Raw genomic sequence first — 45,086 nt, forward strand, 5'->3', positions numbered from 1 at the left:
GCTTTAATGATGACAGGGTCATGGTGGTCATCATCCATCCACATTGCCAGCGTTTCACATTCAAAAGGCGAAAGCGGCCTGCCGAATTCTTTTTCGAAGCATGTATACAGATCCATTTCTTCCTGCTGATGGGATTTAAGATTCTTTTGTTTATCATCGAGGAGAAACTGGTCAACCACCCTTTCCCAAAGGGGATCAAGCGAATACTTTTCAAAGCGTATTCCCTCTTCCGAAAAGCCGTCGAGTATTTCTATAAATCCCTTCTGAATCAGTTTCCGGATCATATCTGTGCAAGCTGTATCAGAAATCGTCATTCTGGACGAAATTTCATTTGGAGTAGGAAAGTCTCTGCCTTTTTCTATAAAGGAAGATATATGCAATAGCAGGACGAGTTCCTGTTCAGTTATATTCAGTTTATGATAGCGGGCCAAGAGGGCACCTGGTATCGACAGGCTCCCTTCCTGGAGCCACTTGATAATATTTTCTTTCATCCTGGACACCTCCTTTAGAGTATATCATGAACATTCAGGGCCAGTAAGGTGAATAACAGGCAATGCTGGCAGAAATTAGGTCTGAAAACAACGCATGGCCTGAGTGCATATGAATAAAAAAATCCGCATAAGCGGATCCCTTTTATTTTCCTTTTAATGATGTAAGCGTAAAAGCATTGGCCATTTCTGAAGCGCGGAAACATCTCTGCAGCAGTTATGCCCTTTTTATTACTGGGTCTTATCTGCCACAAACCTGCGGATACGTTCAACAGCCTCTTCCAAAGATTCAAGCGAGGTTGCATAGGAAAGGCGGATATTGTCCGGAGCACCGAAACCGGATCCGGGAATGACCGCTACCAGTGCTTCCTCAAGAAGCGCTTCGGCGAATGCATCTACATCTCTGTAACCAGTCATTTCGGCTGCCTGTCTCGCATTCGGGAATAAATAAAATGCACCCTGCGGCTTAATGCAGGTGAATCCCGGTATAGACACAAGCTTTCCGTAGATCTTTTCCAGCCTGCCTTCAAATGCCTGCCTCATCTCCTCAACCGGATCCTGTGTGCCGGCATAAGCCGCTATGGCGCCGTACTGGGAAGCAGTGGCCGGATTTGAAGTGCTGTGGCTCGCCAGATCGGTCATTGCCTTGATGATCCTGCTGCCGCCCGCTGCATAGCCGATTCTCCAGCCTGTCATGGAATGCGATTTAGAAACACCATTCACGATGATGGTCTGCTCTTTTAATTCAGGCGACAGCTGGGCAATGGACACATGGCGGTTATTGCCATATACAAGTTTCTCGTATATTTCATCCGATACAATCAGAATGCCTTTCTCAAGGCACACTTCCCCAAGCGCCTTCAGTTCTTCCTCCGTATAAAGCATTCCGGTCGGGTTGCTCGGAGAGTTGATGATGACTGCTTTGGTTTTCTCTGTAGCCGCATCCATCAGCTGCTGTGGAGTGATTTTAAAACCATTCTCCTCAGAGCCTTCCGCGTATACAGGGACGCCTCCTGCCAGTTTCACCTGCTCAGGATAGCTGACCCAGTATGGGGTAGGGATGATGACTTCATCTCCTTCATCAAGAAGCACCTGGAAAAGGGTGTATAGCACATGCTTCGCTCCGCTTCCGACAAAAGTTTCATTGGTTTTGTAGTCGAGCCCCTGGTCTTTTTTGAGCTTTGCAGCTATTTCGGCTCTCAGCGCGGGAAGACCTGCAGATGGAGTATATTTCGTGTGCCCCTCATTCATTGAAGCCAAAGCAGCATCTATGATATGCTGCGGCGTGTTGAAGTCCGGCTCTCCTGCCCCCAGCCCTATTACATCATGGCCCTGGGCTTTCAGCTCTTTTGCTTTAGCCGTTATTGCCAGCGTTGAAGAAGGCGTGAGTGCCTCCACCCTGCCTGCTAGCTTTATTTTCATAGCTTGCGCCTCCATTTCATCCTCATTATAAATTTTCAATCCGCTTGAGCATTTCCCCAGTTTCAAAATGAATATAATAATAATTGATCAGGCCGCCATTAGAGCGATAATACACTTCCCAGAGAGGAAAGCCCTTTTCCATCCCCAGCTTCGCAGAAATAATCTCTTTAGGCTGCTTTTGCCTTTGGACTATTTCAATGGCTTCTTGTTTAGATATGCCGTCTTTTGCATTTTTGACAACCGGCTTCCCTTTTTTCTCAGGAATCCAGACGATAAGCTCTGTTCCTTCTTTATCCTTTCCCTGCAGGACGTAAAAGGTTTCCTGTCCGTGATAAAGGGTAAAGCTGTCCATTTTCTCGAGTGCAGTCTCTTCTTTTGCCCTCTCAAATGCTTTTTCTGAAGCGGCTTTGACCGGCTCAGTTGAAGCAATATAAACTTTAGATGCTATCCCGATCAGAATGGCGGCCGCAATGATGCTGATGATGATCCATTTTTTCATATTATCACTCTGCTTTATGTACGATAAATGGTGAATACCGCTTTATTTTGATCTTCCTGGTCAAGTGCCAGGCCGAACATTAAATCTTTCTCCTTTAATGTCCTATTTAAGGAATCGACGATTTTATACAAATCGGGACTGTTGCTGATTTTTACAGTCGACAGCACTTCTATTTTGCTTTCCATTGTTCTGCTCCTCTCTCCGGACCTTTGACAAATATTGCAGCTGATAATACAGCCCGGACAGCTAATACTATCCTTATAACGGTCTTTGCCAATATTATAACAGGTGATGTTATCATCCGTTAACCAAAGATGCATGATTCACCAAAAATTTTCTTCTAGTCCACAACGTCTTTCAGCTGCGCAATCATGCGCAGCTTTTTTGAATAGTGCCGGGTGCGAGCCTTTCCTTTATGCCACACAGTCTACCGCGCTTCACCGGGGGAAATCGTGATCACCTCATAGTTTAAGTCAGTGAACTTTATTGTGACGGTCCCATGGACCCCGGTATAATACACATCGATCCATGCTTCATGCAGCATTTTGAAAAGGTCTTCATCGGGCCTCACTTTCCTGGATTGGAAGATGACGGCTATCTGAGGGTCAAGATGTTTGATCAGCTGCCCTGAAACCGAATTGCCCTGCCCGAAGCCTGGCATCTTCACTATATTTACATCCGAAAGATTTTTTTTGAGAAGGGCCTTCTCTGCATCAAGGCTGCTGGAATTGAGCAGCAGCACTTTATGCTTCATAAGTGTAAGCTCAAGATCCATCCCTTCTTTCGGGTTTTCATTTTCGAACAGGACCTCTGCCTTCAAATTATGGAAAAGCTGCTGCCTTGTGCCGGCGCTCCATATATGGATATTCACCTCTTCAAACTCTTCCAGCTCCTCCATCCGTTTCCGGGCCAGCCCCTGGCCGGCAACAAGCTGCTTAACACCGAATTCCCTTATGATGCTTCCGGCATTCACCATTGAGCTGGCATCTTCTTCAGTCATGATAATAGTCGATATTTGTTCCACATTATATAGTCCAAGAAGCTTTGAAAGCTCTTCCCCAGAGCCTTCACCGCCTGTATTAATAAGGATATTCTCTCCATCCGGATGCTGGATTAAGGCAGACTCCCCCTCCTGCAGCGAAAAAAACGTGATTGCCAGCTCATTGCGTTTAAGCTTTAAATCAATGCTTTTTACTTCTGCCGGCAGGGATGGAGTTTCAACCGGGACATAATACCAGTTAGTAAACAACATAAGAAAGGCGAATAGCATATTCATCTCGAATTCCTCCAATGCTATCCTTTAGAGTGTGTCATCCGAAAGATTTTATCCTTTAACCCGGAATATTTTACCTTATTGCAGCCAATCTTCCACAAGATCAACAATTGCATCCAGCGGGCTTACCTTCACTGGTATGCTTGGGATGGAATCAAGGAATGCCCTTCCATATGACGCTGTCACGATCCTCCGGTCAAATACGACAATAATTCCCCGGTCATTCCTTGTTCTGATCAGCCTCCCGACTCCCTGCTTAAAGCGAAGGACCGCTTCGGGGAGTGCATGCTCGGAGAAAGGCCGGCCGCCTCTGCTCTGAATCGCTTCCTTCCTTGCTTCTCCCAAAGGCTCATCAGGAGGAGAGAATGGCAGCCTGACCATCACAAGGCAGGAAAGATCTTCACCAGGAATGTCCACACCTTCCCAAAAACTGCTTGTTCCAAAAAGAATACTTTTGTCAAACCTCTGAAAGTTCCTTGTAAGCCTTGTCCTGCTTCCAGACGTAATTCCCTGGGCTATAAGGACATATTCTTCGAGAAAGCCGCTTTCTTTCACGAGCTCATAGGTCTTGCGGAGCATATCATGGGAAGTGAACAGAATCAGCATTCTCCCCTTTGCAGCTTCAGCCAGTGAGATGATATGCTCTGTAATCGCAGAAACATATTCTTCCTGGGAAACGGAATTGATTTCAGGCAAATCCGATGGTATGGCTAGCCTGACTTGTGAAGCATAGTCGAATGGGGACTCTATCTGTTCCGTCTGGCAGCTGAACCGGTCAAGTCCAAGTTCATCCATAATATAATCGAACGACTGGCCGACAGAAAGGGTGGCTGATGTAATAACAGCACTTTTCTTCTGGTTGAAGAAACCGTCCCTCAGATTTCCTGAGACAGTAATCGGCTGAGAATAGACAGTTGTCGCATTCTGCATCGCTCTGCCATCCAGCTCAACCCAGACAGCACAAGCTGTATGTTCGGCAAATATAGTTTTCCTGATGCTTTCACGGACATCCCCCAGCTCGCCGATGCAGGCTGAGACTTCCTCCAGCAGCGCCTGATCACCCGGTGCCAGTTCGCCGGATGAAGGCAGGAGCTGCTGAAGCCTTTCTTCCAGCGCTGTGATAAGGTCCAGGATAAGAAAAGAAAAGCGCTCTGCTGACGCCTCCACAGCTTTAAAATCCCGCGGGCTTATGTCAGTGAGACTGAAGCTTATTTTGCTGGATGCATATTTCCTTGCTTTCAATTTCCTCTTTCCATAAATACCCACCAGCTTGAAAAATTCATCCATCTCATACTGAAGATCAGCAACCAGCCTGTTGAGCTCAAAAGGATGAGGAGCACCATCCATAGCGGCCCTGCCTTCAAGCAGCCGTTCGAGCTTATAGAGGAGCTGCTTTTGTTCATAAAGTCCGATTTTTCCAAGCAGGAGACGGAGAGATAAATAATCAATATAAAAGCCAAAATGCTTTCCGGCCGCCTTGCTGAACTGATGTCCTTCATCAATGACTGCATAATCATAGGAAGGGAAAACATGGGTTTCACCTGAAAGACTGCTCAAAAACATAGCATGATTGGTGATGATCAGGTCTGCATTTTCTGCGCTCTTCCTTGCTCTATTATAAAAATCCCTTGATTTCCAGCCTGATTCACTGATGAATATGCTATCCCCATTTTGTATCTTATTCCAGAAAACAGCACCGCCGCTGGAAAGGTTCAGTTCATCCACATCGCCTGTAGCTGTTTCAGTCAGCCAGACCAGTATCTGCATTTTTGTAAGTGTAGTATCATAATTATCATCCGCTTCATTCAATGACTGCTCAAACCGGGCAAGGCTTAAATAATGCTTCCTGCCTTTTAATAGCACAGCACTGGCCGGGAAGCCCAGAATTTTTTCAAGCAGGGGGAGGTCCTTCGAAATCAGCTGTTCCTGAAGCTGGACAGTATAAGTGCTGATCAGCACCCTGGTTCCTTCCTCCCTTGCAAAAATGGAGGCCGGAAGCAGATATCCAAGCGTTTTCCCTGTACCGGTGCCTGCTTCAATCAGGGTATGCTCGTTATTTAAAAAGGATTGATAGACAGCATCCATCATGGCAAGCTGGCCGGGGCGCAGTTCATAATCCGGAAATGCCTTCTTAAGCATATCCTCTTTTTCCCGGCTTCCAGCGGGATAATCAGGAGCCGGCTGGCGGCTTGATGCTGCCTCCAGAACCTCCCCTGCCTTTATGGCGATTCCATTATGTATTTCAATCCCTTCAGGAAGTCTCTCCGCTGTCCCTTGCTTTTCGAGGAGGATATCTTCCAAAATTTGATCAAGGTCGCTTTTCAGACCTCCTGAAAGCTTCAGAAGCTGTTTGATCGTCGTCCGGGGCAATTCCTCCAGCCGTTCCAGGAAGATGTGAAGCAGTTTTGCTGTGGCATAGGCATCGCTGTCCGCCTGGTGAGGCCTGTCATGCACGATCCCTTCTTTTGCAGACAGGTCTGACAATTTATAGCTGTCAGAGCAGGGCAGCACCGTCCGTGCCAGCTCAACCGTATCGATGACCGGCCCATAAAAGCCCGGGAAGCCTGCATTCAGAAGCTCTTCCTGCAGAAAGGACAGATCGAACAGAACATTGTGCGCCACAAAATAGGCATCCTCCAATAGCTCCATCACTTTAGGAGCTATTTCTGCAAATACAGGAGCATCAGAGACCATGCTGTCATTGAGCCCGGTCAGCTCCTCGATGAAGGCCGGAATCTCCTTCCCGGGATTGAGCAGGCTGGAATATTGATCAATGATCTTTCCGCCTTCCATGACCACCGCAGCGAATTGAATGATTTTATCGCCCTTTTTGGCGCTATTTCCTGTAGTTTCCAAATCAACTACTACATATTTATTACTCATCGGTTACACCTCAAACATTCAGTCATTCAAACGGTATCACAAAAGCGGAAAATAAAAAAGGTAAACAGCCTTGCCTGTCGTTATTTTTCTTCCCTTCCAAGCAAGGTTTATTCAAGAATCAAAGGCGGAGAACAGAAAATCGGACCGCTGTAAAAAAGGCTGCATCGCCATTTATGCAATGCAGCCCATAAACCATATAGATGATGATGCTCAGAGAATGGTTGAAGCAGGCTCAGCATGGAGCAGCTCTGAGATGGTATTGCCTTCTCCCATAATGACTACCTTTGGTTTATGGGAATCTACTTTTTCCTCAGGGACAAGGGCATAAGAAATGATGATGACTGTATCGCCGACCTGTACAAGCCTTGCTGCCGCCCCGTTCAGGCAGACTACGCCGCTTCCCCGTTCTCCCGGGATGATATATGTTTCAAATCTAGCCCCGTTATTGTTATTGACGATTTGGACTTTCTCATTATCAGACATTCCTGCCGCATCCAGCAGGTCTTTATCAATTGTAATGCTGCCCACATAATTGAGATTAGCTTCTGTCACCTTTGCACGGTGGATCTTTCCATTCATCATGGTGCGGAACATGTCTTTTCCTCCGATCAGTTGTTAGACTGCAATGATTATATTATCTATCAGGCGTGCATGTTTGAATTTCACGGCAAGAGCAATGATGATCGTACCTTCTGTTCTATCTATCTCTTTTAACTCCGGATAAGAAAGAATCTCAGCATAATCGATGCTCCCGGAGCTCTCTCCCGTTATCCTGCTGCGGATGAACGCTTTAAGCTGCTCAGCATCCTTTGTACCTTCCGCAATCAATCGTGCTGCTTCTGACAGGCTCTTAAATAAAACCGGTGCTTGCTTCCGCTCTTCCGGAAGCAGCTTTACATTCCGCGAGCTTTTGGCAAGGCCGTCCGGCTCCCTTACCGTTTCCCCGCCTATGATCCTGACAGAGAAATTCAGATCATTTACAAGGCTCTCTATCACTGCCAGCTGCTGTGCATCTTTTTTCCCGAAATAAGCCTTATCCGGGGAAACGATATGAAATAATTTAGAGACAACCGTTGCTACTCCATCAAAGTGGCCTGGCCTGGATTTACCGCACAATACATCGGTCTTTCGGTTTACGACTACTGAGACGGAAGGAATGCCTCCGGGATACATGTCTTCCGGGCCTGGACAGAAAAGGTAATCGGCCCCTTCGGCTTCTGCCAGATGGGAATCCCGTTCAAAGTCCCTCGGATAAGAGTCCAGATCCTCTGCAGGGCCAAATTGAAGCGGATTCACAAAGATGCTCAGGACCATCACATCATTTTCTTCTCTCGCCCGCTTCAGCAGGGAAAGGTGCCCTTCATGCAGATATCCCATTGTAGGCACAAACCCTATTGTACGGCCTGCCTTTTTTTCATCCAGCATTAACTGCTGCATTTCTCCTGGTGTTGTAATGATCTTCATGATTTTCCTCCATAAAGTCCTGCCAGCTCTTCCTCTTTCATCGTATAGCTGTGCTCTCCGGCTGGGAATAATCCTGCCTTCACTTCAGTGATATAGGTTTTCAAGCCCTTCTCTGCTTCGTCATCCATGTTTGCATACCGCTTGACGAACTTCGCAATCCTTTCTGTCCCGTACGACAGCAGATCATGATAGACAAGGACCTGTCCATCCGTCCCCGCTCCAGCCCCGATACCGATGACAGGAATCCTCAGGATAGAGGAGATATCTTCAGCAAGCTGTTTTGGCACACATTCAAGAACAAGCGCAAACGCGCCCGTCTCTTCACATCTTTTAGCTTCGCAGATTAGCTTTCTGGCTGCTTCTGCATCTTTACCCTGGACTTTATACCCGCCAAGAACACCCACTGACTGGGGAGTGAGCCCAAGGTGGGCGCATACAGGGATGCCTGCTTTCGTTATGCTTCTTATCTTGTCAGCCACTTCTTCCCCGCCTTCGAGCTTCACTGCCATCGCGCCTGTTTCCTGGATCAGCCTGGCTGCATTGAGCAGGGTATCACGTTCAGGGAGATGATAGCTCATGAAGGGCATATCAATGACAATAAAAGTATTGGCCGCCCCTCTTTTTACCGCTTTTCCATGATGGATCATATCTTCCATCGTTACCGGGATGGTCGAGTCATATCCCAATACCGTCATGCCAAGCGAATCTCCGACTAGGATCATATCCATTCCGGCTTTTTCTGCCTGCCTGGCTGCCGGATAATCATAGGCAGTCAGCATCGCGATTTTTTCGTTCTTTTCCTTCATCTTTAAAAAATCCGTTGTTTGCTTCATCCTTCTTCCTCCCATTCGCAAGTACGGGCCTGAAAAGACCCGCCTCAAGACTCAGAGGAGATAAAACAATTGAACAACAAGCCGGCATATAAAAAAGGATCCCTCAAAAATTGCAGAAGGATCCTGTCGCGTCTTGGCTTCATTATTCGTTTCATCCCTCTGTCCCGGTCCATATGCTGGATCTAGGCAGAAACTATTCAATATAAAAAATGATAAAAAGGTGCAGTTCATTTATGATACTGCCCATTTGAATTATATCAAAAATGAAAAAAGTTAGCTAATAAAATCATGAATCCAGTTCAATATCAGCAGAGTAGACATGGTGGATTTCCCCAGCTTCATCTTCTATTCTAAGGACGCCTTCCTCAGTGATCCCTAGAGCCTTCCCGCTGATGCTGCCTGATATCGTCCTTGCCGTAATCTGCTTCCCTATGCTGACAGCATAGCTTTCCCAAAGGAGCCGGATCGGATAAAAGCCTTGTTCCATATAAAGCTTGTACAAATTCTCCAATTTCTGCAGGACAACCCTGATCAGCTCTGCCCTCGAAAAATTCCCGCCCTTTTCTATCGCCAGGGAAGTCGCTGTGCCCCTCAGCTCGTCCGGATAATCCTCAAGCTGCTGGTTCACATTGATGCCGATCCCGATGATGATTGAGAATATGCGGTCCGCTTCCGCCTGCAATTCTGTCAGGATACCTGTGACCTTCTTGCCCCCAATCAGAATATCATTCGGCCATTTGATCTGGGGGGAAAGGGCCGTACATTCCTCAATGGACTGGACGACAGCAACCGCTGCAAGGAGGGTCAGCTGCGGTGCACGCGGGAGGGGGATCTCCGGCCGGAGGATGACGCTCATCCAAATTCCTGTATATTTCGGGGAATGCCATTTCCTGTCCATCCTCCCCCTGCCGTTAAGCTGTTCTTCCGCCACTACAATCGTACCTTCAGGTGCATCATCGTACGCGAGCCTGTGCGCGATTTTCTGCGTCGAATCCACGCTTTCCTCATAATGGATTTCCGTACCGAGCAAGCTGGTTTTCATACCCAGGCGGATTTCATCGGCAGTCACCTTCTCTGTTGTCTTCACTATCCGGTAGCCTTTCCTCCGCACCGCTTCAAGCTCAAATCCTTCGCGCCTCAACTCTTCAATATGCTTCCAGACAGCAGTCCTGGAGCAGCCGATCAGGTCTGCCAGATACTGGCCGGACAAATATTCTCCATTGCTCTCCGTAAAGGCGGCAAGCAATTGTTTCCTCAGCTCTGATTGCACTCCAGCCACCCCCTTATTTCCTCTTTTTTATTTGCCAGACGTCCGGAGATAATGCTTTTTTCAACCTGGCCGAGCAATTCCTTCACCCAGGGCCCGCCTGGCTTCTGGAACCATTGGATCAAGTCATTCCCGGTAACATCCAGCTCCTTTGTACTCCGTATCGGAAGTGAAGCATATAAACGGGCAGGAACTTCCGCATCGGCACTGTCATCCCCCGCCGCCGCCAGAACCTTCTCTGCATTCCCGGCTGCCTCTGCCCCTGCCTCATAAACCGATTCAAGTGTCCAGCTCCGCTCTGAGCGGTACTGAAGCCAATAAAGGATCTTGCATATATGCCTGATCTTTTTGACAGGCATTTTCCAGCTTCTCAAAAAGGCTTCTGCGGTCCTGTAATCATGGCCAAGACCTGCTGACAGCAGAGTCCATCTTTCTTCGGATACAAGCCCGCTGCCCAGCTTTCCGGCAAATGATATCAACTCTTGCTTTTTCCCTGCCAGTCCTGGAAGATGCTGTGAGAGGCCTGTTTCTGCCATGATTTTAAGCGCCATAAAGCTGTTTTCGCCCGCAAGCAGCTTTTCAAACTCTGAAAGCTTTCTTTCAACCGCTATCTTCTCAAGAAGATAAGCTTCAGAAACCAGCGCCTCATAAGTCTCTCCATCTATTTGGAAAGAAAGCTGGCTGGCAAAACGCACGGCTCTCATCATCCTTAAAGCATCTTCGTAAAATCGCTCCAGCGGATTCCCAACGGTAGCGATCCTTTTGCTGCGGATATCCTCCTGGCCCCCGAAAGGATCAATGATGCGGCCGTCCTTTGCCATCGCCATGCTGTTCATTCTGAAGTCCCTGCGTTTAAGATCCTCATCCAGGGAACGGATAAAGTCCACCTTAGACGGCCTGCGGAAATCTTCATAATCCGACTCAGACCGGAAAGTGGTGACTTCATAGCTTTCCCCTGCGTAAAGCACTACGACCGTCCCATGCTCTATTCCGACATCCGCTGTTCTGGGGAAAATGCCTTTGATTTCCATCGGGGTGGCCGAAGTCGCTATGTCCACGTCAGAAATATTCTTTCCCAGCAGATAATCCCTGACAGATCCACCTACAAAATAGGCTTCATAACCGGCTGCTTCGATCCTTTCCAATACAGGTGCCGCCTTTAAAAAAACCGGATTCATATTATCCCTCATTCAACATTTCAAAATAAAGTCTCTCATACTCGCTGACTATTTGTTCGGCGCTGAACTTTTCCCTTGCAGTCTCTACTGCCCGATGTGAGAAGCTTGCATGCTTATCGGCATCCGCCAGCAGCCCGGCTGCTTTTTCCGCCATGCTCCCGATATCGCCAAGTTTGCAGATATATCCTGTTTCGCCGTCTGAGATCACTTCAGGGATTCCCCCGATATCTGTTCCTATGCAGGGAACACCGCACGCCATGGCCTCAAGCGCCACCAGGCCGAAGCTTTCTTTTTCAGAAAGGAGGAGCATCAGGTCGCTGATGGAATAAAGCTCTTCCACTTTATCCTGCTTCCCGAGAAACAGCACCTTCTCCTTCAGCCCGAGTTCTTTGACCTGCATGCAGACATTGGACATTTCCGGGCCGTCGCCGACGAGGAGCAGCTTGGCAGGCATTTCCGACGCAATCCCGGCAAACACCTTTACCACATCCTGCACTCTTTTGACTGCACGAAAATTAGAGACATGGATGACCGTTTTTTCATCTTCAGCTATTCCATATTCTTTTTTCAGATGATCAGAGTCAGTTTTCTGGTACACTCTATGGTCTATGAAATTATAGACAGCCTGAATTTCTTTTTCAGGATGTATCAAATCATTTGTTTGTGATATAAGAGATTTGGAAACAGCTGTCACCCTGTCAGACTTCTCGATTCCAAAGCGGATGCTGTCTTTCAGTGACGGCTCATATCCAAGGACCGTTATATCTGTGCCATGAAGCGTAGTGGCAATCTTTACATCGCGTCCGCTCATCTGCTTGGCAAGGATTGCACATACGGCATGGGGAACTGCATAGTGTACATGCATCAGATCAAGCTTTTCCCTGTTGATCACCTCAGCCATCTTGCTGGCCAGGGCAATATCATACGGCGGATATTGGAAAACAGAATACTGGCTCACTTCCACCTGGTGATAAAATATATTATGATACATCCGATTCAGCCTGAAAGGAAGGCTGGAAGAAATAAAATGTATTTCATGCCCTCTTTCGGCAAGGAGCTTTCCAAGCTCTGTAGCGACGACCCCTGATCCACCGACTGTCGGATAGCAGGTGATCCCGATTTTTAATTTTCTTGTCATGCTTCTCCACCCAATAAATCTTTATGTATTAGTACCGGCTTTTTAGACAGGAAGCCTTCAGCGTACTTAACTCCCGCTTCTCTCCCATACAGCCTTTCCCTTGCTTCTACATTTTCGATATAGCCATTTACAAGCGGAGTGTCTGCTGAATCCTCCGTCCTGACAAACTGGCTCTCATACGCCCTCAGGCTCGCAAGCTTTTTGTCCATAAAATCTGACACATCAATGATAAAATCAGGCTGATGGAAGCCGTTGATCATATAGAAATGAAGCCCGTTAACTTTGTGCGGGGCTAATCCGCTTTCAGGGTCCGCCCTGCGGATCCCTGCTGAAAATGCAGCTTCTTCCACGATTTTTGCACAGTTGCCGTGATCCGGATGCCTGTCTTCAAAATATGGCGCAAAGATGACAGCTGGCCTGTAAGTTCTGATCATCCTCGCGACAGCAGTAATAGCCTGTTCATTCAGCAGCAGCCCCCGGTCTGGCAGTCCAAGGTTTTCCCTGACAGAAACACCCAGGATGCCGGCTGCCCTTTCCGCCTCTTTTTTCCTGGTTTCTACAGTTCCGTTAGAGGAAAGCTCCGCACCAGTGAGGTCGCAGATGCCAATCTTTTTTCCTTCTGCTGCATACTTGGCAAGCGACCCTCCCATCCCGATTTCTACATCATCGGAATGGGCTCCAAAGGCAAGGATATCCAATTTGTCCTCTATCATAGAACCTCACCGTCTTCGCTCTTCACTATTTTCCTCCAGTCCAGATCGCCTCTTTCCAGGCCCTTTACAAGCAGCTCAGCAGTACCCATATTGGTGGCCAGCGGGATTGAATATACATCACACAGGCGGACCAAAGCTGAAACATCCGGCTCATGCGGCTGTACAGTCAGCGGATCCCTGAAGAAAAATACGAGATCCATTTTCTTATTGGCAATCAGTGCCCCGATTTCCTGATCCCCGCCGAGCGGGCCTGATTGAAAGCGGGTAATTGCAAGACCTGTTGATTCCATGATCCTTGAGCCGGTCGTCCCTGTTGCAAAAAGGGAGTGTCCCGCCAGAATATCTTTGTAGGCTGTTGCAAAGCGGATGATATCGTCTTTCTTTTTATCGTGTGCAATCAAAGCGATGTTCATCATATCCCCCCTTTATTCCATGATATTTTCAAGTCCGTAGACAAACAGGTCTGTTTTCATAACAGTCTCTACAGCAAGCTTCACACCGGACATGAAAGAGGCCCGGTTATATGAGTCATGCCTGATCGACAGGGTCTGGCCATCTGACCCGAACATCACCTGCTGATGGGCAATCAGACCAGGAAGTCGGACTGAGTGGATGCGCATCCCCTCGTAATCTGCACCCCGCGCTCCAGCCAGCGTTTCTTTTTCGTCTGGATGCCCCTGCCCTTTTGCATCCCTTGCTTCAGCCATCATTTCTGCTGTTTTCACAGCTGTACCTGAAGGAGCGTCAAGCTTCTGGTCATGATGCAGCTCAATGATTTCCACATCACTGAAATAGCGGGCTGCCATCTGTGAAAACTTCATCATTAGGACAGCCCCAAGGGCGAAGTTTGGGGCGATGATGCATCCCAATTCTTTTTCCCGGCATGTTTCTTCCAGTTCTTTCAGATCTTCCTTGCTGAAGCCGGTCGTCCCGACCACGGGCCTAACTCCATATGAAAGGGCAGTCCTTGCATGGTGCATGCCTGCCTCAGGGGTTGTAAGGTCGATCAGTACATCAGCTTCTGTCTGCCCCAGACAATTGGCCAGGTCTGTATAAATAGGCACATCTGCTCCAGTGAATCCATCAAGGTCACTGAGCATTTTCCCTTCGAATTTATGGTCTACCACCGCTTGAAGGGAGAAATGCCCAGTATTCAGCACTAGCTGAACGGCTTCCCTTCCCATCCGGCCGCGAGGTCCCGCAATCACAATTTTTATCTTATCCATCAGAATCTCTCCTACTCTTCAATTCTTGTCCAGCGGTCTTTATCCCGCGTATTAAATTTATTCATGACCCTGTCATGGGCTTCCTGCAGATCAATATTCATTGAATTGGCAAAGCAGATAAGGACAAAAAGCATGTCCCCCAGCTCATTTTCAATGGTATTGTCGTCTTCGGTCGATTTCTTTGGCTTTTCCCCGTAATGGTGATTCACTTCCCTGGACAGTTCACCCAGCTCTTCCGTCATCCGTGCAAGCATCGCGAGCGGACTGAAATATCCTTCTTTAAATTGGCTTATGTATCGATCAACCTCAGCCTGGAGATCTTTCATCGTTTTAAGATCGGATTCCATCTGGATTAGTCACCTCTTCCTTCCGCCTTCCTGAGGCTTTTGCATAAAGCAGCAAATTAGGCTTATCTTATAGACAATGGATGCTTTTTCTCTATCATGTTAGCCTAATGGAACAGCTTTTTACAAATATTTTTGACCGTCCGGCAGCTGGTATTCTGTCCGGCTTATTATTGCTCTGTCATCTTTTATTTTATATAATCTTATGGGTGATAAAAACAGGAAAAGAGGGAAATAAGTGCAAAACGGATTAAAATTCAAGAATATATTATTCATCCTGCTCGGTTCAGCAATCTTTTCTTTTGGAATTGTTCATTTCAATATGCAGAACAACTTGGCCGAAGGCGGTTTCACCGGCATTACCCTGCTCCTTTTTTTCCTATTTGAATGGGATCCCTCCTATACGAACTTATTGTTAAATATACCATTATTCTTTATAGGCTGGAAATTGCTCGGCAGGAATTCCTTTTATTACACCATGATCGGCACGTTCAGCGTCTCCCTGTTTCTGTGGATTTTTCAGCGCTATCAGATTGACATGCCGCTGAAGGAAGACCTCACTCTTGCCGCTCTTTTTGCCGGTGTTTCCATCGGCATTGGCCTCGGGATCATTTTTCGTTTCGGCGGAACAACCGGCGGGGTCGATATTATAGCGAGGCTGGCCCATAAATACATCGGCTGGAGCATGGGCAAGACAATGTTTCTTTTCGATGCCTGTGTCATCACATTATCGCTCATTTTCTACCTGACATACCAGGAAGCGATGTATACGCTTGTCGCCGTATTCGTAGGTGCCCGGGTGATCGATTTTATGCAGGAAGGCGCCTACGCCGCAAGAGGTGCGATGATCATATCCGATCAGAACGAAGCCATCGCCAGCAGGATCTTGAAGGAAATGGATCGAGGGGTGACAGTCCTGAAGGGGCACGGCTCCTTCACCAAACAGGATCGGGAAGTCCTTTACTGCGTAGTTGGCAAAAATGAAATCGTGCGGCTGAAAAGCGTCATCACCTCCGTCGATCCGCATGCCTTTGTCACAGTCAGCATCGTTCACGATGTCCTCGGCGAAGGTTTCACATTGGACGAAAATAAGAAGCCGATCGAGCATTAGAGAAACGGAGGGCGTTATTCACAAAATAAAGAAAACCAGCCTGAATGGCTGGTTTCTTCATTTTTTTAATCCTGCCTCTGCATGCCTGTAAAGATCATGATCAAGCGCAATAGCTCCAGAACCGCAACAGCAGCGGCTGCAACATATGTCAGAGCAGCAGCGTTGAGGACCTTCTTCGTTTCCCTTTCCTCATCATTGCGGATGACACCAAGTGAGACGACTTGATCCATTGCCCTGTTCGAAGCATTGAACTCAACCGGGAGGGTAACCACCTGGAAGAGGACGGCTGCCGCCATGAAAATAATCCCCAAAAGGAGAAGGCCGCTCAGCTCTGCAAAAATACCCACCATGATCAGCACCCAGGAAAAATTCGAACCAATGCTCGCAATCGGCACCAGCGAATGGCGGACCCGGAGGAATGCGTAATCCTGCTGGTCCTGCATGGCATGGCCAACCTCATGGGCAGCTATTGCAGCTGCAGCGACAGAATGGCCATGGAAGTTCTGCGATGAAAGCCTCACAGTCTTGGTCCGGGGATCATAATGGTCTGTCAGATGTCCCCTCGTTTCCTCAACATTGACATGATGCAATCCGTTGGAATCCAGAATCCTTCTTGCAACCTCGGCACCCCTCATATGTGAAGAAGCTGGTACCCTGGAATATTTGTTATAGGTGCCTTTTACCTTGAACTGCGCCCAGATCGGCACGAGGATGATGATCGCAAAGTATATCAGGAAATCCATGTTATTCCTCCCATTCATCTCTCTGCTGTAATTTAATCTATTGTATTTTTTCTGCTGAATGGTGTCAATTTTTTAGCTCTCTTTTTCTGCTCTTCTCTTTGTCCTGGTCACCCTTATATTTTCTCCAGCCGACATAGGATAATGTAAGGATGATGATGCTTCCTGTAGAAATAATGACCCACCAGAGCGAAGGATCGGCCTCATCGTCAGTCATTTCATCAAAAAGCGAGGATAAATCTGCTTCAAGGGCATCCAACTCCTGCTGGCTCGAGGTCTGGCTCACCACCTGAGGCCTGTAATGGTCTATGAAATTGACCCTGGTATCCAGCTGCTGAAGCCTGTCTGCCTCAAGGTCCACTTTAAGGGCAGGGTAGATGACGCTGTATAAGGTCAAAAAGGAATTCAGGCCTGAATGGAAAGCCTCGCTGTCGCCTGCATGGGCTGCCTCCTTCATCCCCCCGAACACATCCATGATCGGATCCTCCATTTCCGTCCATAAGGGCTGCCTGCTTGAGGTGATTGCATCAATAACCAGCCTGAACCTTGTTACCCTGTTCATCCGCTCTTTATGGTTCATATCAATGCTGGCCGCTGCTTCCACTGCTTCATCATGAGCATTGGAAACGATTCTAAGCTCATCCATATTGAACGGCCTTGCCTGTAAATTCCCGGATAGAAACTGGTCCGAAAAATAATCCAGTATCTTTTTTGCCTCTTCGTATTTTTGGATTTTGACCATCTGAAGAGCTTCATCAGAGAGCATGTCAAGTTTGTCCATTGAAGAGGAAGGCTGCTCTGCATATGCATATATGGAAAAAGGCATTAAAAGATAGATCAAAAACATGGATACGGCAATTTTTGCTTTCAATATTGTCCCCCCCTGCAATTACTATTAAAAATGTATGAGAGGTTGGACAAGGTTAGACCAAAAGTTCGTGCTAGGCAGGTATCAATTTTAAAGATGTCCGTGTTAAACTTTGCTGTTGAGTTGGTCATTCAGCCGGATTTTCCCCACACCCGAAAAGAGGTGTAAAATGGAGTTTTACACCCATGATTCCGAAATCAGCATGAAACACTAACAAAGCCTAAGAAAAAAAGCTCCCAAAATGGAAGCCTACTCAATCGTCAACTTTGTCCGGCCGGGCCTGATAGAGAACCAGTACACAAGGAACAGGGAGAATATACTCAGCCAAAAAGTAAAATAGCCAATCTCCGGTGTATATAAGTTCAGCACAGGATAGCGCGGAAGCATAAAGAATACATAATCAATTACATCATTATGGAGCGTCCATACAGCAGCGATAATCAGATGAATCCACTTGATACGGTAAAAGGGGGAATACAAAATTCCCTGGATTGCCATCGCAGCGTGGGATCCGATCAGCATCAATGCAATAGGATCGAGTTCGCCCGTCACTTTAAACACTAGCAGATTCATCACCACTGCCCAGACACCGTATTTAAAAAGCGTCACGGCTGCCAAAGCCTCTAAAAGAGGCCAGTTCCTTCGCATCAGGAAGGCAGCAAGGACAAAACAAAAAAACAAGCTGGCCGTCGGACTATCAGGAACAAACGCCAGAAAATGCGTCGGTGTATCCTTCAGCTGCCATCCGTACCAGTAATACCCATACACCGTTCCGGCAATATTGACCACAAGGAGCAGCCATAATACCGAGCGGTTCCCCAAAATAGGATAAATCCACTTCATACCATACCCTCTTCTCTCTATCATTATGGCTATATTTTATCACAGAGGAAAATAAAGGGGGAACTTTCCGCTATAACGTGCTGCGGCTGGCTTACACCAGCCTTAATTGCAAACCGCCGGATAACTGTGCCCGAAGATTGATTTTCCCCTTAACAGCAGGATAATAGACAAAGACTATTATTATCTAAGCGGCTGTTTAATATTGCATAAAAAAGAAGCCGGCAATTTGCCGGCTTCTCTTCTATTATTTACTTTCAATGCTTGAAATGAATTCAGAAAGCTTTTGAAGCTCTTCGTCAGTTCCTTTAAAGATTCCGGCAGGCATGGCACCTTTACCTTCTTTAGCGATCTGCGCCACTTCTTCAGGAGAAAGTCCTGTATCGATCAAGGCCGGAGCACCGGCTCCTCCTGCCAATTCACCGCCGTGGCAGCTGATGCAGCCTTGCGCTTCATAAATTTTATAACCTTCTGCTTCTTTATCGATCTCCGCTTCAGCAACGATCTTACCCTGCTGCTCTGCAGCTTCCCAGTCGTGGTTGGCTACAGATTCCCAAGTAAGATAGAAGATGCCTGCAATGGCAAGCAGCATGAAACCAGTTGCTAGAGGACGCTTAGATGGGCGCCTTTCAGGGCCGCGGTCGATAAATGGAGCAAGCATCAGCGCTCCAAAAGCCAGTCCGGGAATGATAAACGCCCCGATGACGTTATATGGTCCTGAAGCATATGTGTACTTTAATAGTTGGTATAAGAACAAGAAATACCAGTCTGGAAGCGGAATATATGCTGTATCGCTCGGATCTGCTATTTTTTCAAGCGGAGACGGGTGAGCGATAGTCAAACATAGATATCCGATCAGGAAAACGGCGCCGACCATCCATTCCTTCAATAGGAAGTTGGGCCAGAATGCCTCCGTTTTGCCAGGGTACTCCGAGTAGTCTTTCGGAATATTCGGTTTACGGTTCACAGGGACACGGGAGTCGCCTACAAACTTCATACCTTTTCCACGATGCATTGAGCATTCCCCTCCTTTTCAGTTAGCAGTATTGAAGTTGAATTTTACAACGGTCCAGAAATACCCTGCTTACGGATCATCAGGAAGTGGGCACCCATCAATCCGAGGAGAGCTCCAGGCAGGAAGAATACATGGATCGCAAAGAATCTTGTGATCGTCTGGGCTCCGACTATGTCAGTGCTTCCAGCCATCAGCGCTTTCAGCTGCTGACCGATCAACGGTGTTGATTCAACAATTTGAATGGTAACTTTTGTTGCAAATAACGCTTTCATATCCCAAGGAAGAAGATAGCCTGTCAGGCCGAGCGCCAGCATGACGAAGAAAATCAGCACTCCGACAACCCAGTTCAGCTCACGGGGCTTCTTGTAGGCCCCTTGGAAGAAAACACGTAACGTATGTAGGAACATCATTACGATGACCAGGCTCGCACCCCAGTGGTGCATACCGCGGACAATCTGCCCGAAAGCAACCTGATTTTGCAGATAATAGACAGATTCCCAGGCATTCTTAATATCCGGCACATAATACATTGTCAGGAACATACCGGATAAAATCTGGATCACTGTGATAAAGAAGGTCAATCCTCCAAAGCAGTAAACGAAAGCCGAAAAATGATGGGCAGGGTTTACGTGCTCAGGTACTTCATGGTCTGCAATATCCCGCCACAAAGGCGTAATATCCAAACGTTCATCGACCCAGTCATAAATTTTGTTTAACACTTATTACGCCCCCTTTCGCGCTTCTGCTTTTCCTAATAATAGGAAACCATCTTTTTCTTTTGTAGGATACACGTCCAGCGGTGCTGCCGGCGGTGTTCCAGGCACGTTTGTACCATCCTTCGTATAAAGCCCGCCATGGCATGGGCAATAGAAGTGGTCTGGATTTGCCTTGTCTTTGTTCCAGTCAACAACACAGCCCAAATGCTTACAGATAGGAGATAAGGCAACGATCTCCCCGTTTTCATCCTTATAAACCCACGCGGTGTTCGATACCTCTGAAGTATACCAGGCATCCTGCTGTTCGAATTTAAAGTCGACCCGAGTAGGTTCAGCAGTGATTTCGCTTACTTTTTGCGGTGTCGGAATGAAGTCTCCTCCCTCGCTTTTCTGCAGTATAGGATCCACGGCAAAACGGACCATCGGCATCAGCATGCCGGCCGCCATGAAACCGCCTACACCAGTAAGTGTATAGTTCAGGAATTGACGTCTTGAAACACGATGTTTGCTCATACATTTCCCCCCTCTATCATGAAATCAAGTCCAACGGACAAAATTCTACACAATATAAAACTAGGACATAACAATGATATATCAATCTTTGGGCAAGGTCAATAAAATCTGTAGGCAAACCGGCTGTTCGCGGCGGTTTTCCAGGAATTATTCACCAGCCTGCCATTTTTGTACAAATAAATTCATCAGCTGTTTGACCTGGTCTTCCAGTACAGAGTTTCTGTAGGTATCGTCCATATGCTCCAATGGCAGTGATGGCAGCCAGAGCAGAGATCCTCCAAGATCCCCTTCAGCCATTTTCCACCCGCTGTCCGAGGTCAGATAGAACACATGCTTGAAGCCGCTTTCCAGGATAGCGGACTCCCATCTCTTCAGCTCTTCGAGATGCTCATAAATGGCAGAGCCAGATTTTAGGTAGGAAAAGCCCGGCAGCATCATAAGCCTTCCTTTAAACTGCCTTTCCATCTGATAAGAGAGCAATGTGACAAATTCAGCCATCGAGGCAGCCTGCTTCATATCCTCTGTGAATGTCACGGGCAAAAGGGGGACGACAGCTGTGTCAACATACTCTTTTGATTTTAAATACATTTCAATATCCTGCGGAATCCACTTCATTTTCACCACTCCAAATCGTATAGCTTGCCTCATTATTTTACCATAACTTCCTTCTGCTGCCGAAAGCATTGCTAAAGGGGCATCCGCCCGGATGCCCCCTTAACCAGTCCAACTATTTTTTATGCTTTCACCATAATCATCTTCAGTTTTTCAGTGAGGTGCTTAAATGTTTCTTTATCGCCTTTATCCAGTGATTCATCGATCAGCTGCATCAGTTTTTCTCTTTGAAACTTAGCCAGGCTTTCTGAAAGGAAGCGTTCTGCGATCAAACGGTCCTTCTCGCTGACCTGGAGGGTCTTTGGCATGAAAGGATTTTCCTCAAGTACAGCCGCATACTGATGGGCTTTGTTGGAGGCATGAAAATTGAGCTGGATGAAGATATCTTCCTCCCTGTTCAGCCTGATATCATGGAATGATTTCTCGGCATCCGTTGTCATGACATTCTCTTTGTAAAAACGGAAAGGGACTTCATCAACGCAATGAGTTGACATCACGAGGCCTCTTGGACAATATTGTGCCTGCTCCACAAAATGCACCCGTTCCATAAGCTGGTCATGGCTCATCAAATAATTTAAAATCCAAACGCATTCGCGCCGTTTCAATTGATAATGGTTTAAGAACCAGCGGATAAAATCTTTTTTCTCGCTGACAGATACAGGGGTTGCCACCATTTGTTCCCTCCTCTGCTTGCAACTGAATTTTTGTTATGCCTTTTCTTACATCAGATCGCCGCTAAGCCTCTGGACAATGTCGAGATATTCTTCATTGCTCGGATCCTGCTCAAGCAGTTTCTTAAAAATTTCGGCAGCCTCTGCCCATTTTCCTTCCTCCATCAGAAAATATCCATAGTCTGACAGAAAGTCTGACTGATCTTTAAAATAAGTATATGCTTGCTGGTATTTGTTTAATGCCAGGGAATATTCTTCAAGCTCCTGAAGGGCAGATGCCGCGTCCCAAAGGAATTGGGGCTCTTCCTCTTCCTGTGCTTCCATCGTGTCAACGATGTCAAGGACATCACGGTACCTTTCCTGCTTGATAAAAAGCTTGTTGAGTGTCAAAGCCGCTTCGGTGAACTCAGGATCCAGGACGAGTGCCATACGCAGCATGTCCTCTGCCTCGTTTTCGCGGGCAAGCTTCAAAGCAAGCCTTCCGCCATAGAAAAACAAATCCTTATTGAATTCATCATGCTTGATTCCTTCCTGGACTGCCTCAAAGCTGTTTTCCAGCTCTTCTTCACGCTCATAGGCCCGCGCGAGGTGCAGATACAGGGAATGGTATTCAGGATCAAGTTCCTTCACTTCTTTGAACTTTTCAATGGCAGTCCTGTTGTTCCCAGCCTGAAGGGCGGTGAATGCGTAGCTGAAAAGGGTATTGATCTCCAGCCTGGCTTCGAGTGCCTTTTCATAAAAGGGAATCGCTTCCTCAAATGCCCCGCCGGCACTGAGTGCCTCGGCCATTCTCTGATTCACATTCGTTCCGGCGATTTCCTGGCTTGATTCAAGAACTTTCTCATATGACTTGATTGCTTCTATGAATTTCCCTTGCTCCAGATATAATTCACCAAGTGCAAAATCAATGATGACCTCTTCATCCAGAATGGACTTAGCCTTCAAAAGCTTTTGCTCGCTTACCTCATATAAGCCCTCCATCTGGTACAGATCAGCTAAAAGGAGCAGTGCCTGCGGATAGCTTGGGTCCTTCTCAGATATCCTCTCCAGGACGAGCATGGCTTCTTCTTCATTCGCCAGATCAATATGAAGCTCAGCCAGGAGGACAAGCAGTTCGCCTTCATCCGGATAGGATTCAAGCAGCCTTTCAATCAATGCCTTTGATTCCTCAAGCAATCCAAGCTGGAACAGTTCCTCCCCCAGCACAAATCTCTCCTCATGGGAACCGCTGTCCAGAATCTGTGCATAGTCCCTCAGTGCTTCTTCATGCTGTCCATTTTCTAATAGCGAAATTATTTTATTAACTTTGTCCATTGTTATTTCCTTTCATGACTAAAGATGGTTGCAGATATCATATGAAAACAGGCTGGGTTCAGCTGGCGGAAAGATCCGCTTGAAGCCATATTGCTGCATTAAGGCTGGATGACTGCCCAGTCCGTTATACTGTAAAAAAAGCCGGAATCTTTATTATAACACGCTCTCCATAGCCGGGACAGAATCTGAAATATCCGCCTGCCCTGATAATTGTTCCCTTATGGGCTGTTATGGCAAGTCTATGATTATAATAATGAAAGAGCTCCGATTCTTCAATGTTTCTGTCTCCTCCATCCTTTACGTATAAATTGTAGCTTACTTCGCCTCCTTGCCTGATATCCCCTTTATGGGGGCAGATGCCCATCAGGGCCAGATGCTCTCTTGCGATCGGCTCTCTTTCCTGCAATTCTTCCCCGAGGTGCGCCAGTTTTTCTTTGGCCATCAGCTGTTTCCAAAAATGCCGAAGCGCTTTCTTTTCTTTTACATCCGCTGTTTTTAAAACAGGCACAAGCGGGCAATTGTATGGAAAAACTGCTTCCCTTATCCATCCCCAGGGAACCGCCGACAGCTCTTCTTTGCTTTCAGCCTCAACAAAGATGGCCGGTATTTTTTCTGTCCGGCATTTTCTGATGAAAGAAGGCGACAAGAGCCTGGCAGGAACTTTGACAGCTATCACATAATCGGCCGGAGAACTGATCAAACTTGACTTTACGGTTTTTATTCGGGAAAACAGCCGGGATTCCTGCTGAACTTCCGCAAAAGTTAAAAAAGAAGTCATCCCCTTCATAAGCATTTCGTTGATAAAATAGCTTTTCTGCTCTGAAAACGGCCTGTCCAGCGGAGGTGCAGGATCATACATGACTTGAGCAGGCGCCATAATATAATCTTCCGCATTCATTTTCATTAACGAATAGCGGGGAAAAGAGTCCCTGATGCTGGTTATTTTCCCTCTCTCCACCAGCAGTGAAGCCTTCTGGAGTGTTTGCTGCTTGAGAATATTGGCGTTTTCAATAATATATGCCATAATACCACCCTTTTAAATGGTCTTATGACAAGCTATGAAATAAAATTAGATTTATGTTTGAAAGTTTTTTAGCCTGGGAGGGTGTATGGGAAAGGAATGTTTGACAGGCTGGAAAGATTGCGGAAGATCAGTCCAGGATTACAGCAATAAGGAGCAATCTTTGTTAACAGCAGAACATGGCTCTCTTAAACTCGCTTTAACAGGTATTGATTAGCTTCTATTCGATCCAAGGCTGTGCTGTAATTTGTACACTCATGCTTTAATTAACTCCATTTAATGCATGACCCCGCTCCAATTCTCCAGCTCATGCATTGATTATGAAACCTGACCAATTAAAATCTTTCCACTCACGATACTAACCTGTCACGGGAACCTCACAGCCGGCCATTTCCCAAATCACGCAAAAAAGGGCCCGGTCGTCCCGAACCCCACGTTTATTAAACTTCCTTCCCTTATCCGATCAGTGACTCCAGATGGGCAAAAAATGCCGGATAGGAAACCGAAATGGCTTCAGCGCCAGAGAGAGAGACTTCCCCTCTGCAGATGGCGGCACCAATAGCGAGCATCATGCCGATTCTGTGGTCGCCATGGCTGGAAACATTTCCGCCTTTCAGCGGAGTCTTTCCGTTGATGACCATACCGTCAGCTGTTGCCTCAATATCCGCTCCAAGCTTTTTCAGCTCATTGACGACCGTATCTATGCGATTGGTTTCCTTGACTTTCAATTCCTCAGCATCTTTAATGACCGTTTGCCCCTCTGCCTGCGTTGCCAGAAGCGCGATTATAGGAATTTCATCGATCAGCCTTGGAATGATGTCTCCTTCGATGACCGTTCCCTTTAATTGAGAGAATCGGATGGTGATATCTCCAGCAGGTTCTGCACTCCCGTTATTGTACGGAATAATGGTCATGTCCGCCCCCATATTTTGGAGAACTTCTATAATGCCCGTCCTTGTCGGATTCAGGCCGACGTTTCTGAGGACTATTTCACTGCCGGGAATGATCGCACCAGCAGACAGGAAAAAGGCTGCAGAAGAAATATCCCCGGGAACATGCACCTTTGCCGCTTTCAGCTTCTGCCCGCCCTGCAAACGGACTTCCCGCCCCTCTGAAACAACTTCTCCTCCGAATTGGCGGATCATCCTCTCAGTATGGTCGCGCGTCTTTGCAGGTTCTATAAGAATGGTTTCCCCGCTTGCCTGGAGACCGGCAAACAAAAGGGAAGATTTCACCTGGGCGCTTGCGACAGGCAGTTCATACCGGATGCCCTTCACCTCGCCGCCCTGGATGGAAAGCGGAGTAAATTCTCCGTTTTTTCTTCCTCTTATTTGTGCACCCATTTCTGATAAAGGGATAGAGACGCGTGTCATCGGCCTCTTGGCAATCGACTCGTCGCCCGCCAAAACAGCATGGATGGGGAGACCTGCAAGAATGCCAAGCAAAAGCCTTATTGTAGTGCCTGAATTCCCGACGTCCAGAACTTCACTCGGCTCCTTAAGCCCTTCAAAGCCTTTTCCATCGATGATCATTTTGTCTCCCTCGTTTGTGATTGAAACACCAAGCTTGCGGAAGCATGATACAGTGCTTAAGCAATCCTCCCCCATTAGGAAGTTGGTTACTTCAGTCCTGCCTTCTGCGATTGCGCCAAACATGATGGAGCGGTGGGAAACGGATTTATCGCCCGGAATATCAATTTCGCCCCGGAGGCTGCCTGTATTTGTTTTCAATATAACTGGTTCCATTCTTCATCACCTTTCGTCAATTGCTTATTATGGCCCGGCAGAGGTTTCATAGGCGGTATAATGATGAATACATGCTGCCGCCCGGTCCCTGTCCTCTTCCGTCTGGAAACTGATCACAAGCACACCATATATCTCTTCCCTTGTCTCAAGGATTCTGATATTGGTTATGCTGATCTCCGCTTTGGCCAGATAGCCGGTGATTTCAGAAATGACCCCGGGATAGTCGGGGACATCAACGAATAAATCATAAAATGCAGGGATTGCACCCTTCTGCTTCTGGGGCAGGTCATCCCTGAATTGCTTGGCGCCCTCAAAATACTGCTGGATATCCTCAGAGCTTTGATTTTCCAGCATCACTGCCACCCGCTCCATTTCTGCCTGCCAGCTTCCCAAAAGCTTGAGGAGTACTTCCTTGTTAGCAAGAAGGATATCCCTCCACATTTCGGGGCTGCTTGAGGCAATCCTTGTAATATCACGGAATCCCCCTGCAGCAAGCCGGGGAACGAGCTCATGTGAGCGGCTTTCCTTTTCAGCCTGATGAACGAGCGAGGCTGCTATGATATGGGGAAAATGGCTGATGATGCCTGTCAGATAATCATGCTCTTCCGGTGATACCTGGATGAATTTTGCTTTTGTCCCTGCAAGCCATTCTTTTAGCGCCATGATATCCTTTTCCTTAACATGGGGCTCAGGCGTTAGCAGATAAAAGGCGTTCTCGAATAAAATTTCCTTCGCTGCGATCACACCGCTTTTATGGGACCCTGCCATCGGATGGCCTCCGATGAACACGATTCCCTTTTCTTTGAGGCCTGCAGCACTTTTGACAACTTCCGCCTTTGTACTTCCTGCATCAGAAATGATCACGCCTTTTTTCAGATGCATTCTGCCCAGTCTGGCAAGTATTTCGGCAGTTACCTTTACAGGCGCAGCCAGCAGGATCAAGTCCGCCTTTGCTGCCCCTTCTTCAATGCTGTCCTCGGCTTCATCAATCACTCCCAGCATCCTTGCGAGCCTGCATTGCTCCGCATTAATATCAAAACCGGCAATAGATGCTTCTTTATGCTGCCGCTTTATGCCGAGAGCCAGTGAACCGCCTATCAGCCCGAGGCCGATAATGAATACGCGGCCTTTCATAAAATCACCGCCTTTGCCGTGCTGCTCTTTTCTTATCCGGCCTTACCCCTTTGTGTGCTGATCTTACAGGGCTGCCGCTGTTTCCTCCAAAAATTGGCCGATCAGTTCCATGATTTCTTCATTCTGCTCCTTTGAGCCTATTGTGACCCTTATGGACTGCGGGCAGCCTAGACCTGCACCCGAGCGGACGATATAGCCTTTTTCCAGCAGATATTGAAAAACTTCATTGGCATCCCGCTTGAAGTCAATCAGGATGAAATTGCCCTGGGACGGATAATAACTAAGACCGGCCCGGTCGCAAAATGAATAGAACTGTTCCAGTCCTTCTCTGTTCCTGTTCCGGCATTCTTCAACATATTTCTGATCCTTAATCGCTTCAGCCGCAGCCATCTGCGCAAAAGTATTCACATTAAACGGCTCCCTCGCAGGCTCGAGCGCCCTGATAACATCCTCCCCAGCGATGCCATACCCGATCCTGAGGCTGGCAAGACCGTAGATCTTTGAGAAGGTCCTGAGCACAATCAGATTACTGAATTTTTCCAGCAGGCTCACTGCATGATAGTAATCATCAGCGACTGCATACTCGCAATAGGCCTCGTCAAGTACCACAAGTATATCTTCCGGCACCTTTTCCAGGAATGAAACCAGACTGCTTTCGTTTATATAAATCCCGGTCGGATTATTCGGGCTGCAGAGCCATACTACAGATGTATTTCCATCAATGGCTTCAAGCATCGATCCTAAATCATGGGCACCGTCTAACAGGGGAATCTCCTTCACTTCAGCCCCTTCAATCACCGCATTGTGCTTGTACTGCGGAAAAGTCGGTGCAGCCATGATCGTATTCCTGCCAGGCCCGAGCAGGGCACGCGAGATAATCTGGATCACTTCATCCGAACCATTGCCGAATATGAGCTGTCCTGGTTCAGTTCCAAGGTGGGAAGCCAAAGTGCTTCTCAGCTCGCCTGCATATCCATCTGGATATTTTGCAAAAATGCCTGAGCTTTTCTGAAGGGCTTTTGCTGCTTCTTCAGAGCAACCAAAAGGGTTCTCATTTGATGCAAGCTTCACAATCTTTTCAAGCCCATATTGTTTTTTTACATCTTCAATAGATTTGCCTGGCTGATATGGTGTTAAATCCAGCAATTGTTTTTTCCACTTCATTTTATAACCGCCCCTCCAACTCTTCTTTTCGCTACCTAATTAAAGTGATAAAGAACTTCTTTTATTTTATCATAAGCGCGCCTGTCTGGTGAGAGGCAGAATCATTTCTTTTCCAGGTCGGGCCTGAGGACAACCGCTCCCCCAAGATAAACATGGCTGATCTCCTGCTGGCTCTTTTCTGTATTTAAATGGATCATAACGCGGATGCAGAGCGGCAGGGCATTCTGTACAGACATTTCACGCATGCACATTACCGGTACGTGCTTCCAGCCATCAAGTGTCCGCATTGCTTTGGCAGGGAACCCCTGGTTTATATCATCTGTCGCTGAAATGAATACAGAAGCAACATCTTCCGGGGCTATGCTGTTTTCATCTATCATTTTCTTTAACAGGAGCTCTGCTGATGCTGCAATCTCTTCTTCTGTGTTCGATTGCACTGTAATAGCTCCCCTGACACCTCTGATCATTATTCAGCCCCCTTAACGGCAAACTGCTCCAGCGCTCCCATAAGCTCCCCGTCAGGGATTTCTGAGAGAACCGGATGGCCGATACTATCAAGAAGAACAAAGTTCACTGCTTGGCCGATTGCCTTTTTATCCTGCTTCATCCGAGACAAAAGTTCTGCAGGAAGAAGTCCGGCTGGCAATGAAATGGTATACCCCAGGCCCATCAGCCAGTCTCGGAATTGCCCGAGTTCGAAATCGAGTCCGCATTTTTCTATGCTTAGTTCCAGGGCATACAGCATTCCGATGACCACTGCTTCGCCGTGTGTCATATTGCCATATCCGGATTCTGCTTCGATCGCGTGCCCGAGTGTGTGGCCAAAATTCAAGAAGGCCCTGACCCCAGCTTCCTTTTCATCCTCGGAGACAAAAGCATTTTTTACCTGTATGCCTTTCGACAGAATGAACATCCATTCTTCATCCTTAATATCCTTAAGCGAATGGATATTGTCTAACAGCCAGATGTAAAAAGAATGATCCTTAATAAGTGCGTGCTTAACCGCTTCTCCAAACCCGGACCTTATTTCCTTATCGGGCAGCGACTTTAAAAAATCCAGGTCATAGACAACAGCTTCAGGCTGATGGAAAGCACCAATCATATTTTTGCCTCCAGGATGGTTAATTCCTACCTTGCCTCCCACTGCACTGTCATGCGCGAGTATGGTTGTCGGCACCTGGATGAAAGGGATGCCCCTCATGAAGGTAGCTGCAGCAAAGCCGGCGAGATCTCCGACTGCTCCTCCTCCAAGAGCGATGACAGCCGATTTCCTATCAAGTTTATTTTCAAGAGCAAAAGTTAAAGCTGCATAATAGACGTCAAACGTTTTTGCTTTTTCCCCGCTTGGAACAATATGTATAGAAGGATTAAATTCAGCAAGGGCTTCTTTCACCCTGCCAAGATGCAGGGTTGCTACTGTCTCATCCGTTATAATCAGCAGGCTGGTCAGGCCGGGAAGCTTCTCTCGCAGCAAGCCGCCCAGTTCTCTCACAGCCCCGGCGCCAATCAGGACAGGATATTCTTTCGAAGGGGTTTTAATGGTGATGGTTTCCATTAAAATTCCCTCGCATATTTCCGCTGTGCATTCACACTCTCAATCAGAGCATCCATTCTGTCTGCATAAAACTGGCCGCATATAGCGGAGGCCAGCTCCCAGGCAACAACATTTTCTGCGACAACTGCAGCAGCAGGGACAGCACAGCTGTCAGAGCGCTCAATGCTTGCAGTGAATGGCTCTTTCGTTTCGATATCTACACTCTGGAGCGGCTTATACAGGGTAGGAATCGGCTTCATTACACCTCTTACTACAATCGGCATCCCTGTAGTCATACCGCCTTCAAATCCTCCAAGACGATTGGTTTTCCTGGTATAGCCATCTTCACTATTCCAGGCTATCTCGTCATGGACCTCGCTTCCAGGCTTGCGCGCAGCTTCAAAGCCCAGTCCGAATTCCACTCCTTTGAATGCATTGATGCTTACGATAGCAGCAGCCAGCTTTGCATCCAGCTTCCGGTCATAATGGACATATGATCCAACGCCGGCAGGCATTCCTTCAACGATTACCTCGACAATCCCTCCGATCGAATCGCCATTGGCTTTTGCGTCGTCGATGGCCTGCATCATCCTTGGCTCTGCTGCCGGATCAAGGCAGCGGACTGGAGAGTTTTCTGTTTTTTCTTTTAATTCGTCTAAGCTTTCATATGAAGCAGAGGCAGATTGAATACCGCCGATTTCAACTACATGTGAGGCGATCTCAATTCCCAGCAGACTAAGCAGCTTCTTAGCTGCAGCTCCTGCTGCCACCCTGACTGTCGTTTCCCTGGCAGAGGAACGCTCCAATACATTGCGCATGTCGCGGTGCCCGTACTTGATGGCGCCGTTCAGATCAGCATGACCTGGGCGCGGCCGTGAGATTTTCCTCTTTATTTCGCTTTCTTCTTCAGGAGAAACCGGCTCCTGGCCCATAACTTTTGTCCAGTGCTTCCAGTCATTATTCTCTACTTCAAGTGCGACCGGTGACCCTAAAGTGTAGCCATGGCGGATGCCCCCGGCAATTTGCACGGTATCCTTTTCAATCTGCATCCGCCTTCCGCGGCCATGGCCTTTCTGCCTTCTGGCCAGTTCTGCATTAATATCTTCTTCGAGCAGCGGCATCCCTGCCGGCAGCCCTTCAATAATAACGGTCAGCTGAGGACCGTGTGATTCACCTGCTGTTAAGTATCTCAAAACTCTTTCCCCCTTCAACTCATTAAAGGATTATGTACCAATATATCACACGCACTATGATTAGCATAGCAAAAATTAAGAATTTTTCAGACAGCTGCCGAAAAAAACACTTTGGCCTCTCCCGGCAAGCTCCCATCCAGTTTTGCCGTTGATGCCATTTTAGCATGCCACCACCAGCACTACAAAAGCAAGGGCAATAAGAACACCCTTCTTATAATAGAAAAAAAACCATGAAGATCTCTTCACAGTTTTACTTCCTGCTATTTTTTTCTGTAAAAAAAAGTATCCTCCGTAGCCAGTCCATACAAGCCAGGATTAAAAATCTGCTCTGTACTGCCTACAAAGAAAAGTCCTCCGGGCTTCAAGGCTCCGCTGAACTTGTGGTAGAGCCCATCCTTTGCTTCTTCTGTAAAATAAATAAGGACATTCCGGCATACGATTAAATCATACGGTCCTCCAAAGGGATCAGACAGCAGGTTCTGTTTTTTAAAGACAACAGTCTTTTTTATCTCGTCTGATATTCTGTAAAGGCTTCCTTCTTGCGTAAAGTACTTCTTTTTCATTTCAATAGGCATCTCATTCAGGGATCTCTCCTGATAAATGCCTGCCTGCGCTCTTGCCAGCACCTTTTCGTCAAGATCTGTGGCTAGCACCTGGATTTGGGAGAGCGGCATGAATTTTGCCAGGATCATGGCAATCGTATACGGCTCTTCGCCTGTAGAGCAAGCTGCACTCCATACCTTCAGCCTGCCTCCCCTGGCAGACATAGCAGGCAGCAGCTGAGTTTCGAGTATGTCCCACCTTTTCGCATTTCTGTAAAACTCAGATACATTAATAGTCATGCGATCAAGAAACTCATCCAGCAATTCTTTATTCCTGCTTAAACCCTGGTAGAAATCTGAAAAAGAATGATATCCTTTTTTTTCGTATAAAGATATAAGGCGCCTTTTCATCTGCGCTTCTTTATAAAGTGAAAGGTCGATTCCTGTCTTTGCTTTAATCTGTCTGATAAACTCCTGATATTCCCCCGGCATTTCTGTTCTCCCTTATTGCTTATTTAACTCTAGTATAGCTGAAAAATGGGACAGGAGAGTGATTTTTTTGCTAGATTCCGCCAAAATATGTGTATGCGGTTACAAAAAAAGACACTTGCAGGCAAGTGTCTAAGATGGATTAGTTAACCCAGTCATTAATCAGTTTGGAATATCCGGCAATCTCGGATTCATTGAAGAAAAGGCCGATTTCACGCTCTGCACTCTCTGGAGAGTCTGATCCGTGAATAATATTCTTGCCTACAGTTACGGCAAAATCTCCGCGGATTGTCCCTGGGGCAGCATCCTTAGGATTTGTAGATCCCATCATCTGGCGGGCTGTCGCAATAACATTTTCCCCTTCCCAAACCATTGCAAATACCGGTCCGGAAGTAATGAAGTCAACTAGTTCACCAAAGAATGGGCGCTCTTTATGCTCTCCATAATGCTGCTCAGCCAGTTCCTTTGTAATAACCATCAATTTACCGCCGGCAAGCTGAAAGCCTTTTTTTTCAAAACGGCTGACAATTTCACCGACAAGATTGCGCTGGACGCCGTCAGGCTTGACCATTAAAAAAGTTTTCTCCATTGTCTCCACTCCTAAAATCTTATGTATGAACAGCTCTATAATAGAGACATCCATGGAGAATAGTATCATTTTTTCGACAATTCTGCAACCGCTTAAAACTTTCTCTTGCCGATAAATTTAGCAATATCCCGGAGCGATTTTTTAGCCTTGTTTTGCGGAAGGGTATCAAGGACTGCAAGCGCCTTGGATAAATATTGGTTGCTGACAGCAAAGGACCGCTCAATTGCGCCCGAATTTTTAATCAGTGATATCACTTTTTCAATTTCTTTTCTATCCATTGTTTCATCCACTTTAACGATTTCTCTGCGGATTTCTTCATCCTCCATGGCAAACAGGACAGGCAGCGTAATATTCCCCTGGAGCAGGTCTCCCCCTGCAGGCTTTCCAAGCTCTTTCTCCGTGCCCGTGAAATCAAGAATATCATCGGTAATCTGAAAGGACATGCCCACATAATAGCCAAATCTATACAGCTTCTTATGGATGCTTTCATCAACTCCTGCTGCAACTGCCCCAAGCTGGCAGCTTGCCGCAATCAAAAGTGCCGTCTTTCTTTTGATCCTCAAAAGGTAGTCCCTCAGGTTCTGATCAAAGCGGTATTTATCCTTGATCTGCTCAATTTCACCCACACAGACTTCCACAATCGTCTTTGCCAGGATTTCATGTGCCTCCGGCCGCTCGATCTGTGTCATCACTTCAAGGGATTTGGCAAAAATATAATCGCCTGTATACATGGCCGTGCGATTGTCCCATTTCGCTTTGATGGTAGGTTTGCCCCTTCGCAGCTCTGCATCATCAATGACATCATCATGCACCAGGGATGCCATATGGATCAGTTCAAGGGCTACAGCCACTTTTTTTATCTCGCTGATATCATACGAACCGAATTTTGCAGACAGCAAAACAAAAACAGGACGGATTCTTTTTCCTCCTGCCTGCAGCAAATGCATGGATGCATTTCGCAATAAAGGAGACTCTGCCTGCACGGTCTCCTCTAATGACTGTTCAATAATATTAATGTCAGAATCTAAAAATGAATACATCATCTTTAATTTCATCTTGTATCCACCCAGCTTTAATCATGTTTGCAAGCCTGTTAATCGACGAGCAACAAGTACTTATTTTCTCGGGGCCCGCCAATCACGGAAAGCCCCATCTTTCTCCGGCTGCAAACAGATGCAGAACTTACTTCAAGCCTGTATGGACAGCAGCGACTCCTCCGCTGTACGGCTTGAAGGCTACATTTTTGAAGCCTGCGCTCTCAAACATCGCAGCAAGCTCCTTCATGCCTGGAAAATCCCTTGCCGACTCCTGGAGCCAGGAATATTCTTTATAGCTTTTCGCAAACACCCTTCCGAACAGCGGCATGATGTAGCGGAAATAAGCATAATAGAGCTGCTTGTAGCCGAACATGGTCGGCTGCGAGGTTTCCAGGCATACTGCCATCCCGCCCGGCTTAAGGACCCTGTTCATTTCCCTCAGAACCTGCATATAATCAGGGACATTCCTCAGTCCGAAGCCAATGGTGACATAATCAAAAGAATTGTCTTCAAATGGCAGCTCCATCGCATTGCCGTGAATGAGCTCCACCTGGGACAAATTCCTGCTTTTCACCTTTTCCTCGCCGATCTTCAGCATATTTTTACTGAAATCCAGCCCTTTGACTTCACCATCAGTACCGACGGCTTCTGCAAGCGCAATGGTCCAGTCTGCAGTCCCGCAGCAGAGATCCAGAGCTTTCTGCCCTTTCTGGACGTTCATCTTTTTCATGGTATCTTTGCGCCATCTCTTATGCTGCTGGAAGCTGATGACAGAATTCATCTGGTCATAGTTTCCGTATATCTTCTCGAAAACGCCGTGTACGCGCTCTGCTTTGGATTGTTGTTCCATAAAAGTCACCCTTCTTCTGCAATGGATTTTGTCATGGGCTGATGCTGGTCAAGAATGGAATGGATTCGCTCCTCCAGCAGGCTATTAAGGAAAGGGACAGCTTTCATGCCTTTGTCAATCAAATCTTTAGAGTGATCGATATAGCGGTTGGCTATCAGAAGAAGATATCTTTTCTGCTCAGCAGACAGGTCGGCAAGCTCTTGTTCCTTTTTTGGGAATACAAGGCGTTTAAGCCGCTCAAACAGAAAGGATGTTCCGTGATCCAGATAGCGTCCCCTTTCTTCCATGAGCCTCTTCATCAGCAGAAGGTGGGATGACAGCTCGATCCAGGCCGGCTTGTTAAAGCATCCTGCGATTTTTGAGAACAGAGAAGACTCTATCAGCCTGACACTTTCCATCAGTCCTTCTACATTTTCTGTTTCATGCTGGTAGACAGAGATTTTGTGCTCGTTCACTTCTTTGATGCCGTCCGACAGCAGACGGATCATGCCAATATCCTTTGATTCCGAGAGAATCTTATAATATAAGCTGCTGTAGTAAATGCCGGCCAGGACAGTAAGCTGCCTGTTTTTTTGCATTTCGCCGGCAATCTGTGTATTGCTGACCTGTTCATGGGTATCAAGGGCGACTTGTATAAGCATGGCTGTCACTGAGTAGTCATTCTTCTGCTTCTGAGTCAATTCAGCTTCATTGAGCATGGAGACAAGTAGGAGCAGCTTATCCTGATCGATAACCGGCTCATCAATATATTTAAGCAGGTAGGGGTGGAGAACCTTTCCCTCAATCTGCTTCCGGACATATTCCATATTTATTTTAATATCCTGCAATCTGATCACCCTTGTTCCCCGAAGGTCATTTATGTATTTCCTATGATGCCTGTGCATTCTTTTTATATAAGGCGGTGCTGGTCTGGGCGCTACCCATATAGCATTCGCCAATAGGGGCCATTTTAATATTGTCCACAATGAAACAGAGACAATTATATCATAAAAGGGGTAGCCGTGGCAGATTATATTGAAACTTATGTTCCGCCAGAAGCAAAAATGCCAGGCTTAAAGAGTATCTGGAAATTTATGGTGATGCGCTCCTATTTTTTCGCTTCGCTTTCCACTTCTCCATAGCATGTCATGATGGAGGCATTGCCCCTGATTTTTATCGCTGAAGTATGCTCAGTGAATTGGGCGATCATGACTTCCCCTTTATCAAGTTTTTCAGAATGGTGAAAGCGCGTGTCTGAACCTCTGGTCAGCCCGATCACATTCACGCCGTCTTCCTTTGCTTTAATTACCACATAGTCTCCTGCCGGATTATTTCTCGTTTCCATATCCTTCACTCCTTCAAGCCGCCATCGGCCAAGATAAAAGGCTAAAAGCAGTACTTTCAGCCTCAGGGATGCAGATTAATCTTTAATTAATGAAAGGACTTCAGCTCTCGCCCTGGCATCCTCTGCCAGCACACCTCTTACAGCAGAAGTGACAGTCTTGGAACCAGGCTTTTTAACGCCTCTCATCGTCATGCACATATGCTCGGCCTCTACAATGACCATTACACCGTGGGGCTCTAATTTTTCCATAATAGCATTCGCTACAGTAGAGGTGATCCGCTCTTGCAGCTGCGGCCTTTTTGCCACGGCCTCGACTGCCCTTGCAAGCTTGCTGAGCCCTGTCACCCTGCCATTCCTGGGGATATAGGCAACATGGGCCTTTCCAAAGAAAGGAACCAGATGATGCTCACACATGCTGTAGAATGGGATGTCCTTTACAAGAACAAGCTCCTCATGCTCTTCGCCAAAAATAGTTTCAAAGTATTCTTTGGGATCCTGTCCGATCCCCATAAAAACCTCTTCATACATCTTGGCCACACGCTTCGGTGTATCGAGCAGGCCTTCGCGGTTAGGGTCTTCCCCGATTGCTTCTAATATAGAACGCACCGCTTCTTCGATTTGGGCGCGGTTGACATTTGCCATAATTCATCCTCCTAAACCATATCTCTCTAGTGCCTTTACCCCTACATATTAGCATATCCATTTCCAAACAGGCAAAATACAAGGTGCAGGCCTTGGAGTTCCCATAAAAAAATAAAAGGCCGCGAAGAAATTCGCGGCCTTTTGCTCAAGCATAAGCTTAAAGCACGGTATGTACTTATTTAACAGCGTCTTTAAGCGCTTTACCTGGTTTAAAAGCAGGAACTTTGCTTGCAGCGATTTCGATTTCATCACCAGTCTGCGGGTTGCGGCCCTTACGTGCAGCGCGCTCGCGGACTTCAAAGTTTCCGAAACCGATCAATTGTACTTTATCACCATTTTTAAGTGCGTTAAGAATAGTATCAAATACAGCGTCAACTGCTTTAGTAGCGTCCTTCTTAGAAAGCTCGCCAGCTTCAGCAACTGCGTTAATTAGTTCTGTCTTGTTCATGCCTTTCACCTCCTCCCAAAAATCTTGCCCTGATAAGGATCTTATCATCATTTGTAAACAAATTTACGGAATTCTATACGTCGTGATGATTGGCATACCTTATATTAAATGAACGGCATGAAGATTTCAATCTTTTTTGCTAAAAAACCTTAATATATAAGGGTTTTCGCGGCCACGACGGTAATTCTGTTAAAAGATTATCATAATCATCTGGGCTTATCAAGAAATATTCATTAATTAATGGTAATCTTTTCTTATTTGAAACAAACTTGTAATAAGACACCCCTTTTTGTTACCCAATCCACTCATTTTCAAAACATATAACATTTTTTATTCAATGGGCTCACTTGGTGTCTAAATGGATTTCTGACATATTCAGCCGGGGATTCAGCACCGTAAAGGTCTGGAACAGTACTTCATATGAATGATTCACCAAAAAAATCAGCGATTTTTAACTCAGCCAATGTAAAGTTCCCTGCTCCCAGTTGGCCATGCTTAAAAAGATACGCTAAAAAGGGCAGCTTCCGCTGCCCTTAAGGTTTTGCATTATAAGATGATGGCAATCAGGCCGCCGGAACCTTCGTTGATGATTCTTTCCAGCGTTTCCTTCAGCTTGTATCTGGCATTCTCAGGCATGAGGGAAAGCTTCGCCTGAATTCCTTCTCTTACGATGGAGCTCAGTGAGCGGCCAAAAATATCAGAATTCCAGATGGATAGAGGATCGTCTTCAAAATCCTGCATCAGATAGCGGACAAGCTCCTCGCTTTGCTTTTCAGTTCCTATGATCGGCGCAAACTCGGATTCAACATCCACCTTGATCATATGGATGGAAGGCGCAACTGCCTTCAGGCGTACCCCGAAACGCGCGCCCTGGCGGATGATCTCCGGCTCATCAAGGCTCATATCAGCAAGCGATGGTGCCGCTATGCCGTAGCCGGTCTGTTTAACCATTTTCAGCGCATCAGAAATCTGGTCATACTCAGCTTTTGCATGGGCAAAATCCTGCATCAGTTCAAGCAGATGATCCTTGCCGCGGATTTCAACCCCCACAATTTCTTTCAAGATTTCATCATATAGGTCATCCGGGGCAAACAGGTCGATTTCTGCAACTCCCTGGCCCATTTCTATTCCGGCAAGACCAGCCCTGTCTATGAATTCATAGTCACTGAAAAGGTGGACAACACGGTCTACATCCCGCAGCCGTTTGATATCCTTGACTGTTTCCTTTACAGCTTCCTGGTAGCTTTCGCGAAGCCAGTGATTCTCACGCAGAACCATCACCCAGCTCGGCAGATTGACATTCACTTCGAGCACCGGGAATTCGTACAGTGCTTCACGCATTACGCTCAATACGTCAGTTTCTCTCATGCTTTCCACGCTCATGGCCAGCACAGGTATGTCATATTTCTCAGACAGCTGGCCCCTCAGTGCTTCAGTGTTCGGGTGATGAGGCTGGACGCTGTTGACAACCATGATGAAAGGCTTGCCGACCTCTTTCAGCTCCTCAATGACTCTTTCCTCGGCCTCCAGATAATTGGTGCGCGGTATTTCTCCAATTGTACCGTCTGTTGTAATAACAACGCCAATCGTCGAATGCTCCTGGATGACTTTTCTTGTCCCGATCTCCGCAGCTTCATGGAAGGGGATCGGTTCTTCATACCAAGGTGTGGTAATCATTCTTGGACCATTTTCATCTTCATAGCCTTTGGCGCCTGGCACTGTATAGCCGACACAGTCGACGAGCCTGATGTTGACATCCAGCCCCTCTGCAACCTGGACGGCAGCTGCCTGATTTGGGACGAATTTGGGCTCCGTCGTCATGATGGTTTTTCCTGCCGCGCTTTGTGGAAGTTCGTCCTGTGTGCGCGCCCGGTCTGCCTCATTGCTCATATTCGGAAGCACCACCAGCTCCATGAACTTTTTGATAAACGTGGATTTACCGGTGCGGACGGCACCAACGACTCCGAAATAAATATCACCGCCTGTTCTTTCGGCAATATCTTTAAAAATATCTACCTTTTCCAAGTGATCCCCTCCTGAATCTTGAGTTAGTGGGATAATATTATCCTATCATTCAATTATTTTTGGACATTATATATTTATGATGTTGTCCTATTTCTTTATGACAGTTTTTTTATTTTTATCCCCTTACTCTCCCGCATTGAAAAAGCCCTTTCTCTCTATACGCTGGAATTTTTGCTTTTAAAAAAGAAAAACCCTTCTCCTACAATATATTTTGCAGAAGAAGGGTTATGACTATTTCGCCAAAAAGATTGGTTCTCCTTTGGCATTGATTGTATAGGGAAGCGAATAGGCAGGAACAAAGAGGGATTCTTTCCCAAGGAGTGCGCGTATGTCATCGCCTTCCTTATATCCGTGATCCTTGTGTTTTTCCAACGCTTCATAGAGGTCAGGCAGATAGTCTACGTAAACGTCTCCATTTCCGGATACAACAAAGTGGAGATTGCGGCTGGTATACGGACTTACAGCCAGCGGCTCCTCTTTAAAGCCGAGGGCTGCATAATCGAGTGTATAAACATTATCGGCGATCTTTTCTTTATATGGCGGATAGCCCTGCAGCTTAATGCGCACTTTAATATCCCTGATAGACTCAGCCATCCTGAGGTCGAAGAGCTTGACTTTCGGATCTTCTTCCGCATCCATGATCACGTACTGGAAGATGCCTCCGGATTCAAAGCTATTGCCTGGCGGCTCTGCCATATATTTTGGCGTGATTTTATTGAAATCTATCGGATATTTCTGGTAAATAGGTGTATTTTCCTCCCTCGTCTTTATTGGAAGGATGCCCCCATTGTCTTCCTGAAATTGATCAACAGCCGACTGGACAGAATTGACCTGGTCCTGATATGGTGTCTGATTCTGCGAAAGCTTGTCCTCCGGATACATGCATCCGGCAAGCAGAAAGGATAAAACCGCTGTCATAGACAGCATGGCTAGCTTCTTTTTCATAGATTCCAATCCTTCAGGTTTGTAAATTTGTTATTCATTGGTAGGTCCGCTCAAAACGACAAACAGGATGATAAGCCCGGAAACAATCATTAACAGATAAGCAATTAGGGCAGATATGAATTTAAGCGGTTTATTGTTTAATTTATACCGGCTCAGATAAATCAATAATATTGATATGAACATGAACCCCATTGAAGCTAAAGATACCCACATCTTCATTAAAGCAGGCGACATTGTCTCACTCCCTTTTCCGAAATGTATTATATCATACAGGCTGAAAATGAATCAAAAGCATTTCGCTTAAAATGCTGGCGCCAGCCTGGATTTTCCCTGTGAATCAAAAAAAAAGAGCCAAAGCAAAGATGGGGCAATCTCTGCTTTGGCCTTATGCGACTAAATAACCCATGCACCCTGTTCATATCACCAGTTTGCTTCGTTGCATTGTATGCAGGAAGTTCCTTTCCCGCATCCTCGAATGCCTAAATTTTGCTTTTGCCGCAAAAATAATTATCTTCTGTTGCAGCAAATTATATAACTCACTTGTCCACCCTGTCTTCAAGCACGTTAGCAAGGTCTTCCATTTCATGCGTTTTTCCTCTTGCCATCAGCTTGTCGACGGATTCTTTCGGGTCGGCTCCATTAAACAGCACTTCATACAGCGCTTCCGTGATAGGCATCTTCACATTATATTTTTCAGCCAGCTGATATGCAGCTTTCGTGGTTCTGACGCCTTCTACAACCATTCCCATATTATCAAGGACTTCCTGCAGGCTATGCCCCTTCCCGAGAAGGTTTCCTGCTCTCCAGTTGCGGGAATGAACACTCGTACAAGTGACAATCAGGTCGCCGATTCCGGTCAATCCCGAGAAGGTCAGCGGACTTGCGCCCATTTTAGTGCCCAGCCTGGCAATTTCGGCAAGCCCCCTTGTAATAAGGGCCGCCTTGGCATTATCTCCATAGCCGAGGCCATCGGTGATCCCTGCTGCCAATGCTATGATATTCTTCAGCGCGCCGCCGATTTCCACGCCAATGATATCCGGATTCGTGTATACCCTGAAGTTATGGTTTATAAAAAGGTCCTGCACATGCTCTGCCGCCTCATTATTCTTTGAAGATACAGTGACAGTTGTCGGATGGCGGAGGCTGACTTCCTCAGCATGGCTTGGACCGGAAAGAACCACAACGCTGCCGAGGGCTTCACTCTTGAATTCTTCCTCGATCATTTCTGATATCCTTAGCAATGTATCCGGTTCGATGCCTTTGCTGACATGTACGATAGTGAGGGGCTCACGCTGAAATTCGTTAATCCTGCCGGCGACTTCCCTGATGGCCTTTGTCGGCACCGCCAAAATCAGCGTGTCAACACCATCAAGGGCCTCTTCCAGTGAGCTGAAGCCTTGAATGCCTGAAGGCAGTTTTATATCAGGCAAATATTTTTGATTGGTGTGCTGTTCATTGATTTCCTTGATCTGTACAGGGTTATGCCCCCAGAGCCTGACTTGGCGGCCATTGTCAGCCAGCACCATGGCGAGTGCCGTGCCCCAGCTGCCTGCACCAGCAACGGTTACCTTGCTCGATTGATCCAGCATACAATCACACCCTTTTTATTTTCTTTCCCGCGCAAATATTTTTATTGGAGTACCTTCAAATCCAAAAGCATCTCTTATGCGGTTTTCCAGGAAACGCTCATAGGAGAAATGCATAAGCTCAGGATCATTGACAAATACCACAAATACAGGCGGCTTGACAGCCACTTGAGTCGTATAGTAAATACGCAGGCGCTTTCCTTTATCGGTAGGCGTTGGATTCATCGCCACGGCATCCATGACAACGTCATTCAGGACGCTCGTTTCCACACGCATGCTGTGGTTTTCGCTTGCCTGGTTGATCTGCGGAATCAATGTATGGATCCGCTTCTTTGTTAAGGCAGACAAGAAGACGATCGGAGCATAGTCAAGGAATTGAAAATGCTCCCTGATATTCGTTTCAAACGCCTTCATTGTTTTTTCGTCCTTCTCGACAGCATCCCATTTATTGACGACAATTACAACAGCGCGGCCGGCTTCATGCGCATAGCCCGCAATCTTTTTATCCTGCTCCAAAATGCCTTCATCAGCATCAATGACAACAAGGACGACATCTGAACGCTCGATGGCCCTTAAGGCTCTCAGGACACTGTATTTTTCAGTGCTTTCGTACACCTTGCCTTTTTTCCGCATCCCGGCTGTATCAATGATCACATACTGATCCCCATTGTAAGTGAGCAGGGAATCGACAGCATCACGCGTCGTGCCGGCAATATTGGAAACAATGACCCTCTCTTCCCCTAAAATAGCATTGACGAGGGAAGATTTCCCGACATTAGGGCGCCCAATCAGGGAGAACTTGATGACATCATCGCCATAGTCCTTGTCCTTTGTGTCAGGAAAATGCTTTGCTGCTTCATCAAGCAAGTCCCCAAGCCCCAGCCCGTGGGAACCTGAGATCGGAATTGGCTCGCCGAATCCAAGGGCATAGAAATCATAAATCTGGTCGCGCATATCCGGGTTGTCAATTTTGTTGACCCCAAGCACTACAGGTTTCTTTGACTTATACAGTATTTTAGCGACTGCTTCATCAGCTGATGTAACGCCTTCCCGTCCATTGGTCAAGAACAGGATGACATCAGCTTCTTCAATGGCGATTTCAGCCTGCTGCCTGATCTGCTCCAGGAAAGGCTCGTCTCCTATATCAATCCCGCCGGTATCAATGATATTGAAATCAAGATTCAGCCATTCAGCTGAACTGTAGATTCTATCTCTGGTCACACCAGGTATATCTTCGACAATGGAGATCCTTTCTCCTACTATTCTGTTGAAAATCGTGGATTTTCCGACGTTAGGACGTCCTACAATGGCGATAACCGGTTTTGCCATGAACATCACCCTTTCACTTTTATATACTTTAAACACTGCTCGAAAGAGTCAAATGAATTGCTTTCATCATCATCCTGATTTCTTCAGGATGGCCCGTGTATAAAATAAACCCTTCCTGTTTGCAGAAGGGCCTAACCTAATCATTTTATCAAAGAGGCAGAATCCCCGCAACGAAAACATTGGAAGAACCATCAATGCTTGACAATTACATACATTTCATCTGTCAGAGCGTGGGCAATTCCGTCTAAAATGGCTTCAAGATTGGCAGCCACATGCTCCATCTCTTTTTTGTCGTCACAATGAAACACAGCCGCCCCTGAAGGTGCCTTTTTTGGGTTCGTCGTAATCACTGCCAATATAAATTTCTCAATGACCATTTCCGTTCTTCCTTTCCCGTTCAGACGGCATCCTGATGGCATTTTCAAGCGTCGGAACACTGCCGATCACTTTGATGGCCCTTTCAATGTCCTTCTCCTGGGGCAGAAGAAAAACCCCGACTCTTCCATCATCCAAGTCTCGCTTGGCGAGAGGGACGAGCGCAGGTGTGCCGGAATCCCTGTACACACCCATCGCGATTGAGACATCGTGAAGGATCGCCTGCCTTTGTCCAAGGTTGGCGATGGTTGAACGTGCGTCAAAGGATTTTGGCTTTAAGATGAATCCCATCCCATACCTCAGCACTTCCTCCTGCCTCGCGGGAAGCCCGATATTCATGATATAAATATTGTCTACATAAAGGCCAGCTCCATCAAAGCGAGGTTCCACATAGTCAATTTCCACTATATCCCCGAGCCTCCCCCCTGCCATGAGCTTTTTGGATAAAAGCACTGACAGAATGGCCGCGATGATGCCAGCCCATATATTAATGACAATATAGCAAAGGGTGCTGATCAAGGACGTGAAAATCACAAGATAATTCCGGCTTTCAAAAGCAACGGCAATTCCCTCAATATAGGTTTTGCCCCTGGAAACCAATTCATAGGAATCCAGTTCTGCCAGGGTATTCCTTTCCATGTTCCTGACCTCACGGAACTGGCTTGCGGCAAGAGTCAAGAAGGTCACCGCTGTAAAATCCTGCTCCAGAATGGAAGGGACAGCAACCGTCCCGAGAGCCGCGGCTATGAACCCGAGGGCCAAGTGTATGATTTTACCATGCAGATATGTCGGGTACTGCCGGTAATCCGTCCGCAGCATGTACATCCTTGTGGCCGTTCCAATAATCAGGCCAAATACAATCGGGTATGTATAATCACTCATAATATCTTTTGTTTCTCCTTTTCCAGATTGGCTGCCTGCCGCTCTAAATATGCTGCGAGTCTGACAAAACCCTCCCACAGAAGCAATGCGCATGCTGATATAGCTGCCATATCGAGAAAAGAAAAAGACCACGCCTCATAGGCAAGGGACAATTTCTCCAGTACCAGTGAAAAGAGGAGATCGCCCTGAATGGCACCTGTCAGCATGGCTGCAATCCTTTTCCTGCAGCCGGCAAAAAGCACGGCGGACAAAGCAAACATGATGGCTGCCAGCATCCATTCTTTTTTGAAAACCACCCAAACAGGATCAAATAGAGCAAAAAGCTGAAAGCTTGCATAAGCAAGCATGATCATAAAAACTGAAACAAAAAAATAAACAGCTTTAAGTCCTGTTATGCGGGCAGCCTCGGCATAGCAGCAAATCAAAATGAAAAGCCCTGCTGCTGAAATATGGATACTGCCCAGAGAAATTGTATAAGGCGAAACAATAATGGCAATCAAAAGGCAGGCAGACAAAGCCGTCCTTCCCATCTGCTGTCTTTTCATAAAAAATGCCGCTGCAATCCAGCAGCACCAGGCGCCCATATAAAAGTAAAAGCCTTCCACACCACCACCACCTATCATTTCCATTATGGGTAATAGTTATGTACTTTAATCTTTTTTACATAAACTTTTGTCCTTGTTTCATCTTAAATAAAAGGGGGTGTTAATCATGGGAAAAGACAGACAGGAGAAAAAATTAAAAGCAGGGGAAAGAGTGGAGTCTGACCGCGACCAGGCCCTACACTATCCAGGGGCGACCAAGCTTCAAAGCCCGGAAGAAGCCAGGAGCATGAATGACTCTAAGTATAGCTAGAAAAGCGGAGGGCGCTTGCTCAGCCCCGACAAGCATAAGACACACAAGCATAAAAGGCGTTCTTTGCCTTTAATTCTTGGGTGGCTTATGACTCGAGGGGCCAGCACCCGGAGCTGGACAATAGAAAAGCGGAGGCGACTGTTCAGGTGCGACAAGCATAAGACGAGCAGGACGGAAGGTTGTTCTTTAACCTTCTGGCCTGCTTGGCTTATGACTCGAGCACCTAGGAGCCGGAGCTGGACAATAGAA

General features: G+C 46.8%; 50 protein-coding genes (1 of these 50 running past the window's edge). 2 read left to right on the plus strand and 48 right to left on the minus strand.

Annotated elements, in window-relative coordinates; genetic code table 11:
• From ACQCVH_RS21625 to ACQCVH_RS21700, 16 genes are all read right to left on the minus strand, one after another.
• On the minus strand, positions 1-491 hold the 5' portion of the coding sequence (locus ACQCVH_RS21625; protein ID WP_426837656.1) for a DnaD domain protein. It extends 214 nt beyond the left edge of the window; only the first 491 of its 705 coding nucleotides appear in the window; the start codon lies at positions 489-491; its stop codon lies beyond the left edge, outside the window.
• 228 nt (positions 492-719) lie between these two features.
• Positions 720-1,904, minus strand: coding sequence for a pyridoxal phosphate-dependent aminotransferase (locus ACQCVH_RS21630; protein WP_426837704.1), 1,185 nt, complete (start codon positions 1,902-1,904; stop codon positions 720-722).
• 31 nt (positions 1,905-1,935) lie between these two features.
• The gene (locus tag ACQCVH_RS21635; protein ID WP_426837657.1) at positions 1,936-2,409 is read right to left on the minus strand and encodes a cell wall elongation regulator TseB-like domain-containing protein; all 474 of its coding nucleotides are present in this window, start codon (positions 2,407-2,409) and stop codon (positions 1,936-1,938) included.
• A 14-nt stretch (positions 2,410-2,423) separates the two neighbouring features.
• Positions 2,424-2,594 (minus strand): YpmA family protein, encoded by a 171-nt coding sequence (locus tag ACQCVH_RS21640; RefSeq protein WP_224901011.1) that lies wholly within the window; start codon positions 2,592-2,594, stop codon positions 2,424-2,426.
• Positions 2,595-2,836: 242 nt separating this feature from the next.
• Positions 2,837-3,685: a ComEC/Rec2 family competence protein gene (locus tag ACQCVH_RS21645; RefSeq protein ID WP_426837658.1), complete on the minus strand. Its 849-nt coding sequence runs from the start codon at positions 3,683-3,685 to the stop codon at positions 2,837-2,839.
• Positions 3,686-3,760: 75 nt separating this feature from the next.
• A complete protein-coding gene (gene dinG / locus ACQCVH_RS21650) occupies positions 3,761-6,565 on the minus strand; it encodes an ATP-dependent DNA helicase DinG (protein ID WP_426837659.1) in 2,805 nt (934 codons plus the stop codon).
• A gap of 210 nt (positions 6,566-6,775) precedes the next feature.
• Positions 6,776-7,159, minus strand: a complete 384-nt coding sequence (gene panD, locus ACQCVH_RS21655; RefSeq protein WP_426837660.1) for an aspartate 1-decarboxylase — start codon at positions 7,157-7,159, stop codon at positions 6,776-6,778.
• Positions 7,160-7,180: 21 nt separating this feature from the next.
• The gene (gene panC / locus ACQCVH_RS21660; protein WP_426837661.1) at positions 7,181-8,029 is read right to left on the minus strand and encodes a pantoate--beta-alanine ligase; all 849 of its coding nucleotides are present in this window, start codon (positions 8,027-8,029) and stop codon (positions 7,181-7,183) included.
• The gene (gene panB, locus ACQCVH_RS21665; RefSeq protein WP_426837662.1) at positions 8,026-8,862 is read right to left on the minus strand and encodes a 3-methyl-2-oxobutanoate hydroxymethyltransferase; all 837 of its coding nucleotides are present in this window, start codon (positions 8,860-8,862) and stop codon (positions 8,026-8,028) included. Before panB ends, panC begins: the two co-directional genes overlap by 4 nt.
• Positions 8,863-9,148: 286 nt before the next feature.
• The gene (locus tag ACQCVH_RS21670) at positions 9,149-10,132 is read right to left on the minus strand and encodes a biotin--[acetyl-CoA-carboxylase] ligase (RefSeq protein WP_426837664.1); all 984 of its coding nucleotides are present in this window, start codon (positions 10,130-10,132) and stop codon (positions 9,149-9,151) included.
• A complete protein-coding gene (locus tag ACQCVH_RS21675; protein WP_426837665.1) occupies positions 10,117-11,307 on the minus strand; it encodes a CCA tRNA nucleotidyltransferase in 1,191 nt (396 codons plus the stop codon). Before ACQCVH_RS21675 ends, ACQCVH_RS21670 begins: the two co-directional genes overlap by 16 nt.
• 1 nt (position 11,308) lies before the next feature.
• Positions 11,309-12,445 carry an N-acetyl-alpha-D-glucosaminyl L-malate synthase BshA gene (gene bshA, locus ACQCVH_RS21680; RefSeq protein WP_426837666.1) on the minus strand — a complete coding sequence of 379 codons (1,137 nt, stop codon included), beginning with the start codon at positions 12,443-12,445 and terminating at the stop codon, positions 11,309-11,311.
• Positions 12,442-13,158 carry a bacillithiol biosynthesis deacetylase BshB1 gene (bshB1, locus tag ACQCVH_RS21685; protein WP_426837667.1) on the minus strand — a complete coding sequence of 239 codons (717 nt, stop codon included), beginning with the start codon at positions 13,156-13,158 and terminating at the stop codon, positions 12,442-12,444. Before bshB1 ends, bshA begins: the two co-directional genes overlap by 4 nt.
• Complete coding sequence (gene mgsA, locus ACQCVH_RS21690) at positions 13,155-13,571, minus strand: methylglyoxal synthase (RefSeq protein WP_224900949.1); 417 nt, start codon at positions 13,569-13,571, stop codon at positions 13,155-13,157. Before mgsA ends, bshB1 begins: the two co-directional genes overlap by 4 nt.
• A gap of 12 nt (positions 13,572-13,583) precedes the next feature.
• On the minus strand, positions 13,584-14,384 hold the full coding sequence (dapB, locus tag ACQCVH_RS21695; RefSeq protein ID WP_426837668.1) for a 4-hydroxy-tetrahydrodipicolinate reductase: 801 nt from the start codon (positions 14,382-14,384) through the stop codon (positions 13,584-13,586).
• Between the two features lie 11 nt (positions 14,385-14,395).
• Positions 14,396-14,731 carry a nucleotide pyrophosphohydrolase gene (locus ACQCVH_RS21700; RefSeq protein ID WP_426837669.1) on the minus strand — a complete coding sequence of 112 codons (336 nt, stop codon included), beginning with the start codon at positions 14,729-14,731 and terminating at the stop codon, positions 14,396-14,398.
• Positions 14,732-14,966: 235 nt separating this feature from the next.
• Here ACQCVH_RS21700 and ACQCVH_RS21705 point away from each other — a divergent pair, with 235 nt between their 5' ends.
• On the plus strand, positions 14,967-15,839 hold the full coding sequence (locus ACQCVH_RS21705; RefSeq protein WP_426837670.1) for a YitT family protein: 873 nt from the start codon (positions 14,967-14,969) through the stop codon (positions 15,837-15,839).
• Between the two features lie 65 nt (positions 15,840-15,904).
• Here ACQCVH_RS21705 and ACQCVH_RS21710 read toward each other — a convergent pair whose 3' ends face one another.
• The 32 genes from ACQCVH_RS21710 to ACQCVH_RS21865 form a co-directional block, all read right to left on the minus strand.
• On the minus strand, positions 15,905-16,582 hold the full coding sequence (locus ACQCVH_RS21710; RefSeq protein WP_426837671.1) for a zinc metallopeptidase: 678 nt from the start codon (positions 16,580-16,582) through the stop codon (positions 15,905-15,907).
• Positions 16,583-16,646: 64 nt separating this feature from the next.
• Positions 16,647-17,450 (minus strand): sporulation protein YpjB, encoded by an 804-nt coding sequence (ypjB, locus tag ACQCVH_RS21715; RefSeq protein ID WP_426837673.1) that lies wholly within the window; start codon positions 17,448-17,450, stop codon positions 16,647-16,649.
• 246 nt (positions 17,451-17,696) lie between these two features.
• Positions 17,697-18,290 carry a lipoprotein heptaprenylglyceryl N-acetyltransferase LhaT gene (lhaT, locus tag ACQCVH_RS21720; protein WP_426837674.1) on the minus strand — a complete coding sequence of 198 codons (594 nt, stop codon included), beginning with the start codon at positions 18,288-18,290 and terminating at the stop codon, positions 17,697-17,699.
• 244 nt (positions 18,291-18,534) lie between these two features.
• A complete protein-coding gene (locus ACQCVH_RS21725; protein WP_426837675.1) occupies positions 18,535-19,302 on the minus strand; it encodes a c-type cytochrome in 768 nt (255 codons plus the stop codon).
• Between the two features lie 44 nt (positions 19,303-19,346).
• Entirely contained in the window at positions 19,347-20,021 is a 675-nt protein-coding gene (qcrB, locus tag ACQCVH_RS21730; protein ID WP_009791280.1) for a menaquinol-cytochrome c reductase cytochrome b subunit, read from the minus strand.
• A gap of 3 nt (positions 20,022-20,024) precedes the next feature.
• A complete protein-coding gene (locus ACQCVH_RS21735) occupies positions 20,025-20,531 on the minus strand; it encodes a Rieske (2Fe-2S) protein (RefSeq protein WP_426837676.1) in 507 nt (168 codons plus the stop codon).
• A 147-nt stretch (positions 20,532-20,678) separates the two neighbouring features.
• Positions 20,679-21,146, minus strand: coding sequence for a YpiF family protein (locus tag ACQCVH_RS21740; RefSeq protein WP_426837677.1), 468 nt, complete (start codon positions 21,144-21,146; stop codon positions 20,679-20,681).
• A gap of 119 nt (positions 21,147-21,265) precedes the next feature.
• On the minus strand, positions 21,266-21,814 hold the full coding sequence (locus ACQCVH_RS21745) for a ReoY family proteolytic degradation factor (protein WP_224901498.1): 549 nt from the start codon (positions 21,812-21,814) through the stop codon (positions 21,266-21,268).
• A 48-nt stretch (positions 21,815-21,862) separates the two neighbouring features.
• A complete protein-coding gene (locus ACQCVH_RS21750) occupies positions 21,863-23,128 on the minus strand; it encodes a tetratricopeptide repeat protein (protein ID WP_426837678.1) in 1,266 nt (421 codons plus the stop codon).
• 124 nt (positions 23,129-23,252) lie between these two features.
• Complete coding sequence (locus tag ACQCVH_RS21755; protein WP_426837679.1) at positions 23,253-24,152, minus strand: hypothetical protein; 900 nt, start codon at positions 24,150-24,152, stop codon at positions 23,253-23,255.
• 452 nt (positions 24,153-24,604) lie between these two features.
• Positions 24,605-25,894 carry a 3-phosphoshikimate 1-carboxyvinyltransferase gene (aroA, locus tag ACQCVH_RS21760; RefSeq protein WP_426837680.1) on the minus strand — a complete coding sequence of 430 codons (1,290 nt, stop codon included), beginning with the start codon at positions 25,892-25,894 and terminating at the stop codon, positions 24,605-24,607.
• Positions 25,895-25,921: 27 nt separating this feature from the next.
• Positions 25,922-27,028 (minus strand): prephenate dehydrogenase, encoded by a 1,107-nt coding sequence (locus tag ACQCVH_RS21765; RefSeq protein ID WP_426837681.1) that lies wholly within the window; start codon positions 27,026-27,028, stop codon positions 25,922-25,924.
• 63 nt (positions 27,029-27,091) lie between these two features.
• Positions 27,092-28,192: a histidinol-phosphate transaminase gene (gene hisC / locus ACQCVH_RS21770; RefSeq protein WP_426837682.1), complete on the minus strand. Its 1,101-nt coding sequence runs from the start codon at positions 28,190-28,192 to the stop codon at positions 27,092-27,094.
• A 101-nt stretch (positions 28,193-28,293) separates the two neighbouring features.
• Complete coding sequence (gene aroH, locus ACQCVH_RS21775; RefSeq protein ID WP_426837683.1) at positions 28,294-28,659, minus strand: chorismate mutase; 366 nt, start codon at positions 28,657-28,659, stop codon at positions 28,294-28,296.
• Complete coding sequence (aroB, locus tag ACQCVH_RS21780; protein ID WP_426837684.1) at positions 28,659-29,747, minus strand: 3-dehydroquinate synthase; 1,089 nt, start codon at positions 29,745-29,747, stop codon at positions 28,659-28,661. The genes aroH and aroB overlap by 1 nt, the downstream gene beginning before the upstream one ends.
• Positions 29,747-30,919 carry a chorismate synthase gene (aroC, locus tag ACQCVH_RS21785; RefSeq protein ID WP_426837686.1) on the minus strand — a complete coding sequence of 391 codons (1,173 nt, stop codon included), beginning with the start codon at positions 30,917-30,919 and terminating at the stop codon, positions 29,747-29,749. Before aroC ends, aroB begins: the two co-directional genes overlap by 1 nt.
• Positions 30,920-31,179: 260 nt before the next feature.
• The gene (locus tag ACQCVH_RS21790; protein WP_426837687.1) at positions 31,180-31,953 is read right to left on the minus strand and encodes a CheR family methyltransferase; all 774 of its coding nucleotides are present in this window, start codon (positions 31,951-31,953) and stop codon (positions 31,180-31,182) included.
• 139 nt (positions 31,954-32,092) lie between these two features.
• Positions 32,093-32,539 carry a nucleoside-diphosphate kinase gene (gene ndk / locus ACQCVH_RS21795; RefSeq protein ID WP_426837688.1) on the minus strand — a complete coding sequence of 149 codons (447 nt, stop codon included), beginning with the start codon at positions 32,537-32,539 and terminating at the stop codon, positions 32,093-32,095.
• A gap of 92 nt (positions 32,540-32,631) precedes the next feature.
• Entirely contained in the window at positions 32,632-33,594 is a 963-nt protein-coding gene (gene hepT / locus ACQCVH_RS21800; RefSeq protein WP_426837689.1) for a heptaprenyl diphosphate synthase component II, read from the minus strand.
• Between the two features lie 127 nt (positions 33,595-33,721).
• Complete coding sequence (locus ACQCVH_RS21805; RefSeq protein WP_426837690.1) at positions 33,722-34,426, minus strand: demethylmenaquinone methyltransferase; 705 nt, start codon at positions 34,424-34,426, stop codon at positions 33,722-33,724.
• 5 nt (positions 34,427-34,431) lie between these two features.
• Positions 34,432-35,262 carry a heptaprenyl diphosphate synthase component 1 gene (locus ACQCVH_RS21810; protein WP_426837691.1) on the minus strand — a complete coding sequence of 277 codons (831 nt, stop codon included), beginning with the start codon at positions 35,260-35,262 and terminating at the stop codon, positions 34,432-34,434.
• Between the two features lie 251 nt (positions 35,263-35,513).
• Positions 35,514-35,750 (minus strand): trp RNA-binding attenuation protein MtrB, encoded by a 237-nt coding sequence (gene mtrB, locus ACQCVH_RS21815; RefSeq protein WP_022544139.1) that lies wholly within the window; start codon positions 35,748-35,750, stop codon positions 35,514-35,516.
• Between the two features lie 75 nt (positions 35,751-35,825).
• Positions 35,826-36,392: a GTP cyclohydrolase I FolE gene (folE, locus tag ACQCVH_RS21820; protein WP_224900886.1), complete on the minus strand. Its 567-nt coding sequence runs from the start codon at positions 36,390-36,392 to the stop codon at positions 35,826-35,828.
• Positions 36,393-36,567: 175 nt separating this feature from the next.
• Entirely contained in the window at positions 36,568-36,840 is a 273-nt protein-coding gene (locus tag ACQCVH_RS21825; RefSeq protein ID WP_009794840.1) for an HU family DNA-binding protein, read from the minus strand.
• A 546-nt stretch (positions 36,841-37,386) separates the two neighbouring features.
• Positions 37,387-38,865: a stage IV sporulation protein A gene (gene spoIVA / locus ACQCVH_RS21830; protein ID WP_426837692.1), complete on the minus strand. Its 1,479-nt coding sequence runs from the start codon at positions 38,863-38,865 to the stop codon at positions 37,387-37,389.
• Between the two features lie 231 nt (positions 38,866-39,096).
• Positions 39,097-39,810 (minus strand): hypothetical protein, encoded by a 714-nt coding sequence (locus ACQCVH_RS21835; RefSeq protein ID WP_426837693.1) that lies wholly within the window; start codon positions 39,808-39,810, stop codon positions 39,097-39,099.
• A gap of 30 nt (positions 39,811-39,840) precedes the next feature.
• Positions 39,841-40,044 carry a DUF2768 domain-containing protein gene (locus ACQCVH_RS21840; RefSeq protein WP_224900880.1) on the minus strand — a complete coding sequence of 68 codons (204 nt, stop codon included), beginning with the start codon at positions 40,042-40,044 and terminating at the stop codon, positions 39,841-39,843.
• A gap of 302 nt (positions 40,045-40,346) precedes the next feature.
• The gene (locus ACQCVH_RS21845) at positions 40,347-41,399 is read right to left on the minus strand and encodes an NAD(P)H-dependent glycerol-3-phosphate dehydrogenase (protein ID WP_426837695.1); all 1,053 of its coding nucleotides are present in this window, start codon (positions 41,397-41,399) and stop codon (positions 40,347-40,349) included.
• Between the two features lie 15 nt (positions 41,400-41,414).
• A complete protein-coding gene (gene der / locus ACQCVH_RS21850) occupies positions 41,415-42,725 on the minus strand; it encodes a ribosome biogenesis GTPase Der (RefSeq protein WP_009794834.1) in 1,311 nt (436 codons plus the stop codon).
• Positions 42,726-42,916: 191 nt separating this feature from the next.
• Positions 42,917-43,102: a capping complex subunit for YIEGIA gene (locus tag ACQCVH_RS21855; protein WP_009794832.1), complete on the minus strand. Its 186-nt coding sequence runs from the start codon at positions 43,100-43,102 to the stop codon at positions 42,917-42,919.
• A complete protein-coding gene (locus tag ACQCVH_RS21860; protein WP_426837696.1) occupies positions 43,092-43,982 on the minus strand; it encodes a YIEGIA family protein in 891 nt (296 codons plus the stop codon). The genes ACQCVH_RS21855 and ACQCVH_RS21860 overlap by 11 nt, the downstream gene beginning before the upstream one ends.
• Complete coding sequence (locus ACQCVH_RS21865) at positions 43,979-44,587, minus strand: YphA family membrane protein (protein ID WP_426837697.1); 609 nt, start codon at positions 44,585-44,587, stop codon at positions 43,979-43,981. Before ACQCVH_RS21865 ends, ACQCVH_RS21860 begins: the two co-directional genes overlap by 4 nt.
• 106 nt (positions 44,588-44,693) lie before the next feature.
• Here ACQCVH_RS21865 and ACQCVH_RS21870 point away from each other — a divergent pair, with 106 nt between their 5' ends.
• Positions 44,694-44,837 (plus strand): YpzI family protein, encoded by a 144-nt coding sequence (locus tag ACQCVH_RS21870; protein WP_426837698.1) that lies wholly within the window; start codon positions 44,694-44,696, stop codon positions 44,835-44,837.
• Positions 44,838-45,086 lie beyond the last annotated feature (249 nt).

It is taken from the genome of Bacillus infantis (assembly GCF_050107595.1).
GTDB classification, from domain to species: domain Bacteria; phylum Bacillota; class Bacilli; order Bacillales; family Cytobacillaceae; genus Bacillus_AB; species Bacillus_AB infantis_C.

Bases quoted from the DNA above. Each gene is read 5' to 3' on its own strand.
- dinG (WP_426837659.1), bottom strand. From the start codon at position 6,565: ATGAGTAATAAATATGTAGTAGTTGATTTGGAAACTACAGGAAATAGC.
- ACQCVH_RS21640 (WP_224901011.1), bottom strand. From the start codon at position 2,594: ATGGAAAGCAAAATAGAAGTGCTGTCGACTGTAAAAATCAGCAACAGT.
- ACQCVH_RS21635 (WP_426837657.1), bottom strand. From the start codon at position 2,409: ATGAAAAAATGGATCATCATCAGCATCATTGCGGCCGCCATTCTGATC.
- hepT (WP_426837689.1), bottom strand. From the start codon at position 33,594: ATGAAATTAAAGATGATGTATTCATTTTTAGATTCTGACATTAATATT.
- lhaT (WP_426837674.1), bottom strand. From the start codon at position 18,290: ATGAAGTGGATTTATCCTATTTTGGGGAACCGCTCGGTATTATGGCTG.
- ACQCVH_RS21755 (WP_426837679.1), bottom strand. From the start codon at position 24,152: ATGGCATATATTATTGAAAACGCCAATATTCTCAAGCAGCAAACACTC.
- aroB (WP_426837684.1), bottom strand. From the start codon at position 29,747: ATGGAAACCATCACCATTAAAACCCCTTCGAAAGAATATCCTGTCCTG.
- ACQCVH_RS21825 (WP_009794840.1), bottom strand. From the start codon at position 36,840: ATGAACAAGACAGAACTAATTAACGCAGTTGCTGAAGCTGGCGAGCTT.
- ACQCVH_RS21840 (WP_224900880.1), bottom strand. From the start codon at position 40,044: ATGTCGCCTGCTTTAATGAAGATGTGGGTATCTTTAGCTTCAATGGGG.
- bshB1 (WP_426837667.1), bottom strand. From the start codon at position 13,158: ATGATAGAGGACAAATTGGATATCCTTGCCTTTGGAGCCCATTCCGAT.
- mtrB (WP_022544139.1), bottom strand. From the start codon at position 35,750: ATGGAAACGAGAAATAATCCGGCAGGAGACTATGTGGTAATTAAAGCA.
- ACQCVH_RS21740 (WP_426837677.1), bottom strand. From the start codon at position 21,146: ATGAAGTGGATTCCGCAGGATATTGAAATGTATTTAAAATCAAAAGAG.
- ndk (WP_426837688.1), bottom strand. From the start codon at position 32,539: ATGGAGAAAACTTTTTTAATGGTCAAGCCTGACGGCGTCCAGCGCAAT.
- der (WP_009794834.1), bottom strand. From the start codon at position 42,725: ATGGCAAAACCGGTTATCGCCATTGTAGGACGTCCTAACGTCGGAAAA.
- ACQCVH_RS21675 (WP_426837665.1), bottom strand. From the start codon at position 11,307: ATGAATCCGGTTTTTTTAAAGGCGGCACCTGTATTGGAAAGGATCGAA.
- ACQCVH_RS21845 (WP_426837695.1), bottom strand. From the start codon at position 41,399: ATGCTGGATCAATCGAGCAAGGTAACCGTTGCTGGTGCAGGCAGCTGG.
- mgsA (WP_224900949.1), bottom strand. From the start codon at position 13,571: ATGAACATCGCTTTGATTGCACACGATAAAAAGAAAGACGATATCATC.
- aroA (WP_426837680.1), bottom strand. From the start codon at position 25,894: ATGGAACCAGTTATATTGAAAACAAATACAGGCAGCCTCCGGGGCGAA.
- ACQCVH_RS21700 (WP_426837669.1), bottom strand. From the start codon at position 14,731: ATGGAATCCGATCTTAAAACGATGAAAGATCTCCAGGCTGAGGTTGAT.
- bshA (WP_426837666.1), bottom strand. From the start codon at position 12,445: ATGACAAGAAAATTAAAAATCGGGATCACCTGCTATCCGACAGTCGGT.
- dapB (WP_426837668.1), bottom strand. From the start codon at position 14,384: ATGGATAAGATAAAAATTGTGATTGCGGGACCTCGCGGCCGGATGGGA.
- panD (WP_426837660.1), bottom strand. From the start codon at position 7,159: ATGTTCCGCACCATGATGAATGGAAAGATCCACCGTGCAAAGGTGACA.
- hisC (WP_426837682.1), bottom strand. From the start codon at position 28,192: ATGAAGTGGAAAAAACAATTGCTGGATTTAACACCATATCAGCCAGGC.
- aroH (WP_426837683.1), bottom strand. From the start codon at position 28,659: ATGATCAGAGGTGTCAGGGGAGCTATTACAGTGCAATCGAACACAGAA.
- ACQCVH_RS21790 (WP_426837687.1), bottom strand. From the start codon at position 31,953: ATGCCGGGGGAATATCAGGAGTTTATCAGACAGATTAAAGCAAAGACA.
- ACQCVH_RS21805 (WP_426837690.1), bottom strand. From the start codon at position 34,426: ATGGAACAACAATCCAAAGCAGAGCGCGTACACGGCGTTTTCGAGAAG.
- panC (WP_426837661.1), bottom strand. From the start codon at position 8,029: ATGAAGATCATTACAACACCAGGAGAAATGCAGCAGTTAATGCTGGAT.
- ACQCVH_RS21835 (WP_426837693.1), bottom strand. From the start codon at position 39,810: ATGAAAAAGAAGCTAGCCATGCTGTCTATGACAGCGGTTTTATCCTTT.
- ACQCVH_RS21855 (WP_009794832.1), bottom strand. From the start codon at position 43,102: ATGGTCATTGAGAAATTTATATTGGCAGTGATTACGACGAACCCAAAA.
- ACQCVH_RS21645 (WP_426837658.1), bottom strand. From the start codon at position 3,685: ATGAATATGCTATTCGCCTTTCTTATGTTGTTTACTAACTGGTATTAT.
- folE (WP_224900886.1), bottom strand. From the start codon at position 36,392: ATGGCAAATGTCAACCGCGCCCAAATCGAAGAAGCGGTGCGTTCTATA.
- ACQCVH_RS21870 (WP_426837698.1), top strand. From the start codon at position 44,694: ATGGGAAAAGACAGACAGGAGAAAAAATTAAAAGCAGGGGAAAGAGTG.
- panB (WP_426837662.1), bottom strand. From the start codon at position 8,862: ATGAAGCAAACAACGGATTTTTTAAAGATGAAGGAAAAGAACGAAAAA.
- ACQCVH_RS21710 (WP_426837671.1), bottom strand. From the start codon at position 16,582: ATGGATTTCCTGATATACTTTGCGATCATCATCCTCGTGCCGATCTGG.
- ACQCVH_RS21860 (WP_426837696.1), bottom strand. From the start codon at position 43,982: ATGAGTGATTATACATACCCGATTGTATTTGGCCTGATTATTGGAACG.
- ACQCVH_RS21725 (WP_426837675.1), bottom strand. From the start codon at position 19,302: ATGCATCGTGGAAAAGGTATGAAGTTTGTAGGCGACTCCCGTGTCCCT.
- ACQCVH_RS21735 (WP_426837676.1), bottom strand. From the start codon at position 20,531: ATGAGCAAACATCGTGTTTCAAGACGTCAATTCCTGAACTATACACTT.
- ACQCVH_RS21750 (WP_426837678.1), bottom strand. From the start codon at position 23,128: ATGGACAAAGTTAATAAAATAATTTCGCTATTAGAAAATGGACAGCAT.
- ACQCVH_RS21765 (WP_426837681.1), bottom strand. From the start codon at position 27,028: ATGAAAGGCCGCGTATTCATTATCGGCCTCGGGCTGATAGGCGGTTCA.